The organism is Olsenella sp. Marseille-QA0557 (genome assembly GCF_965119725.1).
Lineage (GTDB): Bacteria > Actinomycetota > Coriobacteriia > Coriobacteriales > Atopobiaceae > Coprovicinus > Coprovicinus avistercoris.
Window position 1 is genome coordinate 1,210,149 of sequence record NZ_CBCPMI010000001.1, and the last position, 57,671, is coordinate 1,267,819.

The 57,671-nt window shown below is 49.1% G+C and carries 51 protein-coding genes (2 of these 51 cut by a window edge); 46 read left to right on the forward strand and 5 right to left on the reverse strand.

The features are described from left to right. Together pheT and ACQY6Y_RS05595 are read left to right on the forward strand one after the other, a co-directional pair. A protein-coding gene (gene pheT / locus ACQY6Y_RS05590; protein WP_428379326.1) for a phenylalanine--tRNA ligase subunit beta crosses the window boundary here: on the forward strand, nt 1-790 show its end. Its footprint begins 1,676 nt before the window's first position; the window shows 790 of its 2,466 coding nt (coding positions 1,677-2,466); its start codon lies beyond the left edge, outside the window; the stop codon is at nt 788-790. A gap of 110 nt (nt 791-900) precedes the next feature. Beyond that, entirely contained in the window at nt 901-1,575 is a 675-nt protein-coding gene (locus tag ACQY6Y_RS05595) for a hypothetical protein (RefSeq protein WP_428379328.1), read from the forward strand. Here ACQY6Y_RS05595 and ACQY6Y_RS05600 read toward each other — a convergent pair whose 3' ends face one another. Further along, a complete protein-coding gene (locus ACQY6Y_RS05600; RefSeq protein WP_428379329.1) occupies nt 1,576-2,346 on the reverse strand; it encodes a hypothetical protein in 771 nt (256 codons plus the stop codon). Nucleotides 2,347-2,397: 51 nt separating this feature from the next. On the opposite strand from ACQY6Y_RS05600, the gene ACQY6Y_RS05605 reads away from it, so the two are divergent. The 10 genes from ACQY6Y_RS05605 (at nt 2,398) to ACQY6Y_RS05650 (ending at nt 12,167) form a co-directional block, all read left to right on the forward strand. After that, entirely contained in the window at nt 2,398-3,180 is a 783-nt protein-coding gene (locus ACQY6Y_RS05605) for a GntR family transcriptional regulator (protein WP_428379330.1), read from the forward strand. A 200-nt stretch (nt 3,181-3,380) separates the two neighbouring features. Further along, nucleotides 3,381-4,373, forward strand: a complete 993-nt coding sequence (locus tag ACQY6Y_RS05610) for a dihydroxyacetone kinase subunit DhaK (protein WP_428379331.1) — start codon at nt 3,381-3,383, stop codon at nt 4,371-4,373. Between the two features lie 27 nt (nt 4,374-4,400). Further along, complete coding sequence (locus ACQY6Y_RS05615; protein ID WP_428379955.1) at nt 4,401-5,045, forward strand: dihydroxyacetone kinase subunit L; 645 nt, start codon at nt 4,401-4,403, stop codon at nt 5,043-5,045. A gap of 93 nt (nt 5,046-5,138) precedes the next feature. Further along, nucleotides 5,139-6,842: a dihydroxyacetone kinase family protein gene (locus tag ACQY6Y_RS05620; RefSeq protein ID WP_428379332.1), complete on the forward strand. Its 1,704-nt coding sequence runs from the start codon at nt 5,139-5,141 to the stop codon at nt 6,840-6,842. 148 nt (nt 6,843-6,990) lie between these two features. Next, nucleotides 6,991-7,461: a PTS sugar transporter subunit IIA gene (locus tag ACQY6Y_RS05625; RefSeq protein ID WP_428379333.1), complete on the forward strand. Its 471-nt coding sequence runs from the start codon at nt 6,991-6,993 to the stop codon at nt 7,459-7,461. Nucleotides 7,462-7,536: 75 nt separating this feature from the next. Next, complete coding sequence (locus ACQY6Y_RS05630) at nt 7,537-7,839, forward strand: PTS sugar transporter subunit IIB (protein WP_428379334.1); 303 nt, start codon at nt 7,537-7,539, stop codon at nt 7,837-7,839. Between the two features lie 112 nt (nt 7,840-7,951). After that, nucleotides 7,952-8,479 carry a hypothetical protein gene (locus ACQY6Y_RS05635; RefSeq protein WP_428379335.1) on the forward strand — a complete coding sequence of 176 codons (528 nt, stop codon included), beginning with the start codon at nt 7,952-7,954 and terminating at the stop codon, nt 8,477-8,479. A gap of 134 nt (nt 8,480-8,613) precedes the next feature. Next, complete coding sequence (gene rhaD / locus ACQY6Y_RS05640; RefSeq protein WP_428379336.1) at nt 8,614-9,429, forward strand: rhamnulose-1-phosphate aldolase; 816 nt, start codon at nt 8,614-8,616, stop codon at nt 9,427-9,429. A 350-nt stretch (nt 9,430-9,779) separates the two neighbouring features. Further along, nucleotides 9,780-11,177 (forward strand): PTS galactitol transporter subunit IIC, encoded by a 1,398-nt coding sequence (locus tag ACQY6Y_RS05645; RefSeq protein WP_428379337.1) that lies wholly within the window; start codon nt 9,780-9,782, stop codon nt 11,175-11,177. A 330-nt stretch (nt 11,178-11,507) separates the two neighbouring features. After that, complete coding sequence (locus tag ACQY6Y_RS05650) at nt 11,508-12,167, forward strand: class II aldolase/adducin family protein (RefSeq protein ID WP_428379338.1); 660 nt, start codon at nt 11,508-11,510, stop codon at nt 12,165-12,167. Between the two features lie 116 nt (nt 12,168-12,283). On the opposite strand, the gene ACQY6Y_RS05655 is transcribed toward ACQY6Y_RS05650, so the two are convergent. Both ACQY6Y_RS05655 and pyk read right to left on the reverse strand, forming a co-directional pair. Then, entirely contained in the window at nt 12,284-13,297 is a 1,014-nt protein-coding gene (locus tag ACQY6Y_RS05655; RefSeq protein WP_428379339.1) for an AraC family transcriptional regulator, read from the reverse strand. A 143-nt stretch (nt 13,298-13,440) separates the two neighbouring features. After that, complete coding sequence (gene pyk / locus ACQY6Y_RS05660; protein ID WP_428379340.1) at nt 13,441-14,880, reverse strand: pyruvate kinase; 1,440 nt, start codon at nt 14,878-14,880, stop codon at nt 13,441-13,443. A gap of 228 nt (nt 14,881-15,108) precedes the next feature. Here pyk and ACQY6Y_RS05665 point away from each other — a divergent pair, with 228 nt between their 5' ends. After that, nucleotides 15,109-16,458 (forward strand): alpha-amylase family glycosyl hydrolase, encoded by a 1,350-nt coding sequence (locus tag ACQY6Y_RS05665; RefSeq protein ID WP_428379341.1) that lies wholly within the window; start codon nt 15,109-15,111, stop codon nt 16,456-16,458. A gap of 62 nt (nt 16,459-16,520) precedes the next feature. On the opposite strand, the gene ACQY6Y_RS05670 is transcribed toward ACQY6Y_RS05665, so the two are convergent. Further along, a complete protein-coding gene (locus ACQY6Y_RS05670; protein WP_428379342.1) occupies nt 16,521-17,525 on the reverse strand; it encodes a 2-hydroxyacid dehydrogenase in 1,005 nt (334 codons plus the stop codon). Between the two features lie 318 nt (nt 17,526-17,843). Between ACQY6Y_RS05670 and ACQY6Y_RS05675 the strand changes: the two genes are divergently transcribed. The 3 genes from ACQY6Y_RS05675 (at nt 17,844) to rsgA (ending at nt 22,952) form a co-directional block, all read left to right on the forward strand. Further along, the gene (locus ACQY6Y_RS05675) at nt 17,844-20,537 is read left to right on the forward strand and encodes a cation-translocating P-type ATPase (protein ID WP_428379343.1); all 2,694 of its coding nucleotides are present in this window, start codon (nt 17,844-17,846) and stop codon (nt 20,535-20,537) included. 150 nt (nt 20,538-20,687) lie between these two features. Next, on the forward strand, nt 20,688-21,653 hold the full coding sequence (locus ACQY6Y_RS05680) for a hypothetical protein (RefSeq protein WP_428379344.1): 966 nt from the start codon (nt 20,688-20,690) through the stop codon (nt 21,651-21,653). A 75-nt stretch (nt 21,654-21,728) separates the two neighbouring features. Next, nucleotides 21,729-22,952: a ribosome small subunit-dependent GTPase A gene (gene rsgA, locus ACQY6Y_RS05685; protein WP_428379345.1), complete on the forward strand. Its 1,224-nt coding sequence runs from the start codon at nt 21,729-21,731 to the stop codon at nt 22,950-22,952. Between the two features lie 112 nt (nt 22,953-23,064). Here rsgA and ACQY6Y_RS05690 read toward each other — a convergent pair whose 3' ends face one another. Next, nucleotides 23,065-24,501, reverse strand: coding sequence for a DUF2252 domain-containing protein (locus ACQY6Y_RS05690; protein ID WP_428379346.1), 1,437 nt, complete (start codon nt 24,499-24,501; stop codon nt 23,065-23,067). A gap of 57 nt (nt 24,502-24,558) precedes the next feature. Between ACQY6Y_RS05690 and ACQY6Y_RS05695 the strand changes: the two genes are divergently transcribed. The 30 genes from ACQY6Y_RS05695 to ACQY6Y_RS05840 form a co-directional block, all read left to right on the forward strand. Next, nucleotides 24,559-25,803, forward strand: coding sequence for an MFS transporter (locus tag ACQY6Y_RS05695; protein ID WP_428379347.1), 1,245 nt, complete (start codon nt 24,559-24,561; stop codon nt 25,801-25,803). A 322-nt stretch (nt 25,804-26,125) separates the two neighbouring features. After that, on the forward strand, nt 26,126-26,824 hold the full coding sequence (cpaB, locus tag ACQY6Y_RS05700) for a Flp pilus assembly protein CpaB (protein WP_428379348.1): 699 nt from the start codon (nt 26,126-26,128) through the stop codon (nt 26,822-26,824). Further along, nucleotides 26,817-28,217, forward strand: coding sequence for an AAA family ATPase (locus ACQY6Y_RS05705; RefSeq protein WP_428379349.1), 1,401 nt, complete (start codon nt 26,817-26,819; stop codon nt 28,215-28,217). The genes cpaB and ACQY6Y_RS05705 overlap by 8 nt, the downstream gene beginning before the upstream one ends. Before the next feature lies 1 nt (nt 28,218). After that, on the forward strand, nt 28,219-29,538 hold the full coding sequence (locus tag ACQY6Y_RS05710; RefSeq protein ID WP_428379350.1) for a CpaF family protein: 1,320 nt from the start codon (nt 28,219-28,221) through the stop codon (nt 29,536-29,538). Continuing rightward, nucleotides 29,517-30,452, forward strand: a complete 936-nt coding sequence (locus ACQY6Y_RS05715; protein WP_428379351.1) for a type II secretion system F family protein — start codon at nt 29,517-29,519, stop codon at nt 30,450-30,452. The genes ACQY6Y_RS05710 and ACQY6Y_RS05715 overlap by 22 nt, the downstream gene beginning before the upstream one ends. Next, entirely contained in the window at nt 30,449-31,078 is a 630-nt protein-coding gene (locus ACQY6Y_RS05720; RefSeq protein ID WP_428379352.1) for a type II secretion system F family protein, read from the forward strand. The genes ACQY6Y_RS05715 and ACQY6Y_RS05720 overlap by 4 nt, the downstream gene beginning before the upstream one ends. A gap of 19 nt (nt 31,079-31,097) precedes the next feature. Continuing rightward, complete coding sequence (locus ACQY6Y_RS05725; protein ID WP_428379968.1) at nt 31,098-31,298, forward strand: hypothetical protein; 201 nt, start codon at nt 31,098-31,100, stop codon at nt 31,296-31,298. 462 nt (nt 31,299-31,760) lie between these two features. Next, nucleotides 31,761-31,979, forward strand: coding sequence for a TadE/TadG family type IV pilus assembly protein (locus ACQY6Y_RS05730; protein WP_428379353.1), 219 nt, complete (start codon nt 31,761-31,763; stop codon nt 31,977-31,979). Next, nucleotides 31,924-32,439, forward strand: coding sequence for a TadE family protein (locus ACQY6Y_RS05735; protein WP_428379354.1), 516 nt, complete (start codon nt 31,924-31,926; stop codon nt 32,437-32,439). The genes ACQY6Y_RS05730 and ACQY6Y_RS05735 overlap by 56 nt, the downstream gene beginning before the upstream one ends. Next, nucleotides 32,408-34,480: a hypothetical protein gene (locus tag ACQY6Y_RS05740; protein WP_428379355.1), complete on the forward strand. Its 2,073-nt coding sequence runs from the start codon at nt 32,408-32,410 to the stop codon at nt 34,478-34,480. The genes ACQY6Y_RS05735 and ACQY6Y_RS05740 overlap by 32 nt, the downstream gene beginning before the upstream one ends. Beyond that, the gene (locus tag ACQY6Y_RS05745; RefSeq protein ID WP_428379356.1) at nt 34,477-34,944 is read left to right on the forward strand and encodes a hypothetical protein; all 468 of its coding nucleotides are present in this window, start codon (nt 34,477-34,479) and stop codon (nt 34,942-34,944) included. Before ACQY6Y_RS05740 ends, ACQY6Y_RS05745 begins: the two co-directional genes overlap by 4 nt. Nucleotides 34,945-35,318: 374 nt before the next feature. Then, a complete protein-coding gene (locus ACQY6Y_RS05750) occupies nt 35,319-35,945 on the forward strand; it encodes an FHA domain-containing protein (protein ID WP_428379357.1) in 627 nt (208 codons plus the stop codon). Nucleotides 35,946-36,073: 128 nt separating this feature from the next. Continuing rightward, complete coding sequence (locus ACQY6Y_RS05755; protein WP_428379358.1) at nt 36,074-36,295, forward strand: hypothetical protein; 222 nt, start codon at nt 36,074-36,076, stop codon at nt 36,293-36,295. 143 nt (nt 36,296-36,438) lie between these two features. Continuing rightward, nucleotides 36,439-37,785 carry a glutamine synthetase family protein gene (locus ACQY6Y_RS05760; protein ID WP_428379359.1) on the forward strand — a complete coding sequence of 449 codons (1,347 nt, stop codon included), beginning with the start codon at nt 36,439-36,441 and terminating at the stop codon, nt 37,783-37,785. Nucleotides 37,786-38,164: 379 nt separating this feature from the next. Further along, complete coding sequence (locus tag ACQY6Y_RS05765; RefSeq protein ID WP_428379360.1) at nt 38,165-38,986, forward strand: ABC transporter substrate-binding protein; 822 nt, start codon at nt 38,165-38,167, stop codon at nt 38,984-38,986. Between the two features lie 207 nt (nt 38,987-39,193). Beyond that, a complete protein-coding gene (locus ACQY6Y_RS05770; protein ID WP_428379361.1) occupies nt 39,194-40,645 on the forward strand; it encodes an ABC transporter permease subunit in 1,452 nt (483 codons plus the stop codon). Next, nucleotides 40,635-41,507 (forward strand): ATP-binding cassette domain-containing protein, encoded by an 873-nt coding sequence (locus ACQY6Y_RS05775; protein WP_428379362.1) that lies wholly within the window; start codon nt 40,635-40,637, stop codon nt 41,505-41,507. The genes ACQY6Y_RS05770 and ACQY6Y_RS05775 overlap by 11 nt, the downstream gene beginning before the upstream one ends. Nucleotides 41,508-41,685: 178 nt before the next feature. Then, a complete protein-coding gene (locus tag ACQY6Y_RS05780) occupies nt 41,686-42,360 on the forward strand; it encodes a response regulator transcription factor (RefSeq protein ID WP_428379363.1) in 675 nt (224 codons plus the stop codon). Between the two features lie 163 nt (nt 42,361-42,523). After that, nucleotides 42,524-43,873 carry a S1C family serine protease gene (locus ACQY6Y_RS05785; RefSeq protein ID WP_428379364.1) on the forward strand — a complete coding sequence of 450 codons (1,350 nt, stop codon included), beginning with the start codon at nt 42,524-42,526 and terminating at the stop codon, nt 43,871-43,873. A 230-nt stretch (nt 43,874-44,103) separates the two neighbouring features. Continuing rightward, a complete protein-coding gene (locus tag ACQY6Y_RS05790; protein ID WP_428379956.1) occupies nt 44,104-44,412 on the forward strand; it encodes a metal-sensing transcriptional repressor in 309 nt (102 codons plus the stop codon). A gap of 63 nt (nt 44,413-44,475) precedes the next feature. Then, the gene (locus tag ACQY6Y_RS05795) at nt 44,476-47,043 is read left to right on the forward strand and encodes a heavy metal translocating P-type ATPase (RefSeq protein WP_428379365.1); all 2,568 of its coding nucleotides are present in this window, start codon (nt 44,476-44,478) and stop codon (nt 47,041-47,043) included. 171 nt (nt 47,044-47,214) lie between these two features. Beyond that, nucleotides 47,215-47,997 carry a zinc-ribbon domain-containing protein gene (locus ACQY6Y_RS05800; RefSeq protein ID WP_428379366.1) on the forward strand — a complete coding sequence of 261 codons (783 nt, stop codon included), beginning with the start codon at nt 47,215-47,217 and terminating at the stop codon, nt 47,995-47,997. A gap of 285 nt (nt 47,998-48,282) precedes the next feature. Next, nucleotides 48,283-49,113, forward strand: coding sequence for a BtpA/SgcQ family protein (locus tag ACQY6Y_RS05805; RefSeq protein ID WP_428379367.1), 831 nt, complete (start codon nt 48,283-48,285; stop codon nt 49,111-49,113). A 36-nt stretch (nt 49,114-49,149) separates the two neighbouring features. After that, on the forward strand, nt 49,150-50,661 hold the full coding sequence (locus ACQY6Y_RS05810; RefSeq protein WP_428379368.1) for an FGGY-family carbohydrate kinase: 1,512 nt from the start codon (nt 49,150-49,152) through the stop codon (nt 50,659-50,661). A gap of 3 nt (nt 50,662-50,664) precedes the next feature. After that, entirely contained in the window at nt 50,665-51,369 is a 705-nt protein-coding gene (locus ACQY6Y_RS05815) for a ribulose-phosphate 3-epimerase (protein WP_428379369.1), read from the forward strand. Between the two features lie 3 nt (nt 51,370-51,372). Further along, complete coding sequence (locus tag ACQY6Y_RS05820) at nt 51,373-52,023, forward strand: class II aldolase/adducin family protein (protein ID WP_428379370.1); 651 nt, start codon at nt 51,373-51,375, stop codon at nt 52,021-52,023. Between the two features lie 185 nt (nt 52,024-52,208). Then, nucleotides 52,209-54,374, forward strand: a complete 2,166-nt coding sequence (ligA, locus tag ACQY6Y_RS05825; protein WP_428379957.1) for an NAD-dependent DNA ligase LigA — start codon at nt 52,209-52,211, stop codon at nt 54,372-54,374. A gap of 108 nt (nt 54,375-54,482) precedes the next feature. Next, nucleotides 54,483-55,694: an MFS transporter gene (locus ACQY6Y_RS05830; RefSeq protein ID WP_428379371.1), complete on the forward strand. Its 1,212-nt coding sequence runs from the start codon at nt 54,483-54,485 to the stop codon at nt 55,692-55,694. 166 nt (nt 55,695-55,860) lie between these two features. Beyond that, entirely contained in the window at nt 55,861-56,964 is a 1,104-nt protein-coding gene (locus tag ACQY6Y_RS05835; RefSeq protein ID WP_428379372.1) for a glycerol dehydrogenase, read from the forward strand. Between the two features lie 339 nt (nt 56,965-57,303). After that, nucleotides 57,304-57,671, forward strand: the beginning of a protein-coding gene (locus tag ACQY6Y_RS05840; RefSeq protein WP_428379373.1) for a metallophosphoesterase. The gene runs 7,981 nt beyond the window's last position; the window shows 368 of its 8,349 coding nt (coding positions 1-368); its start codon is at nt 57,304-57,306; the stop codon falls past the right edge of the window.

Sequence of the window (57,671 nt, forward strand, 5' to 3'; positions counted from 1 at the left end):
TGTTGCTGAGCAGTCTGAGATGCGTCGAGATATGCTTCCCGGCTTGCTTGCTTCTGTGGCATATAACCTCGACCATGGTGTGTCGAATGTTGCACTTTATGAGATTGGCCGCGTGTTCTATGGACATGAGCATCGTAGTTTGCCTGATGAGCCGAGCTACGTATGTGGCGTCTTGGCTGGCAAGCGTGCAGATGATGCCTGGAATCAACGGTTTGCAGATTACGACTTCTACGATGCAAAGGGTGTTGTAGAGGAACTGCTTGATTCGTTGCGTATTACTAAAGTGCGCTTTAAGCCAGTAGATGCAGAGGAATACGCTTTTCTGCAGCCTGGCCGAGCGGCAGAGGTGCTTGCCGGAGGCGAGCTTATTGGCTGGGTTGGCAATATCCATCCTCGCGCTCTTCGCGCTGTCGATATTGATGTGCCTGTCGTAGCTTTTGAGCTTTCGCTTGCAGCACTGCTCCGCCTGGCACATGATGAGCTGCCTTATGAGGATGTGCCAACACTGCCCGGTGTTGAGGTTGACCTTGCGCTTGTTGTTGACGAGTCGGTTACCTACGAGCAGCTTATGCAGCGTATATCTTCTGCTGGTGGCAAGTTGCTTGCTGAGGCACATCTATTTGATGTTTATCGTGATGAAAAGCGCGTTGGTGCGGGTAAGAAATCGATGGCATTTTCGCTTACCTATCGAGCAGCAGATCATACGCTTACCTCGGAAGAGGTTGAGAAGGTACACAATAAGCTGGTCACTAAGCTCACCCGTGGTTTAGGAGCTGAAGTTCGTAGTTAAAGCTCTGGAAAAGCTTATTGTTCTCTGTTCCCGAACGTTTCATTGGACCTGCTTCGACTAAGATTCGAAGCAGGTCTTTCTGAAATTCAATAGGTATTTGGAGCGTTTATATGCCGAGTTGGAATATACATACCGCCCATGTTGAGCGACTTTTAGCAGAATATGACCAGGAGGAGCTCGGCATTCATGATGTTAATTGCTTCCTATTTGGCAATCTTGTTCCTGATATTTACGTAGGGTATATGGTCGCCCATACTACAAGGACTATTCCATATGGAGCAACGCATCTTACAGATCCTACGTTTATGCCTCTGCCCGATGCAGATCTTTTTTGGGATTCATATGTTGTGTCCCGCCCAGGTCTACAAGAAGCGACCGATCTTACACTTGGAGCGTGGGCACATCTTGTGGCAGATAGGTGTTACAACGGCGCGGTGCGTCGCGTGATAGCGAATAAAGATTTGCCCCATGGTGATGAGCTTCGCATTCGTAAGCAGGCTGACTTTGATGCATTTGGTCGTATGCTCACTATCACTTCAGTGCCTCATGAGACTGATGAACTCTTGCGTCAGGCGCAAGCATTCCCCCAATATCCTTTAGCTCAAAGTGATGTATTGGCTGCTCTCGATGCTGCAAAAACAATTGTTGATAAAAATCGTGAGGAACACCTTGCTGAGGAGCCCGATTGGAATCTCCTTGATGCGGCCTTTTTTGCTCAGACGTTTGAGGAGACTCATCAGGCTATTGCTACTCAGCTGCAAAAGCGAGCTCAGGGGCTTTTATAATTATCCGTGGTGATGATCAATGGAGCTGGGTGCCAGGTGCTTCCGTGTTCTGTTGGGGTACTCCCAAAGTAGAACCTCTCGAGAAATAATGTCATCCCAAAGAATGGGGTGAATTCGAGTTTGCGGTATCAAGGTAATTTCTTTACCGGATGCATTTTTAAGTGCTTCTGCAAGCTTTTGAGCTTCCGATCTGTTCATCTGAGGCGTATCTTCCACTACTACAACACAGGTCTTCTCTCCCGTGAGAAGCCAGAGCGCTTCGTAGGGCGGATGTTCTTGCGACTCGATATGAAGGCTCGCTATTGCCTGCGAAAGAGCCTTTACAAGAGCAGTGTCTTTTTCCGGAGCCTTCTTTGACATGTCTGGTTGTGGCCATTGCGATGCGCTCCGTGACATGACGTTATCCATATACGTGCGAGCTTTAATAACACGAATGTCATTAGTCAACTCACGCGTACAGGTGTTAGCAAGAGTATTGGCAATATCCCAAGTGGTTGAAAGGTCTGACTCATCCATATGAAAAGGCGCTGCGGGATCGGTGAGGTCTGGAAGATCCTTGAGAAGGTGCCATGGGATGGCCGGAAGCGTAGCACGTGTTTTTGGACTTACTGCCTGAGCATGAGCTACAAGACTTGCAAGCTGTGTACACACGGCACTTCGATCGAGCGGTGTGTTCTTAAAGGCCACTTCATTGAGATGTGGACGCTCAAGAAGATGCTTAAGGCTATACGCATCCTGCCAAAGCATAAATAAGGCACGCTGTTCTTCCATGGAGCTACCTCTCAACTGCATGAAGTGCTTTTTGGTGTGTATGAGGAGTGTATGCTATTAAGCGATACAACCTCAAACTACATGGGAGGGGCGTTGGAAACGCTAGATAAAAATGGAAACGTGCCACTTCATGTACAGGTATCTGACTTTGTACGTGAGAAAATCTATTCTCGCGAGTGGGGAGTAGAAGAACGAATTCCTTCAGAGCATGAGTTGATGGCCATGCTGGGTCTTTCTCGTGGAACAGTTCAGAAGGGTATTCGCGCTCTTGTGGATGAGGGGTTGCTTGTTCAGCAACGGGGCAGAGGTACCTACGTAACCCAACCCGTTATGGCGCGTCCATCCTCCAATCGGTTACTTTCGTATGCAGAGTCAATGCATGCACAAGGGATTGATTTTGTCACGCGGGTAGTGGAGCTTAGGCGCGAGACAGCGGGAAAGGCGTGTGCCCAATTCTTGCAGCTCAATCAAGGTGAGAAGTGCTTGTATCTTTCAAGAGTGCGCTCCGTTGATAATAAGCCTGTTATGTTCATCGAAAGCCATCTCAATATCCGTGTAGCTCCCGGTCTCGAGATGGTTGATTTTTCTCAAGAAGGATTGTTTGCTGCTGTTGAACGTCTCAGTGGCCGCGGTGTTGGTTCTTCTGAAGTGACGTATAGGGCGCGCACCGCAGGACGTATGCGTGCAAAATACTTGGAATGCGATGAACACACTCCCATTTTGGAATGTGCTCAGCTTGTCCGTTTGGATGATGGGACGCCGGTGGAATGGGGCAGTGTTTGGCTGCCTGCCAATCGTTGTGTTATTAGTTCTGAGACGCGTCGTGAGGTCTGAAATTCTCGAATTTGAGGGGTGTTCTATCCCTCATTTGGTCTGATTTGTGTGCCATTTGGAGAAAAATACAAAAATTTTGCTACCAAATGGCAGACTTACCACGACCTTCGACCGATGCTTATGTTTGGCAGAACTCCGTATGAGATAATCAGTCCAATACCAGGTTCGTTCTTTATGAAGGAAGGAAGGAACAGGGAGTCATGAAGAAGATTATCAACGCACCTGAGAACTACACCGATGAGATGTTGCAAGGCATCTATGCCGCACATCCCGATAAGGTGAAGTGCACGGCTGACGATTTGCGTTGCTTTTGCATCGCAAACAAGAAGCCGGGCAAAGTAGCCATCATTACTGGCGGTGGTACTGGTCACCTGCCGCTGTTCCTTGGCTATGTTGGCGAAGGCCTTATCGACGGCTGCGGTGTTGGTGGCGTTTTCCAGTCGCCTTCTGCAGAGCAGATTTACAACATCGCCAAAGAGGTTGAGGCTGGCGCTGGTGTTCTGTTCCTGTATGGCAACTACACCGGCGATGTTATGAACTTTGACATGGCTGCTGAGATGCTCGATATGGACGATATCGAGACTCGTTCAATTACAGGCGCAGATGACGTTCTGTCCAACAAGAACCCCGAGGCCCGTCGTGGCGTAGCTGGCATTTTCTTTATGTATAAGGCTGCCGGTGCTAAGGCCGACCAGATGGGCACCTTGGACGAGGTACTTGCTGCTGCTAAGAAGGCTGGCGACAACGTTCGTACCGTCGGTTTCGCTCTTACTCCCTGCATTGTCCCTGAAGTTGGTCATGCAAACTTCGAGCTTGGCGAGAATGAGATGGCCTTTGGTATGGGCATCCATGGTGAGCCGGGCGTTTGGAATGGCCCCATCAAGACCGCCGATGAGCTTGCTGAAGAGTCGGTTCGCGAGATCCTTGATGACATGCCGCTTGCTGAGGGCGATGAGGTAGCAGTACTTATCAATGGTCTGGGCGCCACCTCCATTGAGGAGCTCTACATTCTGAATAATTCTGTTCGCAAGCAGCTTGAGGCCAAGGGAATCAAGGTTTATCGCTCTTGGACCGGCGAGTACGCCACTTCCATGGAGATGATGGGTGCCTCTATCTCCATCTGCAAGGTTGACGATGAGCTCAAGGGCTACTTCGACTACCCAGTCGATACTCCGTTTATTTGCCAGCGCTAGAGCACATATCGTCTGGAGGCATTTGTGATGGAAAAGATCACCGTTAACGAGATTCCTGAGATGTTTGATCAGGTTGCTATTGTTTTCGCAGATAAGAAAGATGAGCTCTGCGAAATGGATGCCGCTATGGGCGATGGCGACCTTGGTCTCACTATGAGCAAGGGCTATGGCGCACTTCCTGGCTTCCTTCGTGATAATGCTGCCGAAGGCGATATTGGCAAGCAGCTCATGAAGAGCGGTATGAAGATGCAGAATGAGGTTCCTTCAACCATGGGAACCCTCATGAGCTCTGGCATTATGGAGGCCGGCAAGGCTTTTAAGGGCAAGGTTGAGCTTGTTCCTGCCGATATCGCTGCGTATGTTACTGCCTTTGCAGCTGGCATTAAGAAGCGCGGTAAGTGTGAGTTGGGCGATCGCACCATTCTCGATTCCGTGCATGCTGGAGCAGAGAAGGCACAGGCACTCGTTGATGCCAATCCTGATGCAAGTTTCCGCGATGTTATTTCCGCAGCTGTTGAAGGCGCTCATGAGGGCGTTGAGGCAACAAAGGATATGCTGCCCAAGTATGGTAAGGCTGCTGTCCACGCTGCCAAGGCAAAGGGTGTTGTAGACCAGGGTGCGCTTGCTGGTTACTACATGCTCGTTGGTCTGCAGAACTACTTTGAGGAATAGTACGTTGGCATTGATGCTGTAAGAGCTATGGCACCCGAGGCAGTACGCTGTTTTGTACTGCCTCGGGTTAATCTGTGAGAAAGGACTTGCTACATGCTCTTTAACGATCCTAAGACATTCCGTGAGGACATGCTTAAGGGATATGTTGCTGCATATCCTGATTATGTTGTAGAGGTTCCTGGCGGCGTTGCTCGTGCCACTAAGATGCCCGAAGGAAAAATTGCCGTTATCAATGGTGGTGGCTCAGGTCACTATCCAGCATTCTGTGGCATCATCGGCGACGGCTTTATGGATGCAACGGTTGTTGGTAACGTATTTACGTCTCCTTCAACTGAAGATGTGCTCGGTGTAGCTCGCTCTGTTGAGCAGGGCACTGGCGTCTTCATTGTGGGTGGCAACTATGCTGGCGACAAGATGAACTTCAACATGGCGCGTGACCGCCTTATTGAAGATGGTATTGACGCTCGTTCTTTCTTCATTACTGATGATGTGGCTTCTGCTACTACTGATGAGATTGAGAAGCGTCGCGGTAACGTCGGTACCTTCATGGTATTTAAGGCTGCGGGCGCAGCTGCAGCAGCTGGCGTTTCTTTCGACGATCTTGTCCGTATTACCACCAAGGCAAATGATCGTACCCGCACCATGTCGGTCGGATTCCGTGGCTGCACCCTTCCTGGTGCTGATGAGCCTCTCTTCCATGTTCCTCATGGCAAGATGGAGATTGGCCAGGGCATCCATGGTGAGCCTGGTGTAGGCGAAGGCGATTTGGCAAGCGCTGCTGAGGTTGCAGAATTGCTCGTGGATCGCGTACTTACTGAGGCACCTGCTGACAATTCAAAGCGCATTGCAGTTATTCTTGATGGTCTGGGCTCCACCAAGTACGAAGAGCTCTTCGTTGTATGGGGCACAGTGCGCCAGCTGCTCGAGGATAAGGGATACACCCTTGTTGAGCCGCTCGTGGGTGAGTTTGTCACCTCCCTCGATATGGAAGGCATTGCTCTGGCAGTTGAGTATCTTGACGATGAGCTCGAGACCTATTGGAGCGCTCCCTGCGATACTGCTTCTTTCCGCAAGGGCGCTAGCTCGATGGCTTCTGGTGAGCGCAAGGTCTACGCAGAGCTCACTGAGCAAGCGGATACTTTTGAAAAGGGTTCCGAAGCTTCTGAAAAGGCCGCTGACTACATCGTTGATGCCTTTGCGCGTATGCAGACTGCCATTGCTGACGCTGAGGAAGAGCTTGCAAAGATTGACGGTGTTGCTGGAGACGGCGACCATGGTCGTGGCATGGTAAAGGGTTCAACCTTTGCTGCTGAGGCTGCAAAAGATGCGCGCGAGAAGGGCGCAGCAGCTGGTTCTGTTCTTAAGGAAGCCGGTCGTGCTTGGGCTGCTAAGGCTGGTGGCACCTCTGGTGTTCTGTGGGGATCAGCGCTTGAGGCTGCTGGTGCCGTTGTGGGCGATCAGGCCGATGCCTATGATGCTCAGGTTGCTGCAGATGCAGTAAAGGCTGCTTATGAGAAGATGCTTTCTCTTGGTGGCGCTCACCGTGGCGATAAGACCATGCTCGATGCACTGATTCCATTTGGTGAGGCTCTTGAGGCTGCCGCTGGCGAAGGCAAGTCTCTTGAGGATGCCTGGGCTACTGCCGCAGAAATTGCTCAGAAGGCTGCTGAAGATACCGCTAATATGGTTCCTAAGGTTGGTCGTGCTCGTCCGGCTGCTGAGCGTAGTCTTGGTACGCCTGATGCAGGAGCAATTTCTATGGCTCTTTGCATTCGCACGGTTCTTCCTACTGAGTAAATATCGAAGGCGCCCTTTATTCATTTACGAATTGAGGGCGTCCGCCTGTTGACAATTTCTGGTCATTATGGCGAGATTAAGAGATAATTTGGGTATAACGTGTCCGTATCAAGGGAGATACGACACATAACACGAAAGGGGTCAATACATGGCTAACGCCGATACCGCACTCTTTAAGCCGGAACTCGTTTTCTTTGATATGGAGTGCAAGGATCGCGAGGACTTTTTCCAGCAGCTTCACGACAAGCTGGATGCCATGGGCTACATCAAGGATACCTGGCTGGAAGGTATTACAACTCGTGAGAAAAATTACCCCACCGGTCTTCGTTGCGAGGCCGCTGAGATTGCAATTCCTCACACGGATCCTCAGCACCTTGAGAAGCCTTATATCGCTATTGTTAAGCCCAAGACTCCCATTCGTTTTGAGCACATGGCTGGCGCTGGCGAGGATGTAGACGCTCAGCTTATTATTAATCTTGGTGTTCAGCGTGATGGTGGCCAGGTTGCCGTGCTTCAGAACCTCATGAACATCTTCATGAACAATGAGGCTGTGGAAGACATTATGGCTCAGACCACAGCTGAGGGCCTTATTGAGTCCATCACCTCTCGTTTCGAGTAAAACGAGGCTATAGTTGGTACTACGGCGAGACAAAGCGTCTCGCTGGGAAAGACATTCTCTTCAAGGAGGACTAGTATGACCGCTCGTATTATCGTTGCTTGTGGCTCCGGTGTAGCCACCTCCCAGACCGTCGCTTCCAAGGTCGAGCGTCTGCTCAAGGCCGACAATGTTGACGCCACCATCGAGGCTGTTGACATCAAGTCCATCAAGCACACCATTAAGCAGGCCGACATTTATATCTCCATTGTTAAGGAAGACACCGACTGGGGCATTCCTGTATTCAACGGTGTTGCATTCCTCACTGGCATTGGCCAGGACGCCGAGTACAAGAAGCTTCTTGCTGCTATCGACGAGGTTAACTCCCGTCCTAAGGCATAAGTAATTCGAGATATTTTCCGCACATCCAATTCGACGGAATGTGTATTCTCGGCTAACATGGATGGTCCACATCACAAGGATGTGGACCATCTTTTGTAACGAGAGGAATAACGTGTCTAAGAGCAAGAAGAAAAAATATATTGCGCCGGGCAACGCCTCATTGCGCAAGTATGAAGAGGAGCACCAGGCGCCTGAGAATAAATTTAATATTCCTAAGGCGGGATGGTTTGCCCTCGTTTTTCTCTCTGCGGCATTTCTTGTTTTGGGTTTGCTCACAAGTAGCATTTATTATGCTTTGCCAGCACTACTCATCATTTTGTTTGTAGATCGTTATGGCAAGGATTACATTCTCCAGGACTATAACGACATGTTGGAGAAGCGCAAAATTGCGATGGGTATGGCAGAGGATCTTTCTGACGATGAGCGAAAGAATCTCATGCAAGCACTTACCCAAGAGCGTCTGCGTCTTCGTCGTGAAAAGCGTGATCGCAAGAAAGCCGAGAAACTTGGTATTTCATACGATGACTATGTACAGGCAAAATACGGATCACAGAATACCGAGACGGATGATTCTGACAACAATGAAGAGCTGCCAGCATTGGAAGCTGCTTCAGATAATGAAGAGGATGAAAAAGCGTAGCAGGTTCTGCAGATTGAAAAAATATTCAAATCTACTGCAAGATTTTGCCAATTTATGACACAACCTGTTATGTTTTGAGTCGTAAGCTATAGGTATGCAAGTACTGCATTCACTAAAAAGGAAAGGGGAGAGATATGGCTGATTGGAAGCAGATCGGCGCCGTCAAGGAGGTCCAGGAGCTTGCCTATCTCATGTGGGACAAGAACTGGGACGAGGCCAATGGTGGCAACATTACGTATCTGCTGACAGATGAGGAGGTAGCTGAGCTTGGCTATACTCCAGGTGCTGGCCGCAAGGTAGATCTCAAGGTTCCTGATGGTGTTCGTGGCAAGTATGTTCTCGTTACTGCTACCGGCTCCTATTTCCGTGAGCTCCGTGACGATCCCGACCACCTGCTTGGCATTTGCTACATTCCTGAGGAAGGCGATTACTACGAGATCGCCTATGGTCTTGAGGACAACCGTCCGACTTCTGAGTTCCCTGCACACCTCGCTACACATGCTGCACGTCTTGCTGTTGATCCTGAGCAGCGTGTTGTTATGCACAACCATGCAACCAACGTGCTCGCTATGACGCATGTTGGTCCTACCGACGAGAAGGAATTCACCCTTGCTCTTTGGCGCATCATTCCTGAGGCAATCGTTCTGTTCCCCGAGGGCATTGGTCTTGTTCCGTTCATGGTTTGCGGAACCCAGGACATTGCAGACGCAACCCTCGAGAAGATGAAGGATCGTCGTTTCGTCGTCTGGCAGTATCACGGCGTCTTCAGCGCTGGTCATTCTCTGCACGATGCCTTTGGCCTGCTCGAGACTGTCGACAAGGTTGCTGGCGTCTATCTCGAGATGAAGCGTTGCGGCTGCGATAAGCAGGGCATCGATGATCAGGGTCTCCGCGATCTGTGCGAGCACTTTGGTCTTACCCCGCGCGCTGGCTACATTGAGGGCATGTAAGATTTCCTACATAGTTCTTTGTGGCACCCAGGAAGGCACACCACATGGTGTGCCTTCTTTTTTATGAATATCAAAAGCAATAAAGTTATAAAACAGAACATTACAAATATAGAGTCAGAAAAGGATAAGAGAAACAAATAAACTAAAAAGAGAAACTAATTAATATCTGAAAAACAAAACCCCATATCAGAGCGTTGTCTCAGGAAAACCAAGAAATTGAAGCTCAAAATAGAATCTTCGTAAGAACTTTGTGTTAGACTTATGGAGCACCATTTGAATATTTTGGTGCGTAATTGTTAAGGGAGAGAGCAAGTCAACAAAGCACCGCGAACTGGAGAAGGGAGAACTTGATGGATATTCTGTTAAATGTCGTTAACTATATCCTGGGATTTGGTGCAGCAGTATTCGTACCGCTGATCATGTTTGTCCTGGGTCTGTGCGTGAAGATGAAGCCGGGCGATGCGTTTATCGCAGCTCTGACTCTCGGCATTGCCTTCACGGGCATGAACACCATTACAAGCTTCATGACAGGCGCAATTCAGCCTGCCGCTGAGGGCCTTGCTGACAAGACCGGCCTTGCCCTCACCACCGTCGACACTGGTTGGCCTGCAATGTCCGCTATTGCTTGGGCTTGGCCTTTCGGCGTTCTGTGCTTCCCGCTTCTTATCGTCATCAACATCATCCTGTTGGTGACCAACAAGACCAACACTCTTAATGTTGACCTTTGGAACGTCTGGAACCTTCTGTTCACCGCCGTTCTTATCAACTATGCTTGCGAAGAGGCTGGCATGGGCACCACCGTTGCAATGGTTCTTGCATTTGTTGGTGCTGGCCTTATGGCCGCTCTTGGTATCAAGATCGGCGATATGTGGGCTCCTTCAATTGAGAAGATCACGGGCATCCCTGGCGTAACGGTTCCACACTCCATGACCTTCACCGCCGTTCTTATGTTCCCGTTTGAGCTCATCCTCGAGAAGATCCCTGCCATTCAGAACAACAATGTTGACGCTAAGTGGCTCCGCGATCACTTTGGTATCTTTGGTGAGAACTCCGTAATGGGCCTCATCATTGGTATCGTCCTTGGCGCTATCGCTTATGGCGAGCTCCAGGCTGCTCTGACCCTCGGTATCCAGGCCGCTACCGCAATGGTCCTCTTCCCGATGGTCTCCAAGCTCTTCATGCAGGCCCTTTCGCCGATCTCCGACGCTGTGGGTGACTGGATGAAGGCTAAGTTCCAGGACGGCCGTGAGCTTTACATCGGCCTTGACTGGCCTATCGTTGCTGGCTCGAACGAGCTCTGGGTTCTCACCATCCTGCTCATTCCTGTCGAGCTTATCTTCGCAGTTGTTCTTGCTCCTATCGGCAACACGGTCCTTCCGTTCGCTGGTATCATCAACACCTGCTGCGCCGTACCTGCACTGCTCCTCACCGGTGGCAACCTCATCAAGATGCTCATTCTTGGTATCATCGCCACCCCGGTGTACCTGATGGTTGGTTCTTCCTTCGCTGGCTACTGCACACGTCTGGCCCAGACTTGGTCGCCCGACTCGCTCGCTGGCATGGGCGAGAACCCCTCCATTACTTGGTCCACCATGGAGTGCCCCGACTTCCGTTGGGTTCTCGTCAACGGCCTCTCTGGTCACGTTGTCGCGATTGTGCTGCTCATTGTCTGGCTTGCGCTCTTCGTGCTTCTCTACAAGCACATGGCAAAGCGCAATGTCGAGATCAAGAAGGAGCTCGGCCGCTAAAGCATCTGCTTGCGGTTTGGCTTGCTCGCAATACTCTCTCATCCATCAAGCGGGACCCGTCTCCATTTGGAGGCGGGTCCTTGTTTATAGATAAACAACGAGCAACATGAGATGGATACATATAAATCTGTTTGCTTCTATAAAGCGATTGTTATCTCTATAAACAACCAGTTAAGAGTAGAGATTTGGCAATTCGTGATAGATACTGTCCTAGAATAGTAGGAGGGCAATATTTGATTATTTATAGCAATATCGAGAACATTTGAAACACGTCTGAAACGTTATAGTGAAGTCACGTTCGTAGTCGCTAGAAGCGAGAGAGGAAGCAAGATGGCAGGTTACGACAACGTCCCCGATTATGAGATTAAGCGTCAAATCGTCGAGGTTGCTCAGATGATGAACCGTAAGAGCCTTGTTGGTACTTACGAGGGCAACATTTCCGTAAGGAAGGGCAACAAGGTTTATGAGACTCCTTCTGGCAACTCCAAGGAGCTTCTGACCGAGGGCAAGATCATTTGTGTTGATATGGACGGCAAGGTTCTCGAGGGCGAGCTTGCTCCGACTTCTGAGACTCCTATGCACACCATTTGCTACACCCTGCGTGACGACGTTGAGTCCGTTGTACACTGCCACGCTCCATACTGCACCGCTTTTGCTCAGGCTAACATGGCCTATGATGACCCTGCATCTCCTGAGTTCCAGATTCTCTTTGGTAAGGTTCCTTGCCTCAAGTATGGTACTCCTGGCTCTCCTGACATCATTGCTGAACTCCCGAAGTACATCCAGGACTATGATGTAGTCTTCCTGCAGAACCATGGTGTTCTCGCTGTTGGCTCTACTCCTCTTGAGGCTTACAGCCGTATCATGTCCGTTGAGATGCTGCTTCAGGTTTACTACATTCGTAAGACCCTGTTCCCGAATGCTCAGTGCGATCTTCCTGCAGAGGAGCTTGAGGTTCTCGCTAAGATGCATCAGGACAAGCGCGGCTAAGTTTTACAACTATAAGCTTGTAATTAAAAGGAGGTGTCGACTTGGTCGATACCTCCTTTTTGCTATGAAGTAATAATCTGATTTGTGATAAAGATTGTGTATTGCTAATGAGGGCTTTAGGGTGTGGGCTCCTCGGTTTCGTAATAGCCCGTCTCTTCCCAATGCTTACGATATGACAGAGGAGTAACGCCTTCAGCCTCTTTAAACATGGCGGTAAAGTGTGAGGGTTGTGGTATACCGCACATTTGTGCGACTTGTCTTATAGGTTTGTCGGTATATTTCAGAAGGTCGCGAGCATAACGAAGGCGATTTGCCATAACGTATTGTCCAATAGTTACGCCAACATACCGCTTAAAACTGCGGGATAGATGAAACTTGCTTACACCAACATTAGAGGCCAACTCTGTAAGAGGTGTCTTATCCGTGTAATGCCAGTTTAAGTAATCTACAGTCTCACGAATGTATTCTGGAACAGAATTGAGTGTGAGGCTCGAATCAACGCGGTTCTCGAGCAGAATAGTCATCATGTGGACAAGAGCATCGTTTACAAGGATCTCTCTTCGTATGGAAGTTGCCTGAGAGAGCTCAATGAGTCTCTCAAAAATTGAGCGATACGTATTGAGCTCGCTCGAGACATTGGTGAAATTATCACCGCGTTTGGTGTATTCCTTGTAATAGCCGCGTGCAGAATTACCGTTGAATTGGAGCCAGTAGTAGCTCCAGCCTTTATCAAGTGCGGCGATAGAATACTTCTTTTTACAGTCGAACCAAACAATATCACCTTTGCGCTGGACATATTCTTCGCCCATGTACTTAAAGGTGCCAGTACCGGCTACCGTAAAGAAGATGTTGTAGGCGTCAAGGCCTGGAGCATTACGAGAAAAAGGAGGAACAGTCTCGTAATAGCCAATCCTTTGAATGTAGAAAAAGGTATTAATGGCAGTTGGTGTCGGTGTTGCAATGATGCGAATTGATGACTCAGAAAGATTCTTGCGATTGACACCAGTTGTAATTTTAGGATTAGAGGTAGGACCCGTCTGCTTGCTGGGAACTATCTTTAAAACTCGATTGCCAAGTGATGTTACTCCGCGACCTTTGCTAAACATCAGAGAATGGTTTTGGTCGGTCACACTACCTCCTAAAGAGGAACAACATAATGCTACTAACGAGCAAGAATACCATAATTGGGACAATTGGCTTATTCAGCTTTATAAAAAAATAACCGCGCCATCTCAAAGAGATAACGCGGTTACCACTTAAAGTAGGTTAATGCTTACTGGATCTGGCAAACCATAATCATGTTGGTAGAAGTGGTGTAGTCACCCTGAGTGGGGGAAGTACCAGGATCACCAGCAGTTACAACAACTAAGTCGCCAGGTTCAACAACGCCATGCTCTTTGGCCAGACGCAGGGCATCTTTAATGGTGGCATTAAGCGAAGGCATCATTGTGGACTCGTAGCACTGGACGCCCCAGTAGAAGCAGCACTTGCGAATGGACTTCTCCATAGGAGAGAACGCAACCAGAGGAAGGCGCGGACGGAAGTCAGAGATCAAGCGTGCAGTACGGCCAGAGGTGGTCGGAGCAAGGATGCACTTTGCGCCAACACGCTCGGCTGTGGTAACGGCGGCAAAACCAATAGCGCCATTTACATTTTTCACGCCGCCACGATCGAAGTACTCGGTGCGCTCCTCAAGATACTTCTCACTTTCAAGGCAGATGGCAGCCATAGTCTTAACGGCCTCAACAGGGTACTTACCAGCAGCGGTCTCGCCAGAAAGCATGACACAGTCAGTACCGTCATAGATGGCGTTAGCAACGTCGTTAACCTCAGCGCGCGTCGGACGAGGATTACGAATCATAGAGTCAAGCATCTGCGTAGCAGTAATAACTGGCTTGTAAGCTCTGTTGCACTTGCGAATAATCTGCTTCTGAATGTGAGGAACCTCAGCTGCAGGAACTTCTACGCCAAGGTCGCCACGAGCAACCATAATGCCTGAAGAAGCCTCAAGGATCTCATCGAAGTTGTTTACGCCCTGGGCGCACTCAATCTTAGAGTAGACGGAGACGCGCTCAGCACCCATCTCGGCGCAGATAGCACGAATCTCTTGAACGCCAGCAGCATCGCGAATGAAGGAAGCGGCGATAGCGTCAATGCCAAGCTCGCAACCAAACATAATGTCAGCGCGGTCCTGAGCGGTGACAGCAGGAAGACCAACATTAACGTTGGGGACGTTCACGCCCTTCTTCTCGCCGAGCTCGCCACCATTGGTAACAAGGCAGTGCATATCGTTACCATCAACACTCTGAACCTCAAGACCGATAAGGCCGTCATCGATAAGGATGACAGAGCCCTTCTCAACCTCAGAAGGAAGAGCCTTGTAATCAAGAGAGAAACGCTTAGCAGTACCGATGCAATCATCGGTGGTAATGACAACCTCATCACCAGTTGTAAGCGTAACCTTCTGGTGGTCTTCAAGCTCGCCTGTACGGATCTCAGGACCCTTGGTATCCAAAAGAATTGCTACTGGAATACCAAGCTCCTCAGAAATACGACGAACTCGCTCGACGCCAGCACGATGATACTCATGGCTTCCATGAGAGAAGTTAAAACGAGCGACATTCATGCCCGCCTTAATGAGCTCCCTCAGGACATTCTCATCTTCAGTTGCTGGACCCATGGTGCATACGATTTTTGTCTTCTTGAAAGTCACGAATCGTCCTTTCTACGCTTGACTGGTCCTCTTTACTTGATTGACTCTCTTAGGAGAACCATGTAATAGCTTCTCAAGTTCTGCTATTGGCGCTATTTTAACCGCCGACGGTTGCTTCGCATGCGATTTTGCAAGTTCCTATCGGAAACGTAATAAAACACCTCATAGTGGTATGAACTAGATTGGTGCTTGCGTGCCACAGATTAGCTCTACAAAGGAGAAATAAGGATGAGTTGGTACGAAAATTCGGTAATTTATCAGATTTATCCATTAGGACTGACAGGGGCACCTTATGAAAACGATTTTGTCTCTGAACCAAATCCACGGTTGCTTCAACTTATTGATCATGGGTGGATTGAGCATATGGCAAAGCTCGGTGTGACTTGCCTCATTCTTAACCCAGTGTTTGAAAGTTCTACACATGGCTATGATACAGCGGACTATCGCATGGTAGATAGGCGCTTGGGCACTATGGATGATTTACGGCGCGTTGTGGAAGCGTGTCATGCGCAGGGTATTCGCGTGCTGTTGGATGGTGTTTTTAATCATGTGGGACGCAACTTTTGGGCGTTTCTTGATGTGAAAGAACATCGGCAGGAATCTCCGTATGTCGATTGGTTTGAGATTTGGTGGGATGGCGATACTGAGTGGCATGACGGATTTTCTTACACTACCTGGGAAGGTGTGCCGTATCTCATTAAACTCAACCATTCAAGCATGTCGCTCAATAACTATCTGGCCGAAACCATACGCTATTGGGAACATGAATTGGGGATAGATGGCCTCAGGCTCGACGTTGCCTATTGTCTTGATAGAGGTTTTCTCTCTTATTTGCGCGATGTTGCAAATAGCATCAGTGAAGAGCGCCAAGACCCGTTTGTCCTCGTAGGAGAAACAATGTTCGGAGATTATAACCAGTGGATGGGTGATCGCGCTTGCCATTCGGTTACAAATTACGAAGCGTATAAGGGTCTATGGTCAAGCATGAATGAGGCCAACATGCATGAGATCGCCTATGCGCTTAATAGGCAATCGGGAAGTGAGCCGTGGGATCTCTATACAGGTGCTCACCTGCTTAACTTTGTTGATAACCACGATGTGCCGAGAATAGCAACACGCCTCAATGATAAGCGTCAACTTCGTGCGCTGTATGGTCTTCTCTTTGCAATGTGTGGCGTTCCATGCGTGTATTACGGCAGCGAATGGGGTGTAGAGGGAGAGCAAAACTTCGGCGATCACGAAATACGTCCTGCTTTTGAGCATCCAGAATGGAATGATCTGACAGATTACATTGCTCAGCTGGCCGCAATAAGACATGAAGGCCATGCGGGTCAAGAAGCTTTGGCTTGGGGGGATTATCGTCAGATTGCAGTTGGTCCCCAACATCTTATTTTCCAGCGCACAAGTGAGCACGAGCGCCTGATTGTTGCCATTAATGCCAGCGATACGGCACAGGTTTTCCACTTCGATGCTGGTTGTGGTAAAGCGCAAGAACTCATTACTGGTAAAGAGCATGACTTTGGTGGGGGATCAGAAGTAGCTCCCTTTACGGCTTGCTATTGGCTTTGTGAGCGCTAAAAAATACTGGGCGCATCATATGGTGCGCCCAGGTTCTTTAGAAAGACGTTTTTACAAAGCCGCTAGCAAACAACGCTCTTCTCGACGAAATCTTCTCCAAGTTCATATGCACGAGCATTTTCAAGGGTAACTTGAGCAATCTCATGAAGAGCCTCATGAGTAAAGAATGCCTGATGGCTGGTCATAACAACATTGGGGAATGAGCACAGACGTGCCGTAATAGAATCGATTACCTGGTCGGAACGGTTCTGATAAACGTTGGGGCCTTCCTCGTCGTAAACATCGAGACCGGCGGCACCAATCTTTCCCGAAATAATGCCGCGGATAAGAGCCTCAGTATCAACCAGTCCACCGCGTCCAGTGTTAATGAAGATGACGCCATCTTTCATCTTTGCAATGGACTCATCGTTGATCATGTGATGACTTTCTTCATTTAAAAAGGCATGGAGTGAGATGAGGTCACTACGACGATAGAGTTCGTCGTAGTCGACATATTCATCAATTACATGCTCTTCATCAATAAGTTTTTGGTTGGGATACAGATCGCTTCCCAAAACGGTCATACCAAAACCTTTGCAGATACGGCAAAGTGCTGCACCAATGCGGCCGGTACCGATAATGCCGGCTGTCTTGCCATAGAGTGTTTCTCCGACCAGGCCGGAGAGATCAAAATCGTTTTCACGCACACGAATATATCCCTTATGGATTCGGCGGTTGGCGCACAGAGCGAGGCCCATAGCATGCTCGGCGATGGCTTCTGGAGAATAGGCAGGTACGCGTACAACCCTCATGCCAAGTGTCTTTGCAAAATCAACGTTTACCGCATCAAAGCCAGCACAACGCATGAGAATAAGGCCAATGCCAAAGCCACGGAGGATTTCGAGCGTCAATGCGGAAATATCAGAGTTAACAAATGCACATACTGCATCGTAACCACGAGCAAGAGATGCTGTCATGGGTGTCAGTTCGGTATCAATGTAGTCGATCTTGATAGTGGGATAATCTGCAAGAGCTCGGTCAAAAGAAATTTGGTCATAACTTTTAGTACCGTAAAATAGAATCTTCATGATGCGCTCCTTTGCATTAACGCTCCGCATATGCGGTATATAACCTGGTGAAGTTAATAATCCAGTACGTTTCCAACTTACATTGTAGCTACTTAGAACTTAAAGAAAGTTAACTTCTAGGGTAGAGCTGATTACTAAAAACCCATATATAGATGTATTCCCAATGCAAGGATATGTTAGAAGTACCAGTTTCGGGTAAAATTCGCCTTACACGGTAGGCTGTTCAGCATGGCAGCCTTGGCGAGCCCTTGCCCCTCCTGGGGGGAATTACTATCGGGCGTCAATCTGCTGAACAGATACAACCCAGGAGGAGATTAGGTGAAAGAGTATTTAGCAACTAGTAAATCGGTGCTAAATGAGCTTGGCACAGATGAAGAATCTGGCTTGTCGGCTCACCAGGCTCAGCAAGAGTTGGAGAAATTCGGTCCCAATAAGCTTGACGAAGAAAAGAAAACACCGCTGTGGATTCGTTTCTTTGAACAGATGCTTGACCCTATGGTCATCATGCTTATTGTTGCGGCCATTATCTCTGCTGTGACAGGCATGATTCAGGGTGAACCTGAGTGGGCCGATGTCATCATCATTATGGTCGTAGTTATCATTAATGCTGTTCTTGGCGTAGTACAGGAAGCTAAGAGTGAGCAGGCTCTTGAAGCGCTTCAAGAGATGAGTGCGGCCCAGTCCAAGGTTATCCGCGATGGCAAGCTTATTCACTTGCCTTCTGCAGATTTGGTCCCAGGTGACATCATCTTGCTTGAAGCAGGAGATTCAGTGCCTGCAGACTGTCGTGTTCTTGAGAGCGCCAGCATGAAGATCGAGGAGGCTGCTCTTACAGGTGAGTCTGTGCCCGTAGAGAAGAACTCAGATCCGATTAAACTCGCTTCTGATGCAGACGATGTGCCTCTCGGCGATCGTAAGAATATGTGCTACATGGGTTCGACGGTGGTGTACGGTCGTGGTCGAGCGGTTGTTGTTGCCACTGGTATGAAAACTGAGATGGGCAAGATTGCCGACGCCCTTTCTACTGCCAAAAAAGAACTTACGCCACTTCAGATTAAGCTTGCGCAGCTTTCGCGTATTCTTACCGTCATGGTGTTGGTAATCTGCGTTGTTATTTTTGCAGTTGACTTCCTCCGCCACGGTAACGAGATGACAAGCAACCCAAGTCTTATCCTCGACACCTTTATGGTTGCGGTATCGCTGGCAGTAGCTGCTATTCCAGAGGGTTTGGTTGCTGTTGTTACCATCGTGCTTTCGATGGGTGTTACAAAGATGTCTCGCCGTCAGGCCATTATTCGTAAGCTTACGGCAGTAGAGACTCTTGGTTGCACGCAGATTATTTGCTCCGATAAGACCGGTACGCTCACTCAGAATAAGATGACAGTTGTTCGTCATGAGCTTGCGGCTCCCGAGGAGAAGTTCCTCGCAGGTATGGCTTTGTGCTCTGACGCCAAGTGGGATGCAGAGGCAGGAGAAGCTATCGGCGAGCCTACTGAGTGCGCACTTGTCAATGATGCTGCCAAGGCCGGAATGACAGGTCTCGAGGTTGAACATCCACGAGTTGGTGAAGCCCCCTTCGATTCTGGCCGTAAGATGATGTCGGTTATCGTTGAAGAGGCAGATGGTACATTCGAGCAATACACCAAGGGCGCTCCCGATGTTGTAATTGCCTTATGCACACATTGTTATGACGGCGATCAGATCGTTCCTATGACTGATGAGAAGCGTCAAGCAATTCTTAGCGCTAACAAGGCAATGGCCGACAATGCTCTGCGTGTTCTTGCGCTTGCAAGTCGTACCCATACGGCAATTCCTGATGACTGCCGCCCTGAAGCTCTCGAGCATGATCTTGTTTTCTGTGGCCTCTCAGGCATGATCGATCCGGTTCGTCCTGAAGTTACCCAAGCTATTGTCGAGGCAAAGCAAGCTGGTATTCGTCCGATTATGATTACGGGCGACCATATTGATACCGCCGTTGCTATTGCTAAGGAACTCGGCATTGTCAAAGAAGCTGGGCATGCTATTACAGGTGCTCAACTTGATAAGATCTCTGATGAGGACTTTGCTGAGCAAGTTACGCAGTACAGCGTGTATGCACGTGTTCAGCCAGAGCACAAAGCTCGCATCGTTGATGCTTGGAAAGCACGCGGCATGGTTGTTGCCATGACCGGCGACGGTGTAAATGACGCACCTTCCATTAAGCGTGCTGATATTGGTATTGGCATGGGTATTACCGGTACCGATGTAACAAAGAATGTTGCCGACATGGTTTTGGCTGACGACAACTTTGCCACCATTATTGGTGCTGTCGAAGAAGGCCGTCGTATCTACGACAATATCCGCAAGGTTATCCAGTTCCTTCTTTCTGCAAACATTGCTGAGGTGCTGTCGGTCTTCATAGCAACTTTGATTGGCTTTACTATTTTCCAGCCAGTTCAGCTGCTTTGGATTAACCTCATCACCGACTGCTTCCCGGCATTGGCGCTTGGCATGGAAGATGCCGAAGGCGATGTCATGAAGCGTAAGCCTCGCGCCTCTTCAGATGGTGTTTTTGCTGGTGGCATGGGCATTGATATTGTTTTCCAGGGTGTTGTTATTACGCTTCTGGTTCTCGCTTCGTTCTTTGCAGGTATGTGGTTCCACAATGGCGGCATCAATATTGCTCAGCTGGTTGACGGTGTGCCCGATACAGAAGGCGTAACGATGGCCTTCATTACGCTTTCCATGGTCGAAATCTTCCATTCCTTCAATATGCGTAGTCGCCGTGCTTCGCTCTTCTCAATGAAGAAGCAGAACAAATGGCTCTGGGGTGCAGCTCTTCTGGCACTCATTCTTACGGTAGTAGTTGTTGAGGTTGACCCGCTGGCCCAAGCATTTGGCTTTATGGTTGGCGACCACCAGGTGCTTAAGATTGAGGCTCTTGGCGTAGCTTTGCTGCTGGCCTTCCTTATCATTCCTATCATGGAGGTCTACAAGGCCATCATGCGTGCCGTGGAGAAAAACAAGGCTTAAGGTTAGCTAGCCTAACGATTTCAAAAGACCATAAAGGTCTGTGAGTCAAAAAAACGGGATCTGGCATGACGCCGGATCCCGTTTTTGCATTTCAAAAAAGCGACTATCAGTCATACAATGGCGTTTAATCGCTTGTGAGGAGTCTGAAAGATGAAGTGTCCGAAATGTGGCAGAGAAATACAAGGGCAAAGGAACTTCTGCCCTTATGACGGAACTCCTTTAAACCAGGAGCTTTCTCAGAACGAAGACTCTCAGAAATCAGCTCATGGCAAGGTAAGAATTGCCTTAGTTGTAATTCTCTGTCTTATCGTGGTCGTTTCTGGCATTGCCATAACTTGGTGTGTTTCTCACTCAGGCGATAGTGCTACCGATACAAGCGAGTTGGAAGAAAGAGTAGTTTCCGTTGAAATTACTGCTGATGGTTATGATCATGATACGGGTACCCCTATCCCACTCTCCATTAGCGGAACAACTAGCGATGGTGAAGATGTTTCAGAAACAGTGGGGGTTGGGCTCTCTGATGAGATTGACCTTGCGCCTGGTTCATATGAACTAGCAATAGAGGCATCCCCACTTACGCAGTCGGGAGTGCTTTATCAGGCAGAACAAGAGTCCTACTCTTTAGAAGTTCATCCGGATGAAGAATCTTATGAAGTGGCAATCACACTTAATCCTATAAATCTCGCAGATCTTTCATCCGAGGATTTCGATGCACTTCTTGATGAAGCAACAACCGCGGCTGGTGATTTAGGTGTAGAGGAAGAGACTATAACCTCTCTTTCGGACGCTACTTCTCAGGCGTATGAAAGCGCTGTTGAAGAGCCAGCGCCCTCTACTGATTCTGAATCAGCTTCGGGAGAAGAAACTTCAACAGATACAACTCCGGAATCCACCGAGTCGAGCTTTGTGCAAACTGCTCGAGCAGAGCTTGGAGTTCCTGATGATCCGTCTATTACCTATGAAATAGGCTCTCCATACTATTGGGAAGGCGCAGGAATAACAGTTACTCCCATCACGTTTTATAAGGATGGTGTTGTCGTAGCTTCGGCAGATTGTACCGATGATGGATCACCAGCGACAACCATTCTGGGCTATCCAGGTCTGTTGGGTTCATAGCGAATAATCTGCTGATAAACACCTCTTTTTGATAGTCTAAAAGCATGAGTTCGAAATGCTGCCGAAGGGAATCATGTGGGCAAGCGAGCCGCACAAAAAAGAGATCTAAGACGAGCGCGTAAAAAGCGACAACATGTTCACGATACTTCTGAGCAGCGTGGGACAGCTGAGTTGCCTGAACTTTCTTCACTTGATGAAGTTCCCTCGTTTTCAGAGCTTTCATATAGTGCACGACAAGCAGAAGCATTTGAAAAAATATGTGAACAAGGTGAAGCGTTGGGAACACCTCGTGAAGAGTTAGTCATCGGCTGTGTGGTGCGACTTGATAGAGGGTTCCCGGCAGTACTCAGCAAAACAAGTCTTTTTCGAGCCGAATTTGCCACCCGTCTTACAAAGGCTGGCCTAGATGCTGGTATACCGGCGCGTGCTGCGGTGGGAGATTGGGTGTGCGCACGTCTTCCGCATGGGCATGATATGGGTCTTATCGAGGGCATTCTGCCTCGTGAAAACGATATTGCTCGTTGGAGAGGGTCATCAAGAGGAGAGCGACAGACGCTTGCTGCCAACATAGATATCGTTTTGGTTGTGCAGCAATTGAGCGATCGTCCAGTTTCGTGTAATAGGATTGCTCGTTCTGCTGTAGTTGCTGCAGATTGTGGAGCGCGCTTTGCTCTTATATTGACAAAAGTGGATCGAGCTACGAGCCAAAGTCTTAGTCGAGACATTTCGTGTATACGTGAAGTATTAGAAGATACCTGCCCTCTTGTTCTGACGGCTGATCCGCAAAAGCCAAACGCCGAGCAGGCGCAAAAAGCAGCCAGCAAGCTTGGTTTGCCGTGGGGATTGGAAGAGGTTCGTGCTCTTGTACCGGCTGGGACAGTAGGAATTGTTCTGGGGGAGTCTGGTGCGGGGAAATCATCGCTGCTCAATCGGCTTTTGGGTAGAGAGACACTTGCAACCGGGACAGTGCGCACTTCCGATGACTCAGGCCGTCATACTACTGTGGCTCGACGTATGGTTTCTCTGCCTCATGCAGGAATTATTGTTGATGAACCCGGTTTGAGAAGTCTTCCTCTCGTAGGCCATGAGCGGGGACTTGAACTGGTCTTTCCGGAGATTGCCGAGGCGGCATCGAATTGCCGTTTTCGCGATTGTACTCATACGCATGAGCCGGGCTGTGTGGTTAGAAAACTTGTTGATGAGGGTGTGTTACCACAATCTCGTCTTGAGGTGTACTTGGCACTTGCCCACGAGATGCGTGCATCAGCAGATTCTCTCGATCCGGATATTGTGCTCTAGGTATTTTTTAGGTTTAGCTTTTAAGCATGCTCGTTTCTACAACGTTATGCCGTGATTTCTCGCCTTGGTGACAGAGGGTCTCACGGAGATGCACCTCAAGACTCCTGGTTGTCTAGGTGGTCTCCCCAGGGAGGAAGCGCTTACAAAACGCCTGGTAGTCGGCCTCATTCTGATCGGCATAAGAGCGGGCAAAGTCCCACATGGCGTCTTCGAGGGTATGTCCATCATCGAGATAACTGGCAATAGCTATCTCATCTCCGGTACGGGCGTGCGCGTGCGCGAGAGACCACGCACAGAGGCGTGCGGTGTTCTCGAGGCTCTCTGGGTCGAGCGCGGCAAGGTCGATCGATCCCTTGCCGTTCCAGAGCTGGCGCACGTAGTAGTCGCGCGCCGTGCCGTTGACCGCCGCGGTCGAGGTCCATCCCAGCAGGAAGTCGCTCGTGGACTGCACGAGGCGCTGGCCCTCCACCACGCGCTCGCTGTGCGATGCAAAGCCGCTCGGACGCCAATAGCGCTCCACGACGGACTCCTCAGCCTCTTTGATCTGCAGGATCAGTGGATCGTCATCGTCGCGTCCGGTGAGCAGGGCGATCCAGGCACGTCTGCCCACCGAGCCCACGCCCACGACCTTGCGTGCCACATCTCGTAGGCGGTAGCGGCCGAGAAGGGAGCGGCAGTCGCGAGGGAGGCTCTCGAAGTAAGCATCGAGCAAATCGTGCAGCATACAGGAGAGCTGCGCCGCGTCGTAACCCTGTTCAGCGGAAAGCTCTGCGAGCGGAACCAGTTCCGGCGGACGAGAGTCAAACCGGAGACGCCCGCCGTCGCGCAAGGCCAGCTTGTTTGCTGCGCGCACGCTATCCTTCTCGTAAGCCTGCCTAAGGGCACGACGGACACCTCGTCCTTTCTTTCCGTCGAGCTCAATTTCGTCGAGGGTCTTCTCGACGTCGAGGTGTGTGAGCCAGACGTCCATCTCACCCATCTCGGCAAAGGAGGCCATGGCGCGGCGGTACTGTTTGGCGCAGGCGCGCACGGCATCTTTGCGTTCACCCTTGGAAAAGCTGCGGTCGCGCCCGCAGATTTCGACACTGGTCACAAGGCGCATAAGATCCCACTCCCAAGGGCCGGGAGCTGTCTCATCGAAGTCGTTGATGTCAAAGACGAGGTGACGCGTGCGGCTCATGAAGACGCCGAAGTTGCCGATGTGTGCATCGCCGATACACTGGACCTCAAAGCCGGTGACGGGCATGGTCGCGAGGTCCGCCGCCATGATGACGGCGCTGCCGCGATAGAACGTGAACGGCGAGACGCCCATGCGCTTGTAGCGCAGCGGCAGGAGGCTGGGATCGCGCGTGGCAGACTGCTGTTCTATAAGGTCAATCGCGGGAGTGCTGGACGAGCGGAGCTCCCAGGAGCCGAGTGAGGCGATGGGACACGTTTTGCGTGCAGCAACGCCAGCGCCGAGGCGCTCCTCGACGGTGGGGGCGGGGCTGTAGAGTATCGCCTGTGAGCTGGGTGTAGCGTTCTTCTCAACCTCTTCAAACCCGTCCATGCGAGTCCTTTCATGCGATAATGCCAACTGGTTCAATTGTTACACAAGGGGGTTATTTTGCAGAGCACCTGGAAGCTCAAGTTGGCGTGCGTATGGGGAGGCGAGCTAATTTCGGTGCTCACGAGCTCCGTCCTGCAGATGGGCTTCGTCTGGCACATCACGTATGCGACGGAGTCAGCGAGCATGCTATCGTTGGCGTCGCTCGCGGGATTTCTACCACTCGCGCTCTTTGGCACGTTTGCAGGGGCTCTCGTGGATCGGTTGCCGCTTAGGCGTGTGCTCATAGGTGCCGACCTCTTTATTGCCACGGTGAGCGCGGCGGTGGCGGTCGTTTCTGCGACAGGCTCGCTGCCTGTATGGGTTGTTATGGCCGCTCTTTTCTTGCGGGCGATTGGCAGTGCCTTCCACACACCGGCTTTTCAGGCGCTCACACCGCTCATGGCCCCAGTTGAACATCTCACGCGCCTCGCAGGCGTAACGCAGGCTGTGCAGTCAGGCGGCTACATTTTGGGGACGGCTATTGCTGCGGCAATCTATCCCGTCTGGGGGCTTACGACCATGGTTGCACTTGACGTGGCCGGCGCGCTCGTGGCGAGTGGGGCCGTGCTCGCAGCGCGCCTTGATGTAGGTGGTTGCGCTGCTGAGAAGAACATTGCTGTTGCAGGCACCCCCGGCATCGTAACTCAACTGCGCGCGCTTGGTGCAGAGACGGCGGCGGGCTATCGCGTACTGCGCAGCTACCGCGGGCTTTTTGCACTCCTGTGGTGCGGCTTTGTATTCACGCTAATCTTCTCGCCTATCTCGGCGCTCTTTCCCATCATGACCATTGATCACTTTGACGGCTCTACCGGCGACGCAGCCACGGCAGAGATCGTGTTCTCGGTTGGCATGATCGCGGGTTCGGCGTTACTTGCGGCGACGGGCGGCTTCAAGAACCGTGCGCTCACGGTGGTGGCTGCCACGGCACTCTACGGCGTGGCCACGCTCGCGGCGGGTCTGCTCGGCGTGGGCGGGTTCGTCGCGTTTCTCGCCATGAGTTTTGTCATGGGCCTGAGCTCGCCCTTCTACTCTGGTCCGCAGACAGCCCTCATGCAGGAGAGGATCCCGCCTGAGTACCTGGGCCGCGTCTTCGGTCTCTATGGGGCGATCATGTCCTGGGCGCTGCCGCTCGGGCTGGCGTTCTCATCCGTATTCGCGGACGCGGTTGGCGCACCGGTGTGGTTTGTTGGCGCGGGCGTTGCAATGGTCCTTCTTGCAGCCGTTTCCTGGGCGATTCCCAGCATTCGCTGGATTGAGGAGTGAGCACGGGGGCGACTGACAACTGGCGCACGCCCTTCTGCTTCGATTTGTTCTTGACGACCGCCACGTGGATGTAGGTGTTCATGATGCACGCTACAAGGCAGTCATAGCGTTGCACTTCTAATTTTTGCGCAGGATTTTAGGCATATTTCAGCGACATTATGGATAGCTCTTTAGCGCTGTAATCAGGCTTAAGGGTACCTTCTTGTTAGATAGATGACTGATATTTGACGGTTCAAATCTGAATTACTCTTTTTGACCCTTTCGATCATTTCTTTTGAGAGAAACAATCTCCCCATGCAAAGCTTCGGATTGAGGAGGGGAGATGTCGTTCAAATTTAGAATTGCTCTTTCTCTTGCCTGTGCAGTATTGGCAGCTCTCATCTTCCTTTCTTATGGCGACCATATTCGTGCAGATGCTGAACAAGTCAGATCGGAAGCCATAGCTCGTTATGGAGGAGAAATAGTTAGCATCGTTGTCTCAAATAGAACACTTGAAGCTGGAGAAACCATCTCTGCTGCAGATGTTACACAGCGTGATTGGGTTGCCGATCTGGTGCCAGAAGGCGCATTTACCAATTTGGATGAAGTGATTGGTAAAGGTGTAACAGTTCCTATCGCAAAAGGTGCGCCTGTCTGTGACTTAAATTTTCGGACCAATGATGAGCAGCTTGAAGTGCCACAGGGAATGGTTGCAGTTAGCGTACCTCTTACCGATCGTACAGGCGTCCCAGTAGAAGTAGCCGCAGGTTCAAATGTTATTGCCTACACGACAAGTGATGAGGGCACCACACTTGTCACTGAGGATGTAGTAGTGCTCAGCATGCCGGAATCTTCATCTATAGGTGCTGCTGCAACGCTTACCCTTGCCGTTTCACCAGATGCTGTGCCCGTTGTGCTTACTGCAAGTGCAGAAGGCACACTTCGGATCGTTGTCCCCGCTGATGATGTTGATAACACTGCCGGTGCAGTTCAGGCTGATCCGTCTGTCCCTGCAGTTGAGGAAGGGGAAACTAATGGCTGAAAAATGGTTCGCATGTTCTTCACAAGAAACAATGCCAGTGTTGCTTAAGGCTCTTGAGATCCTGTATCCGGTAGCAGCAGTAAGAAAAACGAATTCTCCAGATGAGGCTCGAGCGATAATGCTCGCCCAACAGCCACATCATGCTTCGCTCGCAGTGGGACCGGATTGTATAGGAGTGTCATCAATAAATTTGGCAGCGGCGGTCGTAGCGGATGGCCATGCTGATGAGGTCATCCTCGTGGAACATAATCCTTCGGGTTCATTACGGTCACGCGCTCTACGCGCTGGCATAACAAGAGTGATGAATTATGAGGATATTAATGAGTTGGTTGCTCGTGGGACGGGTGGTTCTCATATCTATTCAAAACAAACTGAGCCAGAGAGGTCATTAGAAGCTCCTGTTCCACGAACGACCACTCGGAGTGAAGTGACAGATCTTGAGGAGCCGAGCTGTGATGTCTATGTTGATTCCTCTCGTACGGATCAATCGGACAAGACTCCTGCGTCGCGCTTATCGCATGATGCAATTCTTGCGGTACCTTCAATCCCGCCTGGAAGAAAAGAACATTCAGCGCCGGTATTGGTTTTTGCATCTGGAAGAGGAGGTGTTGGCAAAACATCTCTCGCTGCTATGAGTGCAGTATGTGCAGCTTCATGGGGGCTTCATGTAGCAGCGCTTGATCTCGATTTAAGCGCGGGCGATCTGGCTCATGTATTGGGTGTTGGACATCCGTCTGACCTCTCTGCACTTTCAAGATCTTCGGTTCCAACTGCAGAACAACTCAAGACTGTTTCTGTACAAATTGATGAGCATCTATGTGTTTTAGGTCCCTGCGATCGCCCTGAGATGGCGGAACGAATTTCTCCGATCGTTTCGAGCTTAATTACCGTTTTAGCAAATGAATTTGAGTTGGTTGTTGTCGATACTTCTACTACATGGACAGATGCTGTTGCTCAAGCTGCACAGAGTTGTGACAGGCTTCTTCTTGTATCTGATGACATAAGACTTTCTCCCGCTTCGTTGGCTCGTATGGCATCGCTTGCAGTAAGGTTGGGCGTTGCTCGTACACGCATCATGCGCATTTCTAATCGTTGCGACTCGCGATCTCAGGCAAATGCCTTGTTACATAGGGCAGATATTGGATTAGAAACGGCGCGCGAGCTGCGTGTGCTTGAAGGGGGTGATGAGGTAGGTGAGTTAGCTGCATCTGGCCATTTGGCTGATTTAGTTTCGTATGAACAAGATTTCCCCGACTCTCTTTCTACGGCACTGGCAAAGATTCTTGAAGAGTTAGGAAGACTTCCCGATTGTAGCGAGGCACAAACTGCGCTTCATGCATCCGTTCCTCGAAAAGCCCGAAGTTGGTTTGCGCGAATGAGAGAGGCGGTTTGATATGACGCTTCTAGAACGTGTTCGCATGCAGCAGGGTGAAGAGACTATAGAAGTTGATGAGGATTTTCAGGACGAAATACGCAATAAACTAAAGCGGGATTTAATGGGGCGTCTTGGACTTCCTGTCGTTGCTCAAATGGCTGCAAATTCAGATAAAGCACGCGCTCGTACAGAATTGAGTGTTGCTTGTCAGACCATCCTACACTCGAATGACTACTCCGAAGTTAACGAGCGAGAGCATGCTTCTCTCATCCGAGAAGTAGTCGATGAAGTGGTTGGTCTAGGTCCTTTACAGCCATTGCTGGATGATCCGAGTATCACAGAAGTAATGATTAATGGCTGCGATTCACTGTTTTATGAGCGCGATGGCGTTATGCAACGCACGGCAAGAGTATTCAAAACCACAGAACAAATTCTTATGGTTGTAGATCGTATCCTTGCTCCTCTTGGCCGTCGTCTGGATGAAAGCAGCCCAATAGTTAATGCTCGCTTGTCTAATGGTGATCGTGTCAATGTTGTTAGCACACCGATTGCTTTAGGTGGTCCTGCAGTAACAATTAGACGTTTTTCAAACCGCATTTCTTCTCTGAGCAAACTAGTAGAACTTGGGTCTCTACCAGCATGGTATGCACAGCTTCTTGCTTGGGCAGTTAAAATGCGACAGGATATTGCGGTTGCAGGGGGTACTGGATCGGGTAAAACGACCCTTCTTAATGCGCTATCTTGTGAAATTCCACATGGAGAGCGAATTATAACCATTGAGGATTCCGCTGAGCTGAAATTTGACTCTCATCCTCATGTTATTCGTCTTGAGTCTCGCGATGCTTCAATCGAAGGTTCTGGGGAAGTTACTATTCGCGATCTTGTTAAAAATGCCCTGCGTATGCGTCCAGACAGAATTGTTGTAGGAGAAGTACGTGGCGAAGAATGCATAGATATGCTTCAAGCTATGAATACGGGGCATGACGGTTCACTTACGACTCTCCATGCAGGAGATGAACGAGAGGCTATTCTTCGCCTTGTTCTTATGGCCCGTTTTGGGATGGATTTGCCCACAGATATTATCGAAGAACAGGTGGCTACTGCACTTGATCTTATTGTTATGTCGCGTCGTATGCCAGGTGGTAGTCGAGTTATATCCACCACTTCATTTGTTATTCGCGATAAATCCGGTGGGGTTGGTTTAGAGGAAATAGTTTCCTTTGACAGTGTTCATAGAACGTGGCGTCTCATTCGTGAACCATCTTTTATTGAGCTTGGCATATCAGAGGGCCTCATTGATAAAAAGGAGGTGGGAAAATGGAGGTGCTCGCTGCCTTAGGGGTAGGAAGTCTTGCTTGGCTTGCTGTATATATCCTCCTTGGGAAGACCCATCGACGTGGAGCGCTTGGTTCAAATCAATCAACCATAATGGTGCTGCGTTATGCATGTAGACGGTTAGCAGAATGTCCTGGTATCTGCAGAATTGCACATCTTCCGAGTGTGGCACTCTTGCGTGATGAACTCAGGCGTTTTTCTTGGATACAAAGAAATTCATTTTCAGATGACGAGATTGTCGGAATGATTCTCTTTGGATTGATGAGCATCCCCGTTCTGTTCGCCCTGATTTGTTCATCGGTTATAGGAATTGGTATTGGACTCGTGGTGGCAATTGCCAGTTGCCTTGTTCTTGTCCGTATGGTTGAACGGCGAAAAGCACAAGATCTTACTCGTGAGATACCCGATGTCTTTCGTTCATTAGCAGTTGCACTTGGATCGGGACGAACACTTTCACAGGCTATTGAATATGTGGGGACTCATGAGCAGGGAAGAATTGGTTCGGAATTTGCAAAGGCAGCCCTCTCTCTACACTGCGGAGCATCTACCAGTCATGCATTACATCAGCTGGAAACCGAATTGAACGTACCAGGTATTGAACTTCTTACAACTACGCTTTCAATCTCGCAAAGGACCGGCAGTCCCTTAAGAGATCTCTTACTTTCATCAGCGGAACTTGCAGAAGGTAACGTAGAACTTGAGCGTTCATTGAGAACCAAGACTGCTCAGGCGCGTTTATCTGTACGAATTGTATGCATCATGCCAATTCTTATGGTGCTTGTCTTATCAACACTATCTCAGGAGTTCAGAGCAGGGATTTCAACAATACCAGGAATGACCTGTCTTGCTTTTTCATTATTACTCGACACCGTTGCTCTTTTTGTCGTTCGACATCTCATGAAAGGAGTAATGATATGAGTAGTGTGGATATAGGATGGACAGCACTTATAGCTATTGTAGGATTTACCTTGCCTTTCTTTCTTACTGCTCAAGAAAACAAAGAATCAGCTATACGTTTTCAAACGTTGTCTCAAATTAATATCGAACAAGCACCAATTGTTGCATCTTTTATACAGCGCAGTAAGAAACGAACAAAACAAGAACGCTGCCTCAGTCAAATGCCAGCGCTTCTTGACATTATGGGTTTAGGGTTGTCCGCCGGCTTATCTTTTGATGCTTCTTTAGATTTGTACTGCTCACGCTTTAATAATGATCTTTCCCAGGCTCTTAAAAGTGCCATGCTGCGTTGGCGCTGTGGAATATCTTCAAGATCTGATGCCTTATCGAATCTTGCCGAAGATCTTGATAGCGCTCCATTAAAGCGATTTGCCGATGCGGTAATGGAGTCATTATCTTTCGGGACGCCCTTGGCTGCCGTTTTAGAGCGACAAAGCCGAGCAATTAGATCTGAACAGCGTTCTCAAATCGAGGAACGCATTGAAAAAGCACCGGTAAAAATGCTTCTCCCTTTAGGGACTCTTATTGTTCCGGCAATGCTACTAGCGATTCTTGGTCCTCTTATGAGCTCAGCAGTCGGGATGTAGGAAGAAAGGGGTTGTTCGTATGGCAAGTATTCAAGCGGCATTTTTACAAATGGCAGAACTAATGGGAGTTGTTCGTAAAGAAAAATTAGGACAGGGAACAACGGAGTATGCGATTCTTGTAGGAGTTCTAGTTGTTATCGCTATCGTTGCCGTTATTTCTTTTAGAGATCGAATATCAGAACTCTGGCAAGCCATTGCAGATGGCATTAATTCCCTCTAGTGAGCAGGCATCGTATAAAACGAACGCATACGCCTCTTGTTTGGATTATCGGAGGTATTTGTAGTTGTCTTCTTGTTCTTCTGGCGATCTATTGTCTGAGGGATACGTTCCTTATTCATGATTCTGATGAAGAGCAAGCATCTGTTGAGTTAACAGATGACAGTAATTCATTTTTAGAAACTCCTGTTGCAATTGAAAAAACTGAACAGGGGACCGTTTCAACGTATTCATCTCATAAGGGACTTCAAGATACTGCGTATGCGCTCCTACAGAGATATCGAGAATCCAAGAACTGTCTACTCATACGTTCCGGCTATTTGGATTTGTTTGGCAACACATGGAGCTGCACTGTGAGCTTTGGTAATGCAGTTGAAGTTTGTTTCGTCGTGGAAGAACAGGATAGCCAGGAGTGTGAAGTGAGAATTCTCAGGATGGAGGAATCACAATGGGAGGAGGTTTACGATGGTGGTCAAGCATTGCTTGGCACGGGATAGAAGTGGTCAAGCAACAGTTGAGTATGCTGTTTTACTGGTGGCATTCTTTACGGTTGTGGTGGGGCTGGCGGCAATATGGCGCGCATCGTCAACCGGAAAGCTCCTTGAACTTGCCCAAGAATCCTGCTCCCATGGTTTTGAAATGTCGCCAGATTTGGATGCTTGGAAAGACATTCTTTTGTTTTGAGGTATCTGGACAAGCTAGTGTTGAGGCGGCGGCGTTATTGCCAACAATCATGATCGTTATTCTCATGCTCCTACAACCTGCATGTTTACTCTATACACGATCAGTGATGAGGTCAGCCGCCGCCCAAACAGCACGTGTTGTTGCGACAGCTTCTTCTGAAAATGAACGGGAGTGCAAAGAGTATGCACTTCGACGTCTTCAAGCTATTCCTAATGTCTCCATCTTTCATGAAGGAGGACCGAGAGATTGGGATATTCAGATCAGCGGCTTAGGTGAGGCAGAAGTTTGTATAGAAATCAGTGGGTCTGTTAAGCCATTGCCAGTAATAGGAGGACTCACAGCAGCTCTTGGTGCTTCTGACCACGGGACGATTCAACTTCATGTTGAAGTAACAGAACAAGTAAGGCCCGAATGGCTGGAGGGCAACTATGAAGATTGGGTTGGCGCGTGGGATTCATAAGAATCCTTTTAAGAATAAAGCAACCTTTGGATTGAATCTTTTCATACATGAAGAAGGAGGCTATACCTCTCTGACAGTGGCCTCAGCTATTCTCGTAAGCCTCTGTCTTGTTTTTGGTATCGCTTCGATAAGTTGGCTTAATAGCCGTTCTTCGGAAGTACAACGAGTTGCAGACGCTGCTGCCCTTGCAGGTAGTAATGCGGTTACAGCATATGTGAGTGTGGCGCAGGTATTAGACGCGTGTGTATTGAGCATGGGGATAACTGGTGTTGTTGTTTCTGCTGCAGGACTCGTACTCGCTGCTGTTCCAGGACTTGGGCCAGCCGGTCTTGAAGTGGGTCAAGTTGGTACGAAAATACTTGAAGCACGACAGCGCTTTGCTCAAAAATCAGCCGAAGGGCTTTCAAAATTTGAAACAACGTTACCGCTCTTAGTTGCGACTAATTCAGCTTCTTGTATAGCTGCAAATTCTGAAGAGAGCAATATTGAATATGTAGGGTGTGCCCTGCCATTTCCCGTGAGCTCTCAGACAAACTTTGCCTTGGATGATGCTGAGATAGCTCCTGAACTGCTAAGTGAGCAAACTGAGAAAATGAGTGAAGTTTCTGATCGTGCTGACAAAGAAGCAGAAGCCGCAAATGAAGCTCGGGATGCTGGGTGGAGAGCGGACTGTGGGGATAAACCTTATTGCCTTTGGCAGCGCGCGGAAACACTTGCGGGACTCACGCCCTCGCAAAACCCTTGGTATCCTACGACTGATGGATGGAATTTTGGTATCCCTCTTATGAGGGCACGTGCATATTATGCGGCGCGTTCCGCCGCAGAAGCTCCTCAGAATTCAACGGCGGGTGAGCTGACAAATTCGTGTGCCAGAAAAGCATTCTATGATTATGCACTTTCTCAAGTGAACAACGGTCACTATATCGAACAAGCAGATGGTACTGTTGATATTTCACTGCCAACCTTACCAAGAAACACTTCAGAAGTTCGTAAAACATCGCTTTATACTGACCGGCGCTGGCCATGCACGATGGAAGGTGGAGTGCGTGTATTGCATGCTAGTACAGACTGTCCAGGAGCAACAGGTCCATCATCAGGGACATCTTCACTAAGTGATATTGACGCTGGTAGTGCAAGTCGTTGTGCGACTTGTGACATGGATATTACGGATTTAGGCCGTGTGCCTGCTGCCTCTACGTCAATAGAAAATGGATTTGAATACCATTGGAAAGCCATCTGCGAAGCCTCTGAAAACTATGAAGCTCACAAAAATGAACTCGTTCGTTTTGAAGCGGAGATGAAAGAAATTGCAGAGGATGGGGCGGATGAGTTCGATAAAGCAATGGATGAACTTGCTGGTGAGCGACCTGAACTGTGTCCGCCTGGAGCTTGGGGTTGTGTGTCGGTAGTTTATCGAGGGGAATCAATAATCACTCCAAATGAGCTTACCGCTTCATTTCTTTCTGGATCTGAGCTTCCACAGGGAGCGGCGATTTCTGCGGCTGTTCTTGCACCTGATGAAGCTACGGCAGAAAACAATGTTATATCTCGATTCTTCGATGGTTTGTCTTCGGGCGAAGGTCTTGTTGGACTTCCAGCCATGATATGTGAGCTTTGGGGTACTGCATTACATGCCTATGGATCTGCTTACGAGAGCATAGGTTCTGCTGTAGGAGATTTTCTTGGACTTCTTGATGGAGTTTTGGGAGGTAGTGTTGCTGCTGATCTCCGAGAAATGCTTACGGACTTAGCAGGATCAACAATGTTTGCTCCCACGGATCTTCGTATGAGAAAACCAGTATTAACCAATTCACAAAACGTATTTGATAAAGCTGGACTTTCTGGTATGGGAGAAGCTCGAAGATTAATTGAACGTTTGCCATCGAGCGGAAGTCCTGCTGAGCTTGCGGCTGCCCTTGGTGTTGAAGTGAGAAATGAATTGGGTACGGGAGCCTTTGTCGTTGCAGAACTTCCTATACCTGGCACCAACATCTCAATACCACTTTCAATAGATATTGGCAGTTTGGTTGGTGCCTCATGAAAGCCCTGATATTTGAACGCAAAGCTCAGATGTCAGTGGAGCTTGCTGCCCTTCTTCCCATATTGATTGTGATGGTGTTTATGGCGTATAGCCTCATGAGATACGTGGAGCTGTGTGCTCAGTTTGATCAAGTTGCTCTTGATGCCATTGTTTCTCAAGGTGTATCACCTCCGGGCGAACAAACAATGGAACACGCGCAACGTGAGGTTAAAACATGCATTGAAAATGCAATGGGAAATGCAGATGCGTATGAAGTTGAGGTACACGCTGAGACAGTTGGCCGGTTTGGAGGATCGGGCAATATGTCTGTCATTCCTTGTCTTACTCGCTTTACCTGTATGCTCCGTGTCAAACCTTGGCCATCGCATTTTTCAATTGCAGGGATTAACTTCTCTCCTCCAGGGGTGCTTATTCATGAGCGGAGTCTTGTGGTCGACCGATATAGACCGGGAGTAGTGGTATGAGGTCAAAACGGCAATCAGCGCTGAAAGGCAAACTGATAAACCTTGTGTTCAAAGAAAAAGTTCTTTCAGCCCGGATTCTCGTCAGTTTCTTTGAACGGACGAAAGGCCTTATCGGCGCTTCGCGGAGTGCATTACCTGTTCTCTTATTGGAGTGCAGTGATATTCACACTCATCTCATGGCATTTCCAATAGATATTGCCTTTATTAATTCCGAAGGTGAGGTGATGAGTGTGTGCTTATCACTACATTGCGGGGCACGCATAAGATGCGAAGGTGCTATCGCAGTTCTCGAGCGTCCTGCGTCTAAAAGTGGATGGGTGGTTCCGGGAGAACAGATCGTTCGACAAACCCTTCAGTAATTGTCAGGAGGAAAAATGTTGACGGATGAGATGTACACTTCTCAGACCTATGCAGCTTCCTATGAGGCTGGATCTCAATCTACAAATACTAAGGTTTGTCCGCGGTGTGGAGCGATTCTCTTTAAAGACATGCAGGTATGCTATGGCTGTCTCTATGATTTTGATACGACCCAGAATAAGTCGTTTCTAGCGACAAGCGGGCAAATTGGCACACAGGATCATACATTCGAAAAGAATAAGGCCATCCAAACAGGGGATAGAGCAAGACAAGAGATTGTTGAGAAATCTATTGATTGCTCACTTTCTGAGAGCGCAGATGACACTATCGATCTGTCTGAAGTTCATAGAGTTGGAAATACCGAAGTCAGAGTTATTTCAGCTGCTATGGAGGTAAGGTGCGGGGTCCCTGATGAAGGGATCACAATTGGAAGAGAAAACGACAATGACGTGATACTGCACGATAGAACTGTATCTCGTCATCATTTACGAATCATTCCCGACAAATCGGGGATTATGGCTCTCAATCAAGGAGCGACCAATCCTGCTTCATATAAAGGTGTGCCCATATTGGATTCTATGCACGTTGCATCGGGGGATAGTATCGATATATGTGGAATACAGCTGAAAGTGATCATTAAATAAGAAAGAGAATTAACTCTTCAAAACCAAATATGGCTCATAGGAAGCTCATAGTTTTGGTGTATAGTTAACTAAAGTTAACAAATACTATTATATGTGCAGGAAACTTTAGAAATTTCAGGGGGTGCAAAATGTCTGTCCCACCTATAGACGTTGTGGTTCTTAGTATCGTTCTTGTTTTGGTGATCATTGCCATTCGTTCGATAATGCGCTCGAAAGGTTCTTGTGGCAGCTGTGCAAATGCGGGTACTTGTTCAGCCGCTCATAAGGGAGGATCTTGTCCGGTGGCATCTGCAACAATTTCTAACGCTCAAGCTCGATTAACTCATGATGATCAAAAGCCAGATGTATAAGCACAATCCCAATATACAGAGATCATGGCTTTCATCCGAATAAGGCAAAGTCTTGGCAGAGTGAAACAAGGGTGTAACACAACTATGCCATTGTGAAACATGTATAAGATTGAGTACGTCTCACATTTGTCTGGAGGCGCCTGATGCCTTACGAGCAGCAAAGTATCGACTTTGTCTTAAGAACAGTTGAAGATCGCGACATTCGTTTTATTCGGCTGTGGTTTACCGATGTTCTCGGTAACCTTAAATCGTTTGCTATTTCTCCTGAGGATCTTGAAGAGGCATTTGAAGAGGGAATCGGATTTGATGGATCTGCGGTAGATGGATTTGCTGCTCCGCTCGAAGAATCTGATATGCTCGCTTTTCCAGATCCGGAAACTTTCCAAATGCTTCCTTGGCGTCCTGCGAAGAGCGGCGCTGCGCGCGTATTTTGTGATATTAAAACGCCAGCTCGTTTGCCCTTTGCAGGGGATCCGCGCTCTTGCCTTGAGCGTATTTTCCGTGAGGCTGATCGTCTAGGATATCTTCTTAACGTTGGCCCTGAACTAGAGTTTTTCTATTTCCGTAGCGATAAGGATCCGATTCCTATAGATAATGCAGGTTATTTTGACCTCACACCTTATGATTCATCGTGCGACCTTCGCCGCAATACAACACTGATGCTGGAGAAGATGTCCATTCCTGTGGAGTACTCTCGTCATGCGATTGCGCCTTCTCAAAACAGTATTCAACTTCGTTATGCCGAGGCGCGTACTTGTGCGGACAATATTATGACTGCGCGTCATGTCATAAAACAGGTTGCTTTTGATGAAGGCATGTATGCTTCATTTATGCCTAAGCCATTTGATAGCTCTCCTGGCTCTGCTCTCTTCCTCAATCAGTCTTTGCTCAGCCATGACGGTGAAAATCTTTTCTGGGCTGAAGATGCTCCAGGTGGTACGCATCTCTCAAAATTGGCGAAATCTTATATTGCCGGTATTCTTGCATACGCTCGAGAATTTACTCTCATTACTAATCCGACGGTTAACTCTTATAAGCGCTTAATTCCAACGGGCGAAGTTCCTTGTTATGCAACATGGGGCAGGCGTAACCGTTCGGCTTTGGTACGTATTCCAGCGCATAAACCTGGAAAACATCTTTCCACTCGAATTGAGCTGCGCAGTCCCGATCCTACCTGCAACCCATACCTTGTATTAGCAGTAACACTTGCTGCAGGCCTTAAAGGTATTGAGGATGGCATGGAGCTTCCAGCTGAAGCAACGCTTGAAGATGCTACTTTGTCTCCTTCGGAGCTTGCAGCAAAGGGAATCTCACCTCTTCCACGCGATCTCGGTGAAGCAATAGATGCTTTTGAGAAAAGCGAACTCATGCGTACCACTCTCGGTTCGCACATCCATAGCTACCTCGTTGAGGCGAAGCGGCGTGAATGGGAAGAGTACCGTATGCATGTCACAAACTGGGAGCGCGATCACTACTACGGAGGGTTTTAATCAGTCTGCTGCTAGGTAGAGAAAATCCTTTGAGACTTAAACCAAATCTTTCTCGCGGGCTTGCGGATAGGACCTTATCTGTAAGCCCGCGAGTTTTTTGTATTCTCTGTTTTGAGTACACAGCAAAATTGAGATGTGTCAGTTTGATTTCTTTTAAATAGCTCTTATTTTTCTGAAGCGTTTCTGCAGGCACATGGCATGACGAGAGCGTTACGTTTTGTTGCCAATGAGTAATAACGACCATCGTGAGATGCGTTTCGTTAGCCAAGATAGTTGATGATTTCCCCCATGCATTACATCGCTTTTGATGTCATGTATTTGCTTTAGCCGGGCTGTCGCATCCAATCAAATGAACTCCATTGCTTAAGGGGGAGATCATATGACTTCAACGCCTATCATGAGTCGACGCTCTGTTATGTTAGGAATGCTCGCTGTATGTGCAACAGGCTCTGCGCTTGCAGGTTGTTCCAACAATCAATCCTCTGCATCTGGTGACGAATCATACACATTGGTAGAGGAAGGTAAGCTCACACTGCTTTCCGACTATGGATATCCAGCGTTAGCAAGCATCGTAGATGGACAGCCAGAAGGATTCGAAATTGATCTGGTTGGTGCAGTCTGTGATCGTTTGGGATTAGAACCAAATTGGCTCCCTATGCAGAAGTTTGACACCATTATTCCTACTATTGAACAGGGCGGAAGGGCCGATATGGCATCTGCCTCAATAACGATTACCGACGAGCGTGCTGAAAGAGTTGATTTTTCAGATCCTTATATGGATTCCAACCAGGCGGTTGTAGTTCCAGCGAGCGATGCTGATTCTGTCACAGTCGACTCACTTAATGTAGCCGGAACGCAAGTCGCCGTACAATCTGGAACCACAGGCGATGCATGGGCTAAAGAAAATCTTCCAAATGCTACGGTAGTTCCCCTAGACGATGCTATTAGCTGTCTTACTGGCTTGCAGACGGGACTCTATCAAGCAGCAGTTGCTGACTTACCCGCAATGGTCTATCTCATCAATACCTCATATACAGACCTTGCTGTTGGCATTGAGGTTCCAACAGGCGAGCAATACGGTTGGGCTATCAATAAAGACAATACAGGCCTTACCGCAGCAGTAAATACTGCCTTAGCTGCCTTAATTGAAGAGGGAACGGTAGATGAACTCATGGAGAAGTGGCTCGGTGAAACTATCTAAACCAGCAACACTTTGAGGCGGCCTGCAGTAGCTGATGCCGTTTGAATAAAAGAGCAATACAAATATTTTAGATTCAGAAACGTAACTTTTTTCCCATTTGTGCATAAAAACGGATAGCATATAAGCCTAACCGCAAGAGACGGGATGTGGCACTTCGTCATTGCAAGGAATTGCCATACAGTATTGGACCAGTACTTTGGAGCAATTATGAATCTACGATTAGCCAGAAGGACAGGATCGGCTCTAAAGCGACTATTGAGCGCTTTTGTTATTGCCTTTGCCCTTGTTCTTATCGGTACTACTTTTGGGCCTGTGGCAAGTGCCCAAGCAATGACTACTGAAAAGGCAACTGCTCGTCCGAATGAGGATGGCGGCAGTGGAGTTATTGGTGGTATTGATACACGTCTTACCTGGGAGGGTACTGTAGGTTCGGATGAGGAAGTTACTTCAATAACGCTCACCCTGCCTGACGATGCAAATTTTGATGACTCTTCGACTCGTATTACGGTGTTGGATGGCTTGAATCGCATTAGCATTGAAGGTACTGCAGAGCCAGCTGGAAATAGCATCGTAATAACTTTTTCTGAGCCTATTCCCGCCAATTCTCTGCTCCGTTTAGAGATTACCGGTATGCGGTTCCCTGCAGCAGGTGGAGAGTATGCCGTTTCTGGTTCCTATACAACTACTTCGGGCCAGACAATAAGTCTTGAAGATTCAAGTCCGATAGAGATCATGGCCAATACGCCTTTGCAGTCGATCGTGAATTGGCTTAACGAGCAGCCTTGGGTAGCGGCTTGGAATTCAAACCAGTTCCTGGGCATGTTCCTTCGTCCTCAGCTGCTTGTTACGTCAATGGTTTCTTTGTTTGGCGGCTGGCTGGTTTGCTTGGCGATTGTTTTTATTGCCTATCCATTTGCAATTGTCTTGGGCCTTGCATTCTCATTCATGAAGATCTCCAAGATACGAATTTTGAGAGCAATTGCGAGCGTGTATATCAATATCCTGCGTGGTACACCGCTGTTTTTGCAGATCTACATCATGTTCTTTGGTCTCCCAATGATGAATATCAATATTGATAACAACGTCTTGGGTGTCATTGTTATGGCAGTGAACTCTTCAGCGTATCTTGCCGAAATCTTCCGTGCAGGCATTGAGTCAATTCCAGTGGGTCAATATGAGGCTGCATCCTCGTTGGGCATGAATCGTGCGCAGACCATGCTTTCGATTATTTTGCCGCAAACGGTACGTCGCGTACTGCCTACGGTAACAAGTGACTTCATTACTGCATATAAAGACACTTCCTTGCTTTCATCGGTAGGCGTCATGGAGCTTATGATGTTCTCAAAGAACCTGACAACGGTTTCGGGCAACATTACTCCATACATGGCAGCTGCTATCTTCTATCTCATCGTTACTTTGCCGCTTATTAAAGTTGTTTCTATTGTTGAACGCAGACTTGCACGCTCTGAATCAGGCGCTGGTCCACGTCCTGGCAAGGGCACTAAAGTTGTTACGGAGGAAGCTTCTGAGGAGCTTCAATCACTTGGTACCAGCGTTCATTGCGAAACGACACAACCAAAAGAACGCAGTGCTTGGGAGATGGCAATGGCACCATTCCGTCCACAAACGACAATGGGAGGCATGAACGATGTTCGGTAAGAAATTGCATCCCGGTTCAACACGTCGCGCACCGAAAGTTCCCGATGCTTTGCCGGCTGATGAAGCTGCGCGCATAGCATTTGATCGAGATAAAGAGCTCTCACGCCATCACTTTGTCGAGGGCGAGCATCCAATGATTCGCATTGAGCATCTCAATAAGTCGTTTGATGATAATGAGGTTCTCACTGATGTTAATCTTGATGTTTGGCCTGGCGAAGTAGTGGTTGTGTTAGGTCCTTCGGGTTCTGGTAAGTCGACCATGCTGCGTTGCATTAACTTGCTTGAAACCCCCACAGCGGGCCATATCCTTATCGAAGATAAAGAAATTACGGGCTCTCCAAAAACGGACATTAATCACCTTCGTCGTGAGCTCGGAATGGTATTTCAGAGCTTCAACCTCTTTCCGCATCTTACGGCCAAACAGAATGTCATGATTGGCCAAACAAAGGTGCTCAAGAAGAGTAAAGAGGAGGCGGAAAAAGAAGCTCTGCGCCAGCTTGAAGCGGTTGGACTTGCTGATCGTGCTGACTACAAGCCTTCTCAGCTTTCCGGTGGTCAGCAGCAGCGTGTTGCTATTGCTCGTGCTGTTGCAATGCATCCAAAAGTGCTGCTCTTTGATGAGCCGACAAGTGCTCTTGACCCCGAACTTGTTCGTGGTGTTTTGGATGCTATTCGTGATCTTGCGGAAAATGGTGGCATGACTATGGTGGTCGTAACTCATGAGATGGGTTTTGCTCGTGATGTTGCCGATCGAGTGGTTTTTATGGAGGGTGGCGTTGTTGTCGAACAAGGCCTTCCAGAGGAAGTATTTGACCATCCAAAGAGTGAGCGTACCGCTTCGTTCCTGGGAAATATCGAATAATTCTTATCTGTTTAGTTATTTACATATTCTGTTAAGAATGGACTTTCAGGTTAATTCCACAGGCCGATGGCATTATGTAAGCCGTTGACCTGTGGTATCCTGAGTGTCGTTTATCCCCTGCCTTTAGGAATGTGGCAATACAGTCACATCTTGACGGGGCCTGGGAAGGGAGAGTTCATTGCATCACAGGAATATCCTGCATATCTCGCGCACGAACCGCCATCATGATCGTATGCGTGAGCTCTCACATGTTCTAGATGTTTCAACGCTGCTTGCAACTCCAGATACTTTTGAGCAGGCAATCACCAGTGGCCATGACTTTGATTTAGTCATTCTCGATCTTAATGGGGTAGACGATTCCTTTATTGAGTCGGTGGATGATTATCTTACAGATAATGGCCTTATTCCAATTTTGCTTGTTACCGACGAGGATAAGCTTGGACAACTTCGTTTGCCCGTGCAGTTTCGAAGCGACTTTATCCTCTCTAATGCTTCTGAAGCAGAGTTTGAAATCCGTGTTTCTCAGCTTCTATGGCCTGGCGAGGAAAGCGTTCCGTCAGATATTGTTACAGTTGAAAATATGACAATAAATTTGGCGACGTACCAGGTCTATATCGATGATCATCCTGTTGATCTTACGCTTATGGAGTACTCGCTCTTATCGTTTTTGGTCACACATCCGTCTCGTGCTTATTCGCGCGATACGCTTTTGCATCGTGTTTGGGGCTTTGAGTATTGCGGCGGTACCCGTACCGTTGACGTACATATCAGACGTGTGCGTTCTAAGGTGGGTCCACAGATTGCCTCTCATATCATTACCGTGCGTGGCGTAGGGTACCTCTTTAAACTTTAAGAATTCCACTTATGTGCCTCTTAGTTATGATTTCATTTAATTTGGAGTCTTGACAGCCAATCTCGTGCGTCTATCTCTTTATATTGGGTACACAGATTCCATAAGGCATATTTGTCTTTTGTATCCAAATTTGGCCGTTTGGCTAAGAGAGAGGTGTGTGGCAATGGACAACAACAATCGTCCTCCTGTTCCCCCTGAACAGGAACAACAAACCCATTCAGCTGCTCCTCCGCTGCATACAGCAAATACGAATCCCTCCCACAAAAAAAAGAATGGGTCTGGGCCATTAACAGTAGTGCTTTCACTTGTTGCTGCAGTGCTTGGTGCTGCAATCATGTTTGTTGTCTTGAAGTTTACGGGCATGCTGACTCCAATTATCGTCGATGATGGGGAGAGTGCTGCTGGGCAAACGATAGAGATCAATGCAACAAATGAAGACGCTACGATTGCTCAAGCAGTAGCTAAAAAGGCGTTGCCTTCCGTTGTTTCGATTTATGTTGAGACGGAAGATGGCTATGGCGTGGGTTCCGGTGTCATCCTTGATGAAGATGGCAATATCCTCACAAACTATCACGTTGTTGAGAATGCAGTAAACATCTCAGTAACTATTGGTGAGAACAGCTATGTTGGTGAGCTTGTTGGCAGCGATCCTTCAAGCGACCTTGCGGTAGTGAAGGCTGATCTTGAAGGAGACTCGGTTACTCCAATCGAAGTGGGTAACTCTGACGAGCTCGTTGTTGGCGATTGGGTAATGGCTATTGGTAGCCCGTATGGTCTCGATCAGTCAGTTTCGACAGGTATTGTATCCTCCCTGTATCGCTCGACAATGCTCCCAGGTGCCTCAGGTAACACTATCTATACCAACCTCATTCAGACTGATGCTGCTATTAACCCAGGTAATTCTGGTGGCGCTCTTGTAGACGATGAGGGCAATCTTGTTGGCATAAACTCAATTATTCAAAGTGAATCTGGATCCAGCGCTGGTATTGGCTTTGCAATTCCTGGTAACTATGCAATTGAGGTTGCTAACGAAATTATCGCTGGTGAGCCTGTCCTGCACGCCTATATTGGCCTGTCTGCACAATCGGTAACCCCTCAAAATGCAAGCCGTGCTGGTCTGTCAGTAACGCAAGGTGCTTATGTTGCCAGCGTAACCGATGGTGGCCCAGCAGCTAAGGCGGGTATTAAAGAAGGCGATGTCATCGTTAAGATAGACGATCAGGATATCGTTTCTGCCGATGGCCTTATTCTCGCCGTTCGCTCTTATGAACCGGGAGATACCGTCAAGGTTACAGTTGTACGCGGCGATGAAGAGAAGACCTTTGACGTAGAGCTTGGTACCGACGAAGCACTCCAACAGGAGCAGCAGGACGAATCTGATGCATTGTCCTTTGGAAACTTCAATACCAACCCAAGTTCCTATGAATCCAGCAGTTCTGAGCAAACAGATGATCAGGCTTCTCTCACTGCAACTATCCAGGAGCTTGATCCTGATGCAGTAGTGACAATCTAAAGCTCATTACAGGACAAGGTGCTTGTCGCTAAAACCCGCCAGTTTTGCTGGCGGGTTTTTCTGTAAGAACAAATGTCTATGAGGTAAAGAAACAGCTCGTCCAGGTCAGTCTCTTTTGTTTACAGCATACCCCCATAGGGTATAGAATAGAGAAATAAGAATACCCCTAAGGGGTATTTATAAAGGGGGATACCATGGCAACTGATGTAACAGCAGAAAATGAAGATCAGATGTCTGTGCTTGCCTGCTCACAGTGTGGCGAGTTGAAACATACGCCTCGATCGTCAGAGCTTAAGACAGATGTAACGAAACGCATCAATCGTGCAATTGGTCAGCTTAACGGTATTAAGACCATGATTGAAAACGATAGATATTGTGGCGATGTTCTTACGCAGCTCGCTGCGGTCGAATCGGCAGTGAAGGCTATTTCACGCGTAGTTATGCGTGATCACCTGGAAACATGCGTGGTAGAGCGTGTGCAAGCTGGTGATACAGAGGTAATCGAAGAAGTAATGGGTTTATTTAAGAAGTTTATGTAGTCCGCTCAGTGGCATTTGTAAAAACGTCCTGCCTTTACGTCGCTTTTGCGAGAAGGAAATAGTATGAGAGAAACATTTGACATTACCGGTATGACATGTGCTGCATGTGCGTCGCATGTCCAGAAAGCTGCATCTGATGTAGCAGGTGTGACATCTGCCAATGTGAATCTGCTCAAAAACTCAATGGAGCTTGATTATGACGGTACCCAAGCAACGGCTGCCGCAGTTATAGATGCAATCGATAAGGCTGGGTATGGCGCATCACGCCGCAACAAAACAAAGGGCTCTGAGCAAAATGCTGAGCGTCCAAGCGAAGTCGCGGTACGTGCTGTTGCTGAGAAACAACACCAGCTTATTATCTCAATCATCTTCTCCATACCCCTGTTTTATGTGGCTATGGGGCCTATGTTTGGGTGGCCATTGCCGCCTTTTCTCAGCGGCTCAAAGAATCTTATGGTTTTGGCACTTACTCAGCTTCTGCTGTGTGTGCCCATTCTGTTCGTGAATCGCCATTACTTTATTACGGGTTTTAAGACACTATGGCATCGTGCTCCAAACATGGATTCTCTTATCGCACTGGGCTCTGCGGCTTCCGCTGTTTGGAGTATTGCTCAGGTCTATATCATGGCATGGGCTGCTGGTTCTGGAGATTCAGCAGCACTTATGAGCGCTGCTCATAACCTGTATTTTGACTCCGCAGGCGTTATTCTCACCCTCATTACTCTGGGGAAATACTTTGAGGCAAGGGCTAAGGGCAAGACCACCGATGCAATTACGAAGCTTATGGATCTTGCGCCAAAAACCGCAACAGTTGTACGAGATGGACAAGAGCTTGAAGTGCCTGCTGAAGACGTTGTTGTGGGAGAGCGTCTTGTTGTTCGCGCAGGACAAACCGTGCCTGTGGATGGCGTTGTTGTAGAGGGTTCGGCTGCGATAGATGAGTCTGCCATTACCGGTGAGTCGGTACCAGTAGAGAAAAAGTCAGGCGATCGTGTTACAGGTGCAACAGTCAGTACCGGCGGTTGGTTTGAAATGGAAGCCCGTGCGGTTGGTGACGATACCACGCTTGCTGGAATTATTCGCCTTGTTGATGAAGCGACAAGCTCTAAGGCTCCTATCGAGCGTCTTGCCGATAAGATCGCGGGCGTATTCGTGCCCATCGTTATCGTTATTGCGCTCGGTGCATTTCTTGTATGGATGATACTTACAGGCGATATTGCCGTTGCACTCACGCATGCAATATCAGTGCTCGTTATTAGCTGTCCGTGCGCGCTTGGCTTGGCGACACCAACAGCCATTATGGTGGGCACCGGTCGTGGTGCAGCAAACGGAATTCTTATTAAGAGTGCGGATGCTCTTGAAACTGCCTGTAACGTTGATGTTGTCGTGCTTGATAAGACAGGAACGGTTACTGCGGGTGCTCCAAAGGTTACCGATGTGTTCCTGGCTCCTGAAGTGACAGAGTCAACACTCCTTAAGTATGCATGCGCTTTGGAGCGTAAAAGTGAACATCCCTTGGCATCTGCAATCTGTACCTATAGCGATGAAGTCATGCCTGAGGCTGATGCAGGATTAACCGTTACTGCGTTTACGCAAATTCCTGGGGGTGGGTTATCTGCAACAATCGATAATACATCTGTTTTGGCAGGAAATGCTCGCCTGATGGCATCGAATAATGTTGATCTTGGATCGCTTGCTGAGCGGGCAGATTTCCTTGCTCACGATGGCAAAACAGCTCTGTTTTTCTCTGCCAATGGCAACGTGTTGGGTCTGATTGCAGTGGCAGATCCTATCAAGTCTACAAGTCCTGAGGCAATAGGACGTCTCCGCGCTATGGGCGCTCGTACTGTGTTGCTTACAGGCGATCAACAAACCACTGCAGTGGCCGTTGCTAAGCAGGTTGGTGTGGATGAGGTAATTGCAGGAGTATTGCCGGCGCAAAAAGAAGCTAAGATTCGTGCACTACAGGAGCAGGGGCATACCATCGCAATGGTGGGCGATGGAATCAATGATGCTCCGGCGCTTGCTCGTGCAGATGTGGGTATTGCAATTGGCGCAGGCACCGACATTGCTATTTCTTCTGCTGATGTAGTGTTAATGCACTCAGATCCTGCAGATATTGCTACCGCAATGGAGTTGAGTCATGCGACCATGCGTACGATTAAGCAAAACCTCTTTTGGGCGCTTTTCTATAACGCAATTTGCATCCCTGTTGCTGCGGGTGTATTAGCCCCATTAGGAATAATGTTAAGTCCTATGTTAGGTGCGGCTGCAATGGGCTTCTCCTCGGTGTTTGTTGTGAGTAATGCACTTCGTTTACGCACGTGGAAGCCGGTGCAAACGACACCTTCTGATGTTCCAGCTGCAGAACTTGCAGTTACCGTGGATAACGTCGAATGCGCTTGTGAAAGAAAGGAAAGAACAATGGCTAAGAAACTACAGGTAACCGGAATGATGTGCCAGAACTGCGTAAAGCATGTTACCAAGGCACTCGAAGGTATCGAAGGGGTCTCAGATGTAAACGTTGACCTTGAATCTGGTACTGCCACCTGTGAAGTTGCAGATGGTGTTTCCGATGATGCGCTTGTGGCAGCTGTCGTAGATGCTGGTTATGAGGCACAGATTGCCTAACGCTATAAAACTATGGCATTGGTGAGGTCCTATCTCAACGCTGTAAGATATCAACCAAACCTGCAAAGAAATCGCCCCTGGTAATTCAGGGGCGATTTTTTAAACGTTCATAATTACTTTTATAGCGTAATTTTGGGTTCTATGATTAATGCGTCAAGGAGGAAAGTAATTATGTTTTGTAAAAAATGCGGTGCTGAACTCTATCCTGGCGCAAAGTTCTGTGGTGTTTGCGGGGCTTCTTCAGCAGCTACAGATAACAAAGTAAATACTTCATTAAGTGGAAAAGAACATCCATCTACAGAAATCCACGGTGAAATTCATTCTCAGGTGACAAGTGCTCGCTATCAAAGTAGACGTCGTATACCGGTGGCTCTTGTTGTTGCTCTCGTTATTCTTGGTCTGGCAACTCTTGCAAGTGCTGCATACCTGGTTTACACGCAAGTTCTTAATCCCAATCCGCCCGTACAAGAAGAGTCGGTAGTCGATAGTTCTGAGTCAGAGGGTGCTGAGGATAAACAAGAAAGCGACAATACTGAGGCTGAGCAGGACAGTGGCAATGCTGAGACGCAAACCGATAAAGAAACATCAACTGACGAGACGGTAGATAATGGATCTGCGGCTGCTGCAGAAGAGGTCGCACCGCCTGCTGTAGTTCATGATTATGAGTGTGACGCTTTCTATGTAGATGTGCCTGATTACTGGGTTATGAGTGATGAATCTGTTAATGAAGAAGGACAGATAAATTGGAATGTTACTGACAATGGGGATGGTACCTATCTGCTCCATCAAAGCGACTATGCAGGGTCTTCGGGAAACACCTATGTATACGTAGGTGTACCTGCTCCTAGCTATTGCACCTATTATGGGACAACGTCTGACGGACGCGATGTGTATGTTGGGACATTTGCAGGGGGTTCATTCTTAGACACGGACGCAACCCTTACTCTAAAGTGACATTGATTTTGCTTTATTGCACAGCTATCTGTAAGAGAAGATGCGCGCATAAAATGGATTGAAATTGTAAAGACCGTTCGTCCCATTTCGGGCGTCCGGTCTTTTTTTTACGGCAAGTGGGAGAGGAACAAAGCTTTATGGACAGAGCTGTCTATAAAGGACAAACTATATAAGCAAGTAGTGCTTTTCATACCAAAAGGGATTGGCGGGTGCAGGAGCCACGAATCAATGGCTTGACTGCTCCCAAACTAATGTGGCTTTTGCTACAGAAAGAAAGGGGAATACATGCTTTGGACTGAGGAACTGTTTGGTGTTAAGAAGCCCATCATTTCTATGCTGCATCTCGATCCCTTGCCAGGCGATCCGCGATATGGCTTTGATGGATCGGTGTCCCGCGTTGTTGAGTATGCCAAGCGTGATCTCGAGGCTTTGCAAGAAGGTGGCGTTGACGGCATTATTGTGTCAAACGAGTTCAGCCTGCCCTATCAGCGTCATATGAGCTATGTCACACCTGCAACAATGGCTTATGTTGTCGGTCAGCTCAAGAGTGAGCTTTCTGTTCCGTATGGCGTCGATGCTATTTCCGACGGTCTTGCTTGTATTGAACTTGCTGCTGCCTGCGAGGCTAAGTTTGTGCGCGGCACCTTCTCAGGCGTGTATGTAGGCGATGGTGGCCTGTACAACAATGACTTCTCGATGCTTATGCGCCGTAAGGCAGAGCTCCATTTGGATGATCTGCGGATGCTTTACTTCATCAATCCGGAATCAGATCGCAATCTTGATACGCGTGACCTGGCAGACATTGCTGCTTCAACTATTTTCAAGGTACATCCTGATGGTCTGTGCGTTTCTGCAACAGCTGCTGGTGCCGATGTAGATACCGGCCTTATCGCTTCAGTAAAGAAGAAGAATCCTGAGGTCGCCGTTCTTGTTAATACCGGCTGCCGTCCCGACACCATTGAGAGCAAGCTTGCTGTTTGCGATGCTGCTGTAGTGGGCACCTACTTCAAAGAGGGCGGTCGTCTGGAGGACGAGAACCTGCATAACGTACGTGTAGACGTTAACCGTGTGAAGGAATTTATGGACGTTGTTTATGAGGTTCGTAAGAGCTTGTAAACACGAAACATAACAACTGAAGATTAAGGAGCGAGCATGGCGGACCGGGTTCTTATCGGTATTGATAATGGCGGTTCGGAAACAAAGTGCGCGGTCTTCTCATTAGATGGTCGTGAGCTTGCTGTTGCGAGTCGTCGTTTACCTATTGAGGTTCCACATCCAGGCTGGTCAGAGCGGGATGCAAAGCGCGTGTGGGAGATGAATGTCGAAGCGATTCGCGAGGCATTGTCTTCTGCAAAAGTAACGGGTGAGCAGGTGGCTGGTGTTGGTTTAACTGGCTACGGTAATGGTGTTTGCCTTGTTGATGAGAACGGAGAGCCAACGTATAAAGCAGTTGTCTCTACCGACGAGCGCGCTGATGATATTTGCTCAGAGTTTGCCGAGACGGGGGTAGAGCGTGCAATTTATCCCATGACATGTCAGTCAACGTGGGCAGCTCAGCCGGCCGCTATGCTCGTGTGGTTTAAGCGCAATATGCCTGAGGTGCTTGAGCGTACGCGGTGGTGCCTGGGCATTAAAGATTACATTCGCTTCCGCCTTACGGGAACTTTTACCACCGAGATGACCGAGGCCTCATCAACGTGTCTGCTCAACCTTCATACCCGTTCGTTTGATCCGGCTATTTTTGAAGCCCTTGGCATTCCTGAGCTGCATCGTATTATGCCGCCGGTGTGTGAGAGCTGCAGCGCTGCGGGGACGATAAGTGCTGAGGGTGCCAAAGAAACCGGACTGGTAGAGGGCACGCCCGTAGCGGCAGGTTACTTTGACATTGATGCTGCAGAATTTGCCAGTGGTGTTGCCGATACCGAGACACTTTGTCTCATTGCCGGCACCTGGTCCATTAACGAGCGTTTGGCTCTTGAGGCCAATACCGATTACGACAAAAACAAGAACACGGTAACCCTGGGGTATCGTCCGGGCTTCTTCAATGTTGAAGAGTCGTGGCCGACAAGTGCCTCCAACTTCGACTGGTTTGTCTCGAACCTGCTTGCTCCTGGTGAAGAAAGTGTTTCTCGCTCGGATCTGTACGCAAAGTGCAATGCGGCTGTGGCAGCGCTTGATCCTAACGAGTCAGACGTTGTCTTTGTTCCCTATCTGTATGGAGCCTCATATCCCTCGGGTGCCGATGCCTGCTTTATGGGACTTACGAGCTACACCACTCGTGAGCACATGCTTCTTGCGGTCTACGAGGGCGTGTGCTTCTCGACCCTCTGGAATGTCCACCAGCTTGTAGGCAAAGATCTCACCGGAAGGCATGTCAGGCTTTCTGGAGGTGTTGCAAAGAGCCACGAGTGGACTCAAATCATGGCTGACGTTTTGGGCGTTCCGGTTGAAACGCTTGCCAACACAGAACTTTCAGCTCAGGGCGCAGCAATGTCGGCTGGTGTGGCGGCTGGCGTGTATAGCGATTTTGATGATGCAATTGCACAGGCGGTGCGCTTGGGCGAGACGGTCAATCCGCGTCCGGAGCGCGTGGAAACCTATCGTCGCAAGTTTGCCCGCTATGAGCGTGCGCTCGAGGCACTTGCCGTCTTTGGGAAGGAGTAATCCGTGTTTCAGCTGAGCCCGTCATTATCGGCAGGGTCCGATCTCAACCTTGCCGAAACCCTGGCTGCAACACGAGGACTCAAACATATTCATTTGGATGTCGACGACGGTAATTTTGTTCACGAGATTACCTTTGGCGTTGATACGGTACGCACCGTGTGCACATCTACCGAGGTTCCGGTGGATGTGCACCTTGAGGTGCTCAATCCGCTTGATTATGTAGAGCCGCTTTCTCGTGCAGGTATTGCGGCTGTTTGTGCGCACGTTGAGGCGCTGGCATTTCCGAGTGAGTTTCTCAGTGCTGCACGTAAAGCAGGCATTCCTAAGGTGGGTTTGGCTTGCAACCTCAAGACGCCCATAGATGAGCTTCTGGCATACGCCGATCAAGCCGATTATTTCCTTTTCGTGAGCGTTGAGGCGGATTCGGAGGGTCTGCCGTTCAGGCCTATGACGCTCTGGAAGGTCCGTCGTGTTTACGAGGCGTTGCGCTCTGAAGTTCTTCAACAGCACGCCGGTGCATGCAACAACATTGAGCTTTGGGTTGACGGTGGAGTCAACGAGCAAAACCTGCCCGATGTGGTAGCAGCAGGTGCCGATGGCGTTGTGGTTGGCAGGGCTGTTTTTGGAGCAAAAGATCCGATTGCTGCGGCGGAGCGTATTTGCGCTTTAGGCGAATCATGCCGTATTGCACATAACAAGGAGGCTTAAAGCGTGTACGAGGCAGAGAAGCAATCTCTTATAGATTGCGCCCTTCAGATGAAGGTCGAGCAACTCATCAAAGGCAGCGGCGGCAACGTGAGTTTGCGCGTCGATAAGAACCTGTTCTTGGTTACTCCTTCAGCTATGGCATATGAAACCATGAAGCCCGAAGATATTTGCGTGGTAAATGCTGAAGGCGAGGTTGTGGAAGGCAAGCGCCGTCCTACCTCCGACATCACTGCAATCCTGTATATCTTTAATCACCGTCCCGAGATTGGGGCCATCATTCATACGCATCAGCCGTATGCAACTGCTCTTTCCCTGGTATGCGATGAGCTTCCGGCAGATTTTGTGACCGTCATTGATGAGCTCAACGCGGCGGTACAGGTGGCGCCGTTTACCCGCAGCTCCGATGAGGGTATGGGTATCCAAACGGTCACGTACGCTGGCGATGCGCTTGCAGTTATCCTGAAGCATCACGGTGTCATTGCCTTTGGCCGCGATGTTGATGAGGCACTTTCTTCTGCGGTGAATCTTGAGGAGGGGTGCCGCTGCTATCTTGCAGCACTTGCAACAGGGCTTCCCTTGGCACATCTCACGCCAGAGCAGATTGCAGATGAGGCAGAAGAACGCGGCTATTACGGTCAGCCAAAAGAGTCGTAGGTTTTTACTGCGTCTTGGTTTGGTGTGCCCGTTTTGCTTCTCGGTGGGATATGCTTTCGAAGCTGTTATGAAATACCATTCTGAGAACAGCTGGATGCATGTGAGAGGAACGTGGCACTATGGCAAACGCCCGCGAGAATGCTCAAAAGCTGGATACCAACGTTCAGCAGACGTCTCTTTTTGATATGCAGTCTCCCGAGGAGACTGAACCTTCAACTCCAGCAGAGCGTGCTCAATGGTTGAATCAACGCCTTGAGCACGCTGCTTGGCGCTATTATGCACTTGACGATCCCGAGATGACGGATGCTGAGTTTGACCGTTTGCTGGTTGAACTTCAAGACATTGAGGCGCTTCATCCTGAGCTCGTAACTCCTGACTCTTATACGCAGCGTGTAGGAGGATATGTCTCTGAGCAGTTTGCCTCTGTTACGCACGCCAGCCGTATGTATTCCATGGATGATGCCATGGATCTTGGAGAGCTTGATGCGTGGCTCAATCGTACGGAAGAGACGCTGGCGCAGCTTGCTGCTTCAGGCGATAGCCGCGCAGAAGGAAAGCCATCCTATACCTGTGAGCTAAAGATTGACGGTTTGGGTGTTGCTCTTACCTATCGTGATGGTAGATTTGTGCGCGCGGCAACTCGCGGCGATGGTACTACGGGCGAAGATGTAACTGCCAACGTCCTTACCATTTCTGACATTCCACGAACACTTGCACGAGCAGGTCTTGAGCATGTCACCAATCTCGGACTGCATCAAAGCATTGAGGTTCGCGGCGAAGTCTATATGCCAAAAAGCAGTTTCGTTCGTCTAAACGAGCAGAACGATGAGGCGGGTAGACCTCCATTTGCCAACCCTCGCAATGCAGCGGCAGGCTCCCTTCGCCAAAAGGATCCTGCGGTCACCGCATCTCGCGATCTTGAGACCTTCCTCTATGCCGTTGCAGACGAAACGCCCATAGACGTTACCTGCCAGCATGAGTTTCTCGCTTGGCTTTCGGACTGCGGCTTTTCTGTTAACCCGCATGCTCGGCGTTGTGCTTCTGCCTCTGAGGTGCATGCGTTTTGCGAGGAGGCGCTCGCTGGTCGCGATGAGCTGGGCTATGACATCGATGGCGTTGTTGTAAAAGTGGATTCATTTGCCCAACAAGCTGCGCTTGGTTTTACTGCTCGCGCGCCTCGCTGGGCTATAGCCTTTAAGTTCCCGCCTGAGGAGAAGCGCACGGTTCTGCGCGAGATTCGTATTCAGGTTGGTCGTACCGGAGTCCTTACACCGGTTGCCGAGTTTGATCCGGTTCGCGTTGCGGGCTCAACTATTGCTCGAGCAACACTGCACAACCTTGATGAAGTGCGCCGTAAGAATGTTCGCGTGGGCGACACCATCGTGGTTCATAAAGCTGGTGACGTTATTCCTGAGGTTGTTGGACCTGTGTTGGAGCTTCGTCCGGAAGACGCTCCTGAGTTCCAAATGCCCGAGAAGTGCCCCAGCTGTGGGGGGCCTGTTGTACACGAGGAGGGCGAAGTAGCGTTCCGCTGCGTCTCTCTCGATTGCCCCGCTCAGGCACAGGAGCGTCTGGCGCATTGGGTAAGCCGAAAGGCAATGGATATCGACGGCGTTGGTGACGAGCTTATCGCAAGGCTTATATCTGCTGGACTCGTCTCAGATGTGGCGGATTTTTACACCAAGCTGGACGAGGCTTCTCTGGCCGCCCTCGATACAGGTAGAACATACGAAACAACAACCCGCGACCATGCTGCAGGCGATTCCATCACGGTGGGCACCACTATTGCCGCTAAGGTGATGGCCCAAATTGAAGCATCCAAGAGCCGTGGTCTTGCGCGAGTGCTTTTTGGTTTGGGTATTCGCTACGTTGGCGAGTCGGTAGCGCGTGCGCTTGCAGAATCGTTTGGCAACATTGTTGACCTCATGCTTGCCGATGAAGAGCGCATTGCCGCTGTGGAAGGCGTTGGCCCAAAGATTGCGCAGAACGTCCATGCGTTTCTTAAGGTTAACGAGAACCGCGTGGTTATTGAGCGCCTTCGCAGTGCGGGTGTGGTTTTGGAGGAGGAGCGTACAGCCTCTGAGCAAAGCCATTCGCTCGACGGTCTTACCTTTGTTCTCACTGGCTCGCTTGAACGGTGGACGCGCGATGAAGCAAAAGCAGCTCTCGTTGCTTTGGGCGCAAAAGTAACTGGCTCTGTCTCGCGACGCACAAGTTTTGTGGTTGCTGGTGAGGCGGCCGGCTCAAAGCTGGACAAAGCTCGGAGCTTAGGCGTTCCAGTTCTCGATGAAGCAGCGCTTGAACAAGTGCTTGCAACAGGCGAAGTGCCCCAGAGTTCGTCGGAGATGTAGACGTCATTACCGAGACGTTGCCAAGTTGTAGCAACAATCCAGAGTCATTACTGAGACTGTACTTTTACGGTACACTCAGTCCGTTTTTGGGCGAAGAGAGGAGCGAGCGTGGGGGAGAACCTCACTACGTTTCGTAGGTATTTATGCGTGTTTTTGCTGGTAGTCCTGGGACTTTCCTTAGGAGTATCCGAGTTTGTTGTTATCGGTATTGAGCCAGAGCTTGCTGCATCTTTTGGGGTTCCACTTTCTCGCGTGGGAGAGCTCATCAGTGTCTACTCAGCTACGTATGCAATAATCACGCCAATCTTGGCGCTCACTACGGGACGTCTGCGCAGGTTTCAGCTGCTCGTTGCCTATTCGGTCGTCTTCTGCATTGGCAATAGCGCGGCAGTTATTGCTGCGAATTTCACATCACTTCTCTTGGCACGTGTGTTGCTTGGATCGGTATCGGGTGCTTTGCTTGCAGTTGGTGTTACCTACATTCCTGAGCTGGTGAGCAAGGAGCGTGTTTCTCAGACAATTGCTATCGTGTATGCAGCGTTTTCTGTTGCTATGGTGCTCGCGACCTCTGCCGGTCGTCTCATTGCCGATCGCCTTAACTGGGACATTGCTCTTATCGGCACCTTAGTATTGGCGCTTGTTACCTGCATTGCGCTTGTTGCCTTTTTGCCGCGCCACGGCGCTACCGATGAGCCGGCTACCTTCCATGAGCAGGTTGGTTTGCTTAAGGAGCCCTGCGTGCTTGGCGGTATGAGCATCTTTATCTTTGGCGTGGGTTCGGTATATGTCTTCTATGGTTACGTTACGCCGTATCTCGAGCAGATTTTAGGGGTGAGCCCTACCATTTCGAGTGCAGTGCTCATGGGCTATGGAATAGCTTGTCTTATTTCTAACCTTACGTCAGGTTGGATTGCCTCTCGCTTTGGGCTTAAAGCTTTGATATTCACCTTCCCGGTGCAGGCTTTGCTGCTTTTTTCACTGTGGATGCTGGGTGGCTCAACGTTGCCTGCGCTTGTCATTGTGCTTCTTATAGGTTTGAGTATGTATTTGGTTTCGGTTCCTTGCGTCACCATGTTTATGGGGACTGCGGCTCAGCGCCATCCCAAAGCGCTTACGTTGGCAAGTTCGCTTGAGCCCATGGCGTTTAATGTTGGCATTGCGTTTGGAACAGCGGTGGGTGGCTCGGTGGTTGCCGGTCCAGGTTTGGCAAGCGTGGGCTTGGTGGGCGCTCTTTTCTCGGTAGTGGCATGCGCCTTAGCTGCCCTTACAACGTTTTTGGAAAAGCGCTCGCGGGTGCTTGCCCAACAAGACGCATTGTAGATGGGCGCGCTGGGTACATTCAGGGATGTAACGAGTGCGTCATGAGCTGATACAAGGCATTCTTTTGAACTGGTATGAATTAGACTGTTTCTTGTACGACACGCTCAGGGTGTTTTAGTTGCAATGGATTTGTTGTAAATCCATTGTCCTAAGAAAGGGGAGAGGTATGGCGCAAGTTTTTAACAGTCCTTCCAAGTATGTACAGGGTCCCAACGCTCTTTCTGAGCTCGGACAGTATGTTGCTGCACTTGGATCGAAGGCTCTTGTTATTATTACTGCCTCTGGTATCCGTCGCGTGGGCGACAAAATTCAGGCTGGTTTTGCTGAGGTAGATGCAACGGCAGACTTTGAGGAATTTGGTGGCGAATGCTCCAACACCGAGATTGATCGTCTCTGTGGCATCGTTGAGAGCGGCGGCTACAACGTTGTAATTGGCGTTGGCGGCGGCAAGGCTCTTGATACCGCTAAGGCAGTTGCCTATCACCGCGAGCTTCCGGTAGTAATCTGCCCAACCATTGCAAGTTCCGATGCTCCTTGTTCGGCGCTCTCGGTTATCTATACCGATGATCATGCATTTGAGAGCTATCTGTTCCTGCGCCAGAACCCCAACCTGGTGCTTATGGACACCACCGTCATTGCTGCTTCGCCGGTGCGCCTGACGGTTTCTGGTATGGGCGACGCTTTGGCCACATGGTTTGAGGCCAAGGCCACGGTGGATGCTGATGGATCTACCTGTGCCGGTGGTCATGCTACTCAGGCGGGCCTTGCTATGGCAAAGCTTTGCTATGAGACGCTCGTTGAGGATGGCTTTAAGGCAAAGATTGCTCTTGATCACGGTGCCTGCACCAAGGCTGTCGAGAAGATCATTGAGGCCAATACCCTTCTTTCTGGCATTGGTTTTGAGAGCTCTGGTTTGGCAGCGGCCCATGCTATCCACAATGGCCTGACGCAGCTTCCCGAGACACACGAGTACTATCACGGCGAGAAGGTTGCTTTTGGTACCCTGGTTCAGCTCGTTCTTGCCGATGCAAGCCGTGACCAGCTTGAAGAGGTTCTCGCATTTGCACTCGAGATTGGCCTGCCAGTCTGCCTTGAGGACATTGGTGTGACTGAGGTAACCCGTGAGAAGGTCATGAAGGTTGCCGAGGCTGCATGCGATCCGTCCGACACGATGGGCAACATGCCGTTTGACGTAACACCTGAGATGGTGTGCGAGGCAATCCTTGGTGCTGACGCTCTTGGTCGTACCTATGCAGGATATGACGATTAAGGCCGTCTGAGAGAAGAGTCCTGCTCTGAAAGAGCTCTTACACATATAAGTAAGAGAGCGCAATACTCTTGCTATTGAGGCGCTGACGCAGTGGATAAAGCTGCGTCAGCGTTTTTGTAATTTGCTTTCAAAAGCGAAGTTTCATACATAAAAGAGAGTTCTAATACATTTCAAAAACACCCTTTTACCTGGTAGTTTTCAGAACTCTTATAGAATCTGTTTATTAACATTATTCTCGCCTGACATTCCTCTTTTAAGGTGCTTTTTGATTATGAGCACCTCTGTCTCGCACATGACCTTTTCTCTGATAAATGCGATTTTGGAGAGGAATACAACAGGATGAAAAAACGATATGTACTAAGAAGTGCTGGTGGTATTGCACGCAAAGCACTCATTATTTTACTTGCAGCACTCCTAACATTGCCGTCACCCTTTGCTCCTATAGCACTGGCAGTGGCGGATGAAATATCTTCTCTTCAGCAAAACGTTCAGAATCCCCCTGTTGAGCCTATTAACGAAGAGCTCACTAATAAGTCGGAGCTCAAAATCGCTGTTTTATCAGACATGCACTATTACCCTGTAAATTATGTAAGTGACTGCGAAGATTACGATACCTATGTGGGCGGCGACCCCAAGATGCTTGAGGAATCGGGCTCTATTGCCGACGCCGCTGTAAACATGATTATTGAAGATAAGCCTGACATTGT

What these genes read in the sequence shown, in the direction of transcription:
- ACQY6Y_RS05595 (WP_428379328.1), top strand. Translation starts at nt 901, where the DNA reads ATGCCGAGTTGGAATATACATACCGCCCATGTTGAGCGACTTTTAGCA.
- ACQY6Y_RS05600 (WP_428379329.1), bottom strand. Translation starts at nt 2,346, where the DNA reads ATGGAAGAACAGCGTGCCTTATTTATGCTTTGGCAGGATGCGTATAGC.
- ACQY6Y_RS05605 (WP_428379330.1), top strand. Translation starts at nt 2,398, where the DNA reads ATGCTATTAAGCGATACAACCTCAAACTACATGGGAGGGGCGTTGGAA.
- ACQY6Y_RS05610 (WP_428379331.1), top strand. Translation starts at nt 3,381, where the DNA reads ATGAAGAAGATTATCAACGCACCTGAGAACTACACCGATGAGATGTTG.
- ACQY6Y_RS05615 (WP_428379955.1), top strand. Translation starts at nt 4,401, where the DNA reads ATGGAAAAGATCACCGTTAACGAGATTCCTGAGATGTTTGATCAGGTT.
- ACQY6Y_RS05620 (WP_428379332.1), top strand. Translation starts at nt 5,139, where the DNA reads ATGCTCTTTAACGATCCTAAGACATTCCGTGAGGACATGCTTAAGGGA.
- ACQY6Y_RS05625 (WP_428379333.1), top strand. Translation starts at nt 6,991, where the DNA reads ATGGCTAACGCCGATACCGCACTCTTTAAGCCGGAACTCGTTTTCTTT.
- ACQY6Y_RS05630 (WP_428379334.1), top strand. Translation starts at nt 7,537, where the DNA reads ATGACCGCTCGTATTATCGTTGCTTGTGGCTCCGGTGTAGCCACCTCC.
- rhaD (WP_428379336.1), top strand. Translation starts at nt 8,614, where the DNA reads ATGGCTGATTGGAAGCAGATCGGCGCCGTCAAGGAGGTCCAGGAGCTT.
- ACQY6Y_RS05645 (WP_428379337.1), top strand. Translation starts at nt 9,780, where the DNA reads ATGGATATTCTGTTAAATGTCGTTAACTATATCCTGGGATTTGGTGCA.
- ACQY6Y_RS05650 (WP_428379338.1), top strand. Translation starts at nt 11,508, where the DNA reads ATGGCAGGTTACGACAACGTCCCCGATTATGAGATTAAGCGTCAAATC.
- ACQY6Y_RS05665 (WP_428379341.1), top strand. Translation starts at nt 15,109, where the DNA reads ATGAGTTGGTACGAAAATTCGGTAATTTATCAGATTTATCCATTAGGA.
- ACQY6Y_RS05670 (WP_428379342.1), bottom strand. Translation starts at nt 17,525, where the DNA reads ATGAAGATTCTATTTTACGGTACTAAAAGTTATGACCAAATTTCTTTT.
- ACQY6Y_RS05680 (WP_428379344.1), top strand. Translation starts at nt 20,688, where the DNA reads ATGAAGTGTCCGAAATGTGGCAGAGAAATACAAGGGCAAAGGAACTTC.
- ACQY6Y_RS05690 (WP_428379346.1), bottom strand. Translation starts at nt 24,501, where the DNA reads ATGGACGGGTTTGAAGAGGTTGAGAAGAACGCTACACCCAGCTCACAG.
- cpaB (WP_428379348.1), top strand. Translation starts at nt 26,126, where the DNA reads ATGTCGTTCAAATTTAGAATTGCTCTTTCTCTTGCCTGTGCAGTATTG.
- ACQY6Y_RS05705 (WP_428379349.1), top strand. Translation starts at nt 26,817, where the DNA reads ATGGCTGAAAAATGGTTCGCATGTTCTTCACAAGAAACAATGCCAGTG.
- ACQY6Y_RS05710 (WP_428379350.1), top strand. Translation starts at nt 28,219, where the DNA reads ATGACGCTTCTAGAACGTGTTCGCATGCAGCAGGGTGAAGAGACTATA.
- ACQY6Y_RS05715 (WP_428379351.1), top strand. Translation starts at nt 29,517, where the DNA reads ATGGAGGTGCTCGCTGCCTTAGGGGTAGGAAGTCTTGCTTGGCTTGCT.
- ACQY6Y_RS05720 (WP_428379352.1), top strand. Translation starts at nt 30,449, where the DNA reads ATGAGTAGTGTGGATATAGGATGGACAGCACTTATAGCTATTGTAGGA.
- ACQY6Y_RS05725 (WP_428379968.1), top strand. Translation starts at nt 31,098, where the DNA reads ATGGCAAGTATTCAAGCGGCATTTTTACAAATGGCAGAACTAATGGGA.
- ACQY6Y_RS05730 (WP_428379353.1), top strand. Translation starts at nt 31,761, where the DNA reads ATGGTGGTCAAGCATTGCTTGGCACGGGATAGAAGTGGTCAAGCAACA.
- ACQY6Y_RS05735 (WP_428379354.1), top strand. Translation starts at nt 31,924, where the DNA reads ATGGTTTTGAAATGTCGCCAGATTTGGATGCTTGGAAAGACATTCTTT.
- ACQY6Y_RS05740 (WP_428379355.1), top strand. Translation starts at nt 32,408, where the DNA reads ATGAAGATTGGGTTGGCGCGTGGGATTCATAAGAATCCTTTTAAGAAT.
- ACQY6Y_RS05745 (WP_428379356.1), top strand. Translation starts at nt 34,477, where the DNA reads ATGAAAGCCCTGATATTTGAACGCAAAGCTCAGATGTCAGTGGAGCTT.
- ACQY6Y_RS05750 (WP_428379357.1), top strand. Translation starts at nt 35,319, where the DNA reads ATGTTGACGGATGAGATGTACACTTCTCAGACCTATGCAGCTTCCTAT.
- ACQY6Y_RS05755 (WP_428379358.1), top strand. Translation starts at nt 36,074, where the DNA reads ATGTCTGTCCCACCTATAGACGTTGTGGTTCTTAGTATCGTTCTTGTT.
- ACQY6Y_RS05760 (WP_428379359.1), top strand. Translation starts at nt 36,439, where the DNA reads ATGCCTTACGAGCAGCAAAGTATCGACTTTGTCTTAAGAACAGTTGAA.
- ACQY6Y_RS05765 (WP_428379360.1), top strand. Translation starts at nt 38,165, where the DNA reads ATGACTTCAACGCCTATCATGAGTCGACGCTCTGTTATGTTAGGAATG.
- ACQY6Y_RS05770 (WP_428379361.1), top strand. Translation starts at nt 39,194, where the DNA reads ATGAATCTACGATTAGCCAGAAGGACAGGATCGGCTCTAAAGCGACTA.
- ACQY6Y_RS05775 (WP_428379362.1), top strand. Translation starts at nt 40,635, where the DNA reads ATGTTCGGTAAGAAATTGCATCCCGGTTCAACACGTCGCGCACCGAAA.
- ACQY6Y_RS05785 (WP_428379364.1), top strand. Translation starts at nt 42,524, where the DNA reads ATGGACAACAACAATCGTCCTCCTGTTCCCCCTGAACAGGAACAACAA.
- ACQY6Y_RS05790 (WP_428379956.1), top strand. Translation starts at nt 44,104, where the DNA reads ATGTCTGTGCTTGCCTGCTCACAGTGTGGCGAGTTGAAACATACGCCT.
- ACQY6Y_RS05795 (WP_428379365.1), top strand. Translation starts at nt 44,476, where the DNA reads ATGAGAGAAACATTTGACATTACCGGTATGACATGTGCTGCATGTGCG.
- ACQY6Y_RS05800 (WP_428379366.1), top strand. Translation starts at nt 47,215, where the DNA reads ATGTTTTGTAAAAAATGCGGTGCTGAACTCTATCCTGGCGCAAAGTTC.
- ACQY6Y_RS05805 (WP_428379367.1), top strand. Translation starts at nt 48,283, where the DNA reads ATGCTTTGGACTGAGGAACTGTTTGGTGTTAAGAAGCCCATCATTTCT.
- ACQY6Y_RS05810 (WP_428379368.1), top strand. Translation starts at nt 49,150, where the DNA reads ATGGCGGACCGGGTTCTTATCGGTATTGATAATGGCGGTTCGGAAACA.
- ligA (WP_428379957.1), top strand. Translation starts at nt 52,209, where the DNA reads ATGCAGTCTCCCGAGGAGACTGAACCTTCAACTCCAGCAGAGCGTGCT.
- ACQY6Y_RS05835 (WP_428379372.1), top strand. Translation starts at nt 55,861, where the DNA reads ATGGCGCAAGTTTTTAACAGTCCTTCCAAGTATGTACAGGGTCCCAAC.